Here is a 47,687-nt window from a genome sequence, read left to right on the forward strand (position 1 = left end):
CCTGCCACCAAAGCAAAGCTTTGGAAACGAGATGCTGGTGCATCTCATGGCGAGAGGCAAGTTCGGGAGCTACAGGCGCAAAAATAGACCACGCAGCTTCCAACTGCTCGACAGACACAATTTCTAAAGAAAACGGTAAAAGCCGACAGTTTACTCAGAGCTTCGACTTAAATTGGTCGCGCACAGCTTTGGTTTGCAGGGCCCAGATGGCGTAGCCACCAGCAATGAGCATGAGCGCGCTGAGTAGCCAGAACATGAGCAGTTGAGTGGTCGTGGCGCCGGAGAGCGCATCGGGCGTCTTGAGGATCATGAATATTTTGCCGGCGGTGAAGATCACGAAGACATAGGCACACGAGAGGGCGAAGGTGCGCCACATGGCCTTGCGCTTAAGGAGACCCCAGCCGACCACGAGGAAGACCATCAGGAAGTTTGGTGCCGCCAGCGGCTCGTTGACGAAGGATTCGATGGTCTGGATCAGCGCAAGCACGCCGATGAAAATGAATGCCCACGCCACATAGGTAAGGTGGTTGATGGGTTTCTTCTCGATGACAGTTTCCGTTTTCGCAGGTTTGGGTTCGTCAGCCATTGTTGCAAGCTTGTCGAAAAGAGCGATGAGGGCTAGTTCAAATTTCCCTACCGGGTTGATGTGAATTAAGAGGGCGTCTAAAAACTCAAGTGGTCTTCGCCGGAGTGCGTCTTCGAGGTCAAAATATCATTTCTTCATCTCGACGAAACTGGTTTCGCCTCGATTCAGAAGCCGAAATTTTGCCTCTCGAATACATCTCGCCGACTCGATCAGACTTTTTAGACGCCCTCTAAGAGCCATCAGTTATGCGTATTCTAATAGGTTGCGGCCTAGCAGGCGTTCTTTGGCTTCGAGGCAGAGCCCAATGAAGGTTTCCTCAAACAAAGTCAGCTCGTGCTGGCGCGCCCAGTAGAAGCGCCAGTTGCGCTTAGGCCCGCCATCAGTGATCGGGCGGAATTGCAAGCTGCCGATAGATTCATCGGCTCCGGCGACCCACTTGGGCGCAAAGGCCAAGCCCTGGCCGATCTTCACCATTTCCAAAATAGCCTCCATGCTGCCGACTTCGATCATTTCGGCGGGGCGGACGCCCTGGCTGTGGAGCTTTTCCTTGATGATGGCGTCGGCAGGATTGTTGCCACCGTAGAGGTGAAGCGTTTCGCCGCTAAGATCGTTGAGGTCGACTTTGTCTTTTTCCGTGAGTGAGTGAAAGGGAGGCATCGCCACGAGCAGTTCGTCTTGAAACCAATCCAGTGACTCCAAGTCGGATGCCTCGGAGCCAATGCCAAAGGCGAGGACTAGATCGACTTCGTTGTGGCGCAGGCGTTCGATATTGAGGGTGCTGGGCGCGGGACTGATGCTGATCGTGCAGCTGGGAAAGCTTTGCTTGAACTCACGAATGATCTCCGGCAGCACCAAGTGCGAGCAGGCAGGCGTCGCGCCGACACGCAAACGACCGCGGCCCCAGCCATCGAAGTTGCCAATGCGTTCACGCATGGATTCCAGACGGGCAAGGATTTCGGTGGCTTCGCGGATAATGTATTCGCCGGGTTCGGTGGGGCGAATGCGGCGGCCTTCACGCTCAAAGAGGCGATGGCCGACGTCGTTTTCCAGCGCCTTAACCGCGTGGCTGACCGCTGATTGCGTTAAATGGAGTGACTTCGCTGCTTCGGTAAAGCTCCGGGTTCGGGCGACCGCAACGATGGTCATCAGTTGTCTTGTGTCCAGTGGCGCAATCATGGCATGGAACTGGCTAGCAATCGCCATACCATTCATGGCGCTTACTGCAAATAATGCTAATACGATCAAAATCGGATTGGTGCGGCTACTTGACGCCGCGCCATATATTTTGGCGGGTGAGCTTGGCTACTATCAAGAGGCCGGGCTAAACGTGAAACTTACCTGGGAGCTCGGGTGGGCCACAGTTAAGCACAAAATTGCTTATGGGGAACTGGATGCTGCGCACGGCCTAGCGCCTTTGCCGATGGCGATCTCAATTGGTTACGAAGTTGCCGCTCGCCCCTGCGAGGCGCTGATGGTCACCAGCCGCTTGGGCAATGCGATTACGTTGTCGAATAATATACGTGCGCGTGGCGTGCAGACTGCCGATGATTTTCGGGCGGAAGTGCGCTCCATGCGGGGACAGCGCCTCTACAAGCTTGGTGTCGTTTCGCTGGATTCCTGTCACTACTTTCTAATGAGGCAATGGCTAACCAGCATCCGCCTCGACCCCTCGAAGGATGTTAAAATCGTGGTGATTCCACCTGGTCAGGCCGTGCGTAACCTCCGGGCAGGCACGCTGGATGGTTATTGCGTAGGCGAACCCTGGAACAGCCTGGCTGTCCGCGAGGGCTTGGGTTGGACGGTGGCAGTGAGTCATGATCTCGCGCCAAATCATCCAGAAAAAGTTCTGCTCGCTCTTACATCCAAGATTAAGGAGCGACCGAAGCAATATGAAGCCTTGGTTGGCGCTCTGCAAAAGGCCTGCGCTTATTGTGCGGACCCGGAAAACATTGTCCGGGTTTCCCGGCAAATGCGTCGAGTTCAGATTTTGGGTAGTACGGCGCAGGGGGCAGAGAAAATTTTGCGTGGAGAATATGACCGAGGTGGTGGACTAGGCTCCCTGCCAGAGCCGGTCATCGATTTTTGTGCCAATGGCCAAACGCAAATCACCGCAGCGGATGTCGCCTGGATCACGCTCAGCGCCAAGCAGGCCGAGTGGAGTGGGGTGCCCACGCACACAATTATGGATGCCGCTTCGAGCGCTTATCCATCGAATTGATCTAATTTCTGCGGAAACTTCACGCTAATTGGCGTTTGGACCCCCGCGCAGATGTGGACCCGTGGTTTGCATCAGGATTTTTACTATAGACCTGCGGTTGGCCATGCTTGGTTTCATGGCCTGCATAAAATTTAGCATAAACGTGACTCAGCTGTGCTATTTTAAACATGAGGCTTGTTCATGATTTTGCTGAAAACAGGGTCGAGGATTCCATGTCTAGGTTTTATGCGGCATTCAGGATGTATGAATCCATTTCATGTGTCACATGAGATTATTAGGCCAGCGATTCTGGGGTATAAATCGGAATTGGCATTCATGGTGCAATATATTGGCACGAACCGCAAAACACTCACTGCAATTTGTCAATAGACACCACACTTATGAAACGCACGATTATCAACACTGCCGCCATCGTTGCCCTTGGCGTCACCTCGGTTTTTGCCGACTTAGACCTCGAAAAGGATGAGCTGAAATTCGGCTTCATTAAACTCACGGACTGCGCGCCGCTCGTTATTGCGAAGGAAAAGGGTTTCTTCGAAGATGAAGGCATTCAGGCTGAAGTTATTGCGCAGCCGAACTGGAAGACGCTGCTCGACAACGTGATCAACGGCAATCTGGACGGCGCACACATGCTTTCCGGTCAGCCGATCGCGGCCACGATTGGCATCGGCACCCAAGCTGACGTTATCACCGCCTTCACGATGGACTTGAATGGCAACGGCATCACCGTTTCCAACGCCATCTGGGAAGAAATGCAATTCAACGACCCGGACCTCGACACCCCTACGCCGAAGCACCCGATTTCCGCCAAGGGCCTCAAGCCGATCGTCGATGAAAAGCTTGATGCTGGTGAAAAGCTCCAGATGGGTATGGTTTTCCCGGTTTCTACTCACAACTACGAGCTCCGTTACTGGTTGGCAGCATCGGACATCCACCCGGGCATGTATACCGAGTCTGACACTGGTGGCCGCACCGACGCTCAAGTTGAGCTTTCCGTGACGCCTCCCCCCATGATGCCGACCGTGCTTGAAGCTGGTAACATTCAAGGCTACTGCGTGGGCGAGCCGTGGAATCAGCAAGCGGTTGCCAAGGGCATCGGCGTGCCGGTGACCACCAACTACGACGTGTGGAAGAACAACCCGGAAAAGGTATTCGGTGTAACCAAGGAATGGAACGCCGCTAACCCGAACACCCACATCGCTGTGGTCAAGGCCCTGATCCGCGCTGGTAAGTGGCTCGACGAAAAGGACGCCGACGGCAACTTCGTCAACCGCGAAGAAGCAGTCCGCATTCTTTCCCAGCCGAACTACGTTGGCGCCGACTACGACGTCATCAAGAACTCCATGACCGGCACCTTCATCTTCCAAAAGAGCGACGTCCGCAAGATGCCCGAGTTCAACGTGTTCTTCGACCACTACGCGACTTACCCCTGGTATAGCGACGGTATTTGGTTCCTCACGCAAATGCGCCGCTGGGGTCAGATCACTGAGTCCAAGCCCGCCAGCTGGTATTTTGACACCGTGCAGAAGGTTTACCAACCGGACATTTACCTACAGGCCGCCACACTGCTCCTCGAAGAAGGTCTCATCGAAAACAGCGATGTGCCGTGGAACACCGATGGCTACAAGCCTGCGACCACCGAGTTCATTGATGGTGTAGAGTATGATGGCCGTGATCCAATTGGCTACATCAACAGCCACAAGATCGGCAACAAGGATGCTGAAGGTCTCGCCTCCAAGTAATCTTTTCTAACTAAAAGTATATGTCCCTGGGTCCGGCGGCTGCCTTTATGCCGCCGGGCCTTCGGAACCACTATTCAATTTCACCTGACGCTGACCGTTTCCATGAAATTTAAAATTCTCAAAGCTCTCGACGTCGCTGGCCTTCAGGTCTTCGATCCAGTCGTTCGTCTCATCTGTGGCGAAAATCCGCCGGAGCAAGTTCGCAAGATTCTGCTCTTCATTGGCGTGCCGATTGTAACGTTTATTGTCTTCCTTGGCGTATGGACCTACCTGGCGCCGCGACACACCACCAAGGCCGGCGAAGTGCCGACTCCCGGAGTGGTGAAAAGTGCTGCGGACGGCATTTGGACATTTCACGTTCGTGAAAACCAGAAAGCCACTGACTTTCTGCTGGAGGGGGATGCGCGCGAGGCTGCATTGACTGCTGTCGAAGCGCGCATCGCTGAGCTCGAGCCGCTGGCCGCCGCCGCCAAAGTGAAGCTCGATGAACTTGATGCTGCCGCCAAGGCCAAGATTGACGCCGAAGCCGCGCCCTTGCAGGAGCAATACAAGGAAATGCGCAAGACTTCACGCGATGAAAACAAGGCGACCAAGGCTGCCTTGATTGCCGAAGCCGATAAGCTTCCCGTTAATGATGCCGCAGCTCGCGATGCATTTCTGGCCAAGGTTGCTGCCTTCGACCTCAAGCAAGAAGCCGACAAGCAGGCGCAAAAAGATTTCAAGGCCAAGATCGACGCGGCCTACACGACAAAGTTCCCGGAAATGGAAGCTGTTCGTTCGGAATACAATGGCTACGAAGAAGAGCTTCAATACTTGAGCAAGCGCCTCGACTACCTGACTGGGGACAATCAGTCGCTCAAGATCGCTGGCGAATCGACAGAGCTCAACGAGCTGGAAGCAACGTTTCTCACTGCCGAAGGTGGAAAGGCTACTTTCGCCGCTGCGGAAAAAGTCCTTAAAAAGCAAGAAGCCATCACGCGTATTTCCGACAGCGAATACTCTCGCCCGTGGACCTTCCCGCGCCAGATTGCGCGTAGTGTCTGGTGTGTGTTTGTCGGCTTCTTCATTGGCACCGCCATCGCTGTGCCGCTAGGCGTCGTTTGTGGATTGAGTCGCGTCTGCATGGCCGCGTTGACTCCGCTCATCGCGCTTTTCAAACCGGTGTCGCCGATCGTCTGGCTGCCGATTGTTTTCATTATCGTTGGCGGATTCATCTCCGACCCGGAGCTCGCACCCGTTCACCCGGCATTCCTTTCCTCGGCGATCACGGTGGCGCTCTGCTCACTCTGGCCGACGCTGGTCAACACCGCGCTCGGTGTGGCTTCCGTTGAGAAAGACCACGTGAACGTGGCCCGCGTGCTGCGCCTCGGCTTCTTCAGCCGCCTCTTTAAAATCGTCCTGCCTTCCGCGCTGCCACTGATTTTCGCCGGCCTGCGCATCTCCCTCGGGGTGGGCTGGATGGTGTTGATCGCCGCCGAGCTGCTTTCCTCCAGTGAAGGCATTGGTAAGTTTGTTTGGGACATGTTCAACAACGGTTCCTCGCAGACCTTCGCCCAAATGTTCGTGGTGGTCTTCGTGGTCGGCGCAGTCGGCCTCTTGCTAGACCGCATCATGATTGTCCTCCAGCGCTCGGTTTCCTTCGATGGCGCTCCGACGGCAATCTAACTCTGCACTGCAAAGTAACTTTTAACGACAAAGTTAATATGGCTTTCCTGGAAATGGAAAATGTCAGCGTGGGCTTCGGTCCGGAAGGTTCTCGGACCGAAGTCTTGCGCGACGCATCTCTCTCCGTTGAGGAGAATGAGTTCATCGCCGTAGTCGGATTCTCCGGCAGCGGCAAGAGCACCCTGGTTTCCCTGCTCACCGGCTTGCTGCGCCCCGATAGCGGCGTGATCAAGCTGAAGGGCAAGCCGGTAACCAAGCCCGGACCGCATCTTGGCATCGTGTTTCAAAACTACTCGCTGTTGCCGTGGCTCTCGGTTTACGGCAATATCGAGCTCGCCGCCAAGCAGGTGTTCCCACACTATAGCAAGGCCCAGCGCAAGGAGCACGTGGAGCGCTACATCGAGATGGTTAGCCTCACGCCGGCCCGTAACAAAAAACCGAGCGAGCTCTCCGGCGGCATGCGCCAACGCGTTTCTCTGGCCCGCACGCTCTCGATGCAGCCCGAAGTGCTGGTCATGGACGAGCCGCTTTCTGCGCTCGATGCCTTGACCCGCGCCAACCTGCAAGACGAGCTCGTCCGCATCTGGGAAGAAGACAAGCGCACGGTGGTCATGATCACCAACGACGTTGACGAAGCTGTGCTGCTCGCCGACCGAATTGTCCCGTTGACTATGGGCCCGAGTGCTACGCTCGCCAGTGATTTCAAGGTTACGCTCGAACGTCCCCGCGACCGCACCACGTTGAACACCAACCCGGAGTTCAAGAAGCTGCGCAACGAGATTATCCACTTCATGACCGCCATGAACAAAGAGGCCAAGATGCTCCGCGTCGACAAAGGCCTGGCCATGCCGGACATTCAACCAATCGATTATTCCGCAACTAAGCGGTCCGCTTAAAACACTCAATCATCAACGCTGACATCTCATGATTGACGACAGATATGTAGAAATTTCCAACCTCGTTAAGGCCTATCCGAATCCCTTCGGTGAAGCCGTGAAGGTTGTCGACGGGTTTAACCTGACCATTAAAAAGGGCGAAGTGATCGGTGTGATCGGTCACTCTGGCTGCGGTAAGTCCACGGTGCTGACCATGGTTGCCGGGCTCAATGAGATATCGGACGGCGGCATCGTCGTGGCCGGTAAGGAAATTGACGGTCCTGGTCCCGACCGTGCGGTGGTTTTCCAGGCACCCTGTTTGCTGCCTTGGATGACGGCCTACCAAAATGTCATGATGGGCGTGAAGCAGGTTTACCCACACGCCTCGAAGCAACAGCGCCGCGTCATTGTGGAATATTCGCTGAGCGTAGTCGGTCTCGCCGACGCCATGCACAAGTATCCGCGTGAGCTCTCCGGCGGCATGCAGCAACGCGTCGGCATCGCCCGCGCCATTGCACTGAAGCCCAAGGTGCTGCTCCTCGATGAGCCCTTCGGCCGTTTGGATTCGCTAACCCGCATGGAGCTTCAGGACGTGATCCTCGGCATTCTCGACCGGGAAAAGATCACTACGATGATCATCACCCACGACCCGGACGAAGCCATTTTCATGTGCGACCGTATCTGCATGATGACGAATGGACCGCGTGCAAAGGTCGGGCAGGTGATGACCGTTGATTTCGAGCGACCACGCAGCCGCGAAGAGATCATGGAGACGGATCAATTTTACGCCTATCGCCAACGCCTGCTACAGTTCCTCGATGACTGTGAGGCCGAAAAGCATGGGGGTGGCCCAATCCGCTTTGATACGGAAGAGGCTCCGACAGAATCCGGAGTCGCACCCGCCGCTTCATAGTTAGGCAAGCTGCCCGGAACTAGTCATTTGAAACCGCTGATGAATTTCAACCATGTCTAAAAATTTCATCAGTCAGAGTGTTTCGAATGGTTGGTTTCAAGGGCCTCACTACTCGATTTTTTGCAGCTCGCTGATGTCTTTAAGTATTCATGTGGGCTTCAAGTCCTAATGAATGGGATTCATGGATTGCGTGAGTAATTCGAACACCGACACCGTGGTCGTTTGGGCCATTTGGCATATCCGCTGCATAAATACCGGCATCCAAGTTTTTCATTGATCTAGATGATTTCAAACTTCCAGTCAGCCGACACTGATGAGACTCCGATCGACCGATTGTTGCGTGAACAAGCGCAACTGCAAACTCCGGTCACGGACTTCTCACGTCGCTTTGACGAAGGCGAATTCGAAGGGCCCTTTCGCGAGCTGATCCCCTTGGAAAATCCCAAGGAAGGTGAGCAGTTTGCCTTTGAAGTGGATCTGGATCGCTGCACTGGCTGCAAGGCATGTGTCGCCGGTTGCCACAGCCTCAATGGATTGGAAGAACACGAAACCTGGCGCGATGTGGGCTTGATTCAGGGAGTCCGCGACGAGAAGGCCTACCAACAGACGATCACCACCGCTTGCCACCATTGTGTCGACCCTGGCTGTCTGAACGGATGCCCGGTCGATGCCTACGAAAAAGACCCGAAGACGGGCATTGTTCTCCACCTCGACGACCAATGCATCGGCTGCCAATACTGCGTGCTCAAGTGCCCCTACGACGTGCCGAAATACAGCAAGCGTCTGGGCATCGTTCGCAAGTGCGACATGTGCTACAACCGCCTCTCGGTGGGTGAAGCGCCTGCCTGCGTGCAGTCCTGCCCGACGGAGGCCATCCGTATCACGACCGTAAAGAAAACCGATAAAGAAGGCGCCGCTGCTATCGCCAGCGCACCGGCATTTTTGCCTGCCGCGCCACACCAGTCTTACACCAAGCCGACGACCGCCTATGTTTCCACACGCTCAGTGCCGCAAGACGCTGTCGCAGGTGACGCCACAGCGCTACGCCCGCAGCATGCGCACTGGCCTTTGGTCATTATGCTGGCCTTGACTCAAATTTCCGTCGGCCTCGCAGCCGCCGCCGCGATCTGGACCACCCGTCAGCCCGCGCTGCTCGTCGCGTCCAGTGTTTTCGCCATGATTGGCCTCGCTGCCAGCGTGCTTCACTTGGGCCAACCGCTCAAAGCCTGGCGTGCCTTCCTCGGAGTCACGCATTCCTGGCTAAGCCGTGAGATTGTTACCTTCGGTGGCTACGCGCCGTTGTTGTTCGGTCTGACCGCTGCGCAATTTATTTCACTGCCTTTTGAGATTCCGGCTTTCGCGCTTTGGGCCACAGTCGCAGTCGGCTTCGCTGGTGTCTTCACTTCGGTGATGATTTACGCCGATACCCAGCGTCCATTCTGGAAGTTCGCCTTCTCCGGTTCGCGCTTCTTTGGCACGTCGCTCATTGCGCTCGGAGCTGGTGGCTGTGTTTTCGGTTCCTGCCCGATGAGCTTCATTGCGCTGACGCTCGGCCTCGTGCTTAAGGCAATGGTCGATATCACCGGCATGATCGAACTTTGCAATCCAGAGTTTGGCCCCGGCAAGCACTCCGCGCTGATTCAGCTTGAGTGCGAGCGCGAAGTTTTCATCTCCCGCTGGTTGTTCACGCTGGTCGGTATTGCGATGCTCTGGTTTGGCGCGCAGTCGGCTTTTGCTCTTGGTGGCGCGCTGCTGATTTTAGGCGGGGAAATCACTGAACGCTACTTGTTTTTCCGTGCCGTTGCCGCCCCAAAAATGCCAGGAGGAATCGCATCATGAAGACCCGCTTTGCACCACGCCCTGAGTCCAACACCGCATTTCGCCAATGGAATGGTCCGCTGACGAAAGAGATCGTTCAGCGCCCATCCGAGTTCGGCCTTGGTCAATTGCCGCAGCGCACACAGCCCGACGCCACGACGGACAGCGTTTGTGGCTACTGCGGGACCGGCTGCTCATTGAAAGTTCACTTGAAGGACAGTGAGGCGATCAACCTTTCGGCAAATCAGTCGTATCCGGTCAACATGGGCATGGCTTGCCCGAAGGGCTGGGAAGCATTGGCGCCACTGAGCGCGCCCGACCGCGCCACGACTCCGCTGCTTCGCAACGAAGCTGGGGAGATGGAGCCGATCTCATGGGAAAAGGCGATGGAAACTCTTGTTTCCCGCTTCAAGGGCATCAAGGAACAGCATGGCGGCGAGGCGTTGTCCTGGCTCAGTACGGGGCAGATTCCCTCGGAAGAAATGGCTTTTCTCGGCTCGTTGTGCAAGTTCGGCATCGGCATGGTGCATGGCGATGGTAACACCCGTCAATGCATGGCCACCGCTGTTACGGCCTACAAGCAATCTTTCGGCTTCGACTCGCCGCCTTACACTTACCAGGATTTTGAAGAATCCGACGTGCTCGTTTTCATTGGCTCCAATGCCTGCATCGCGCACCCGATCATGTGGCAGCGCGTCATGCGCAACCGCCGCAACCCGGACATCTATGTGATCGATCCACGTCGCACGGAAACCGCGATGGCGGCCACGCATCACTTACAGCTCAAGCCCAAGGCGGACCTCACGTTGCTCTACGGATTGGCGCGTCTGTTGATCGAAAAGGACTACATCGATCACGACTATGTGGCCGCGCACACCGAAGGCTTTGAAGACTTTCGCGCGTTCCTGCTAAATGGCCCATACGGTCTCGCAGAAGTCTCGGCTGAATCCGGCATTGAGGAGAGCGCATTGATCGAGTTGGCCCAGAAGATCGGTAGTGGCAAGCGCCTGTCTTTTTGGTGGACGATGGGCGTCAACCAGAGCTACGAGGGCACCCGTGTTGCGCAGGCGATGATTAACATCTGCCTGATGACGGGTAACATCGGCAAGCCGGGCACCGGCGCAAATTCCATCACCGGCCAGTGCAACGCTATGGGCTCGCGTCTGTTCAGCAACTCCACGAATTTGCTCGGCGGCCACAAGTTTACCAGTGCTGAAGACCGCGCCAAGATTGCTGGTATTCTGAAGATCGACGAGTCCGACATCCCGCAGAAAGACTCCCTCGCTTTCGACCAAATTCTCGAAGGCGTGGAAGAGGGACGTATTAAGGGCCTGTGGATTATTGCGACGAACACTGCGCATTCCTGGATCAACCAGAACCGCTGGAACCGCCTACGTGAAAAGCTCGACTTCCTCGTGGTGCAGGACATGTATCACAACACCGTTACGGCGCAGGCCGCCGACCTCGTGCTGCCTGCCGCAGGGTGGGGCGAGAAGGAAGGCACCTTTATCAACAGCGAACGCCGTATCGGTCGTATCCGCAAAGTGCGTCGCGCGCCGGGCCAGGCCCTGGCGGATTTCCACATTTTCCAGCTCATCGCGCACTACTGGGGCTGCGGCGAAAAGTTCGCACGCTGGACTTCGCCTGAAGCCGTTTTCAAGATTTTCACGGAAGTTACCCAAGGCCAGCCCTGCGACATTTCGGGCATCAAAGACTACAAGATGCTCGAAGAAAATGGTGGCATTCAGTGGCCTTTGCCTGCTGGCACAGAGACGTTTGAAAAACAGCGTCGTCTGTTCGCCGATGGCAAATACTTCCACCCGAATGGTCGCGCGAAATTCCTCTTCGATGCTCCGCAGGCGTTGCCTGAAAGCACAGACGAGGAGTTCCCCTTTGTGCTGCTGACCGGGCGTGGTTCGTCTTCGCAATGGCACACGCAGACGCGCACCAGCAAGTCCGACGTGCTGCGCAAACTTTACCCCGCCAAGGCCTACATTGAGATGAACCCCGAGGACGCGCAGCGACTTGGCATCAAGCAGGACGACCAGGTTGTCGTGCGTTCGCGACGCGGCGCAATTACCATTGCGGCGCACTTGACGCCGATCACGCAAGTCGGCGCTATCTTTGCGCCCATGCACTACCGCGAGGTCAACCAACTGACCATGTCCTCCTTCGATCCGCATTCTCGCGAGCCTTCTTACAAGCATTGTGCGGTACAGATCAGGAAAGCCTGACACCTGACATTTTAACACGACTGACATCGACATAACCATGAACACGAACCAGGAATTCAGCCCAGTTCAGAAGCAGTATTTGCAAGGCTTCTTCACGGGCGTCTCCCAGCGAGGGTTCTTTGTTGGCCAAACGGCAAACGGGCAGTTTACGAACGACCCGGGCGCAGCCGAAGGCAGCAATCTCGCTGAAGCAACAGTCTTCGGCACACCCATAGACGAACTCTCCAAGGAAGAAAAAATCAAATATGATCAGCACGGTCTCGATATCTGGGACACGATGCTCGACAACGCTGCGAAGGATAAATTTCCCGAAGGCGGCGATGTTTTCCGCTACAAATTTCACGGCCTGTTTTATGTAACGCCAGCTCAGGATTCGCTGATGCTGCGTTGCCGCATTCCGGGCTGCGTGTTGCAAGCGCACCAGATGGTCGGCCTCGCCGAGATTGCTGAAGACTGGGGCGGCAACTACGCGCACGTGACGACGCGCGGCAATTTCCAGATCCGCGAAATCCAGGCCAAAGATAGCGTTAGCGTGATCGTGAAGATGCGCGAGCTAGGGCTCACCGCACAAGGCTCCGGCGCGGACAACGTGCGTAATATAACGGCTTCGCCGACGAGTGGTTTTGATCCGCTGGAAGTGATCGACGTGCTGCCGCTGGCCAAGGCCATGCACCACTACATCCTCAACAACCGCGACCTCTACGACCTGCCGCGCAAGTTCAACATCGCCTTCGACAATGGCGGCGCAGTCAGCGTTTGCGCGGACACGAATGATATCGCTTTCTACGCAGTGCGCGTAGGGGAGGGGCACGACATTGAGCCTAGCGTTTACTTCCGCGTGCAGCTCTGCGGCATCACCGGCCACAAGCAATTCGCGACCGACTGCGGGCTCTTGCTCAAGCCGGATGAATGCGTAACCGTCGCTGCGGCGATGCTGCGCGTCTTCCAAGAAAACGGTGATCGCACCAACCGCAAAAAGGCCCGCCTCAAGTACCTTGTGGATAAATGGGGCGTCGAAAAGTATTTGGAGGAAGTCGGCAAGAAGCTGGCCTTCGACCTACGTTACTTTGCATTGCAAAGTTGCGAGCCACGTCAACCGATCACTCGTCATGGCTACATTGGGGTTTATCCGCAAAAGCAGGCAGGCCTCAATTACGTGGGCGTCACTTGCCCGGTAGGTCACATGACTCCGGATCAGATGAAGGGCGTTGCGCGCCTGGCCAACAAATACGGTCAGGGCGAGATTCGCCTGACTGCCTGGCAGAACTTTATCATCCCCCACATTGCGACGGCTGAGCTCGACGCTTTCAAGGCGGAGCTGAAGGAGCTCGGTATGGGCTGCGAGCATGACCACATTATGAACGGCCTCGTGGCTTGCACCGGCAACGCGGGCTGCAAGTTTGCGGCCGCCGGCACTAAGGCGCATTCGCTCAAGTTGGGCGAGCACCTGAAGCAAACCGTGGAGCTCGACCAGCCGATTAATATTCACCTGACTGGTTGCCCGAACAGCTGCGCGCAGCACTACGTGGGCGACATCGGCCTGCAAGGCGTGAAGGTCAAAGTCGATGGCGAGTCCGTCGAAGGTTACCACATCGTGCTCGGCGGCGGCGTCGATGACGAGCAGGGCATCGCGGAGGAAGTTTTCCCAAGCGTGCCTTTTAATGACATCCCACCGCTCCTAGAGGGTGTCTTGAAAACTTATCTGGAAAAGCGGGAAAGCGGCGAAAGCTTTATTCAATTTACCCGCCGCCACTCAACTGAACAACTTAAAGAACTATTCTCCAGCCATGTCGTCCACTAACACCCAGGCCATCGTTCCATTCATTCCGGACAATGCACCGTTCTCTCCGGAGCAGCGCGCCTATCTCAACGGTCTGCTTGCAGGCATCTTTTCGGGGGCAACGATCTCCGGTTCCGCAGTGGCTGAGTCCACGCCGGTGCGTCCGCTGACGATCCTTTTTGGCTCGCAAACGGGCAACTCCGAAACGCTGGCCAAGCAAGTCGCCAAGAAGGCGAATGCCGGCGGCTTCAAGGCCGAGGTGTTCGACATGGAGGCCTATCCGAAGGAGCGTTTGGCCAGTGAGCAAAACCTGCTCATCATTACTTCGACTTACGGCGAAGGCGATCCGCCCGACAACGCGCAGGACCTGTTCGACTTCATTCATGCCGATGACGCGCCGAAGCTCGAAGGCGTTCGCTTTACTGTGCTGGGCTTGGGCGACTCGAACTACCCGGACTTCAATGAGTGCGCCAAGCAGTTTGATGCTCGTTTGGCAGAGCTCGGTGCCGAGCGCATGAATGACAGCGTTTACTGCGACGTGGAGTTCGACGATGACTTCGCGGCATGGCTCGACAGCTCTCTGGCAGCTGCAGGCGAGGGCGATGCAACTGCAGCAAACTCTGCAACGCAAAGCTTACCCGCGCCGGTTGATGGAAAGCCCGAAGGCTACAGCCGCAAGAATCCTTTTCCCGGTAAGTTACTGAACAACTACGTCTTGAACAAGGAAGGCTCAGGCAAAGAAATCCGCCACGTGGAAATCTGCCTTGATGGCTCTGGCCTGGAATACGAAGCGGGCGACGCGCTGGGTGTATCGCCAATTAACTGCAAGGATCTCGTGGAAGAAATTCTGGCGGCTTCTGGCTTCTCCGGCAGCGAGCCAGCGCCGAATCCTCTCGGCGGCGAAGTTACCCTGCGTGAAGCCCTGGCCGAGCTTTACGACATCACGAATTTGTCGAAGCTCTTTCTGGCGAACTTGGCGCCTTACGCGCAGAGCGAAAAGTTGAATGAGCTCCTGGCTGGTGGTAGTGGCGAAATCGACACTTACATTGCTGGCCGTCAGATCATCGATGCGTTGCTCGACTTCCCGGGTAAGTGGGACACCGCGCTCGACTTCGTGGAAATGTTCAAAAAGCAAGCCGCGCGACTTTACTCGATTTCTTCGAGCCCGAAGGCGCACCCGGGGCAGGTTCACTTAACCGTGGGTGCCGTGCGCTACGAAACGCATGGACGTAAGCGCAAGGGCGTGGCCTCGACGTTTTTGGCCGACATGGACATGGGCGGCGAAGTCCGCGTGTTTGTGCAGCCAAACAAGCACTTCAAGCCGCCGTCGAATCCGGAAACGCCGATGATCATGGTCGGGCCGGGCACCGGCATTGCGCCGTTCCGCGCGTTCCTCGAAGAGCGTATGTCCACCAAAGCACCCGGTAAAAACTGGCTGTTTTTCGGCGACCAAAAGAGCGAGTTCGATTTCATTTACGAGCCTCAGTTGAAGCTCATGCAAGCAACCAAATGCCTCACGCGGTTGGACCTAGCGTTCTCCCGCGACACCTCGGAGAAGGTCTACGTGCAGCACCGCATGCTAGAGCAGGCCGAAGAGCTCTTTACCTGGCTGGAAGAAGGCGCGCACTTCTACGTGTGCGGTGATGCTTCCCGTATGGCGAAAGATGTCGACTCCGCGCTCCATGAAGCGATCGCCAAAGCCAGCGGCAAGAGCTACGAAGAAGCCGCCGAATACGTCGACAAAATGCGCAAGGAAAAGCGCTACGTGCGCGACGTTTATTAAGTCAGCGTTGGGGTGACGTTTTGTTGATGCAGATGTATGCACGACAAAACGTCACTACTACTCAATCGAAGAAACAGAAAGCGTCCTCACCGGTGCATTCGGGCTGCTCTGGAATCTGCATGGCAAGCCAATCTATCTTTGCCCCGGCTTCATCTAGCAGGGCTCTCGAATAATCGATCAGTTCTGCAGTCATGCCTTGCAGGCATGCTACATGGAAGCGATGGGTGACGTCGGACATTCGGCCAATCGACTGAAAGCCAAGGCGCTGGTAAAAACTCATCGATGTTTCCAGCGCATTGATCATCACACCAACAGGAGCTCTTTCCAGGGGTATGAGGCCGAAGCGCGCAAAGCACATCGTGGTGCCAATGCCCTGATGTTGGAACAGCGGGTCGACGAGCCCGTAAGTCAAGCAGAGCATAGTTTCGCCAGCCCATTGTAGCGAGCAGGTGGCGACTTGCTTATCTTGTAGGCTCGCAATGAGCGTCAGCATTTGCCCATTGCGCAATGATTCCTGAAAGGTTTCGATATGGTCGGCAGGAACGCCGTGTGCCTCGTTTTTTCGGTGAAGACTTTCGCAAAACGCAAAGTCTGCTTCATTGACTGCGGGTCTGAATTCCAGCGGAAGGATGCGGGAGCGAACGTGGGAATCTTTCCAAGGATAAGGCGAGGAGAAGAAATTTCCGAAGATGCCCATGCTTCTGATCGTTTATACTAGATCCGGGGCGCTGGGGTGGCCGACTAGCCATTCCAGTGCATACAGGTAGCCGTTGAGGCCGAGGCCGGTGATGACCCCCTTGGCGAGAGGCGCGGTGTAGGAATGCTTCCGGAAATCTTCGCGGGCGTAGATGTTGGAAATGTGCACTTCGACGAAGGCAAGATTACTGCTGGCAATGGCGTCGCGGATGGCGACTGAGGTGTGGGTGAAGGCCGCGCCGTTGAGCACAAAACCGTCGAACTTCTCTTCAGTCCAGAAATGGATTTTCTCGACCATATCACCTTCGTGGTTGGTCTGGAAGCAATCGATCTCCACGCCGAGCTCTTTGGCCTTGGCTTCGACCATGTCTTCGAGGTCCGCCAGGGTTTGCGAGCCGTAGATGTTAGGTTCGCGCTTGCCAAGACGATTGAGGTTGGGGCCGTTGAGGATGCCGAATTTCATGAGACGGAGATTAAAGGAAAAAGATTAAAGGAAAAAGGATATTTATTGGGACAAGTCTGGCGCTAAAGCGGGCAGCCGGTTTCGATGAATTCCCAGTCGAGGCTGAATTTTTCGGCGACTTCTTCAGCCAAGGCGCAGACACCGAATGTTTCGGTGCGGTAGTGTCCGCCGAGGTAGATATTTACCTCTTCTTCCTGTGCTATGTTAAAGTGCTCCTGCTTGAGCTCGCCGGTGATGAAGGTATCGATGCCGCGCTCTTTCAGCTCGGGGATGGCAGAGCGCCCGCTGCCGGTGAGAATGCCTACGCGGCGGATGTTGGATGGGCCGGCTTCGATGCAATTAAGGGTGTCCGGGAAGAGCTGTTGAAGCTTGGTCTTTAGTTGGTCACGGGAGCCATGTGCGGGCGCAGTCACGGCGATATCGTGGCCTTCGTAGCGGACGAAGCCGCCATCGACTTTGAGCCCGAGCTTGCGGGCGAGGATGGCGTTGTTGCCGATTTGCGGGTGGCAATCGAGCGGCAGGTGGGAGCTATAGACCGCGATGTTGTTGGCCAGGAGCACGAGCAATTTCTTGCGGAGCTGGCCGACGAATGGCGCGGGCTTGTTCCAGAACATGCCGTGGTGCACGATGAGGAAATCGATGCCGAGGTCTGCGGCTTTTTCGAAGGGGATGAGGCCGGCGTCGACCGCGGCACCGATCTTGGTCACGTCGCCGTGGTTTTCAAATTGGAGGCCGTTTAATGAGCCGGGGAAGTCTTTGATTTCTTTGCGATGAGTGCGTTGGTCGCAGTATTCGACAATATCTTTGAGGCGTGGCATGCTGGGAGCAAATAGCCGTTAAGCAGTCGATTAAAGTCTAAAATTCAGCTCAAGCCGGAACTCAACTGTCTCATCGCCTTTGCAACGCGCGCAAATTGTCGATGCGACGGGATGCGGTAATTTCCCTTGATTCATGAATGCGGACCCCCATGCTCTCCCCATGCGCCGAGCAATTTATCCAGGCACTTTTGATCCGATGACCAATGGGCACCTTGACGTGCTCCAGCGGGCGAGACACCTCTTCGATGAGGTGGTCGTGGCCGTGGCACCGAATGATCCGAAGCACCCGATTTTTACGTTATCCGAGCGTATTGCCTTGGTGGAGAAAATCACTAAGGAAATGGACGGCGTCAGCGTGCAGCTCCTGGAAGGTCTCATTGTTGACTTTGCCCGTAAGAACCATGCGATGGCCTTGGTGCGTGGTCTGCGTGCGATTTCGGACTTCGAGTATGAGTTCCAAATGGCGCAGATGAATCGTCATTTGGCGCCCGACGTGGAAACGATATTTCTCATGCCTAATCAGGAGTATTTTTACACGAGTTCTAATATCGTGAAGGCCGTGGCAAACTTCGATGTAGACCGCATTGCGCACTTCGTTCCGCCGTTGGCTCTGGAAGCGCTGCAGGAAAAATATCAAGGGCAGAAATCTTAAAATAGGCATGCGCTACCTCGCGATTATTTGGGGACTCGGTGGAGTCTTCCTGTTCATTGGCAGCGCCGTTTACCGGCTGACTCCTAATGCGCTGGAGGCAATGCAGGGGGAACTGACCTCAATGCAGTGGGCAGTCGCGATTGTTTGGACGCTGTTCATGCTGGTGAGTGAAGGCTACCGCGGATTCCAGAAGCAATTTTCACCACGGGTGGTTGCGCGCTCGAAGTATTTATCGGCCAACCCCAAGCCGGTGCATGTGCTGTTTGCGCCGTTCTTTTGCATGGCGTTTTTTCATGCGACCAAGAAGCGCAAGATTGTTACCTGGTGCCTGACTTTGGGGATTGTTATGTTGATCGTTCTGGTGCGTCAGCTAGAGCAGCCTTGGCGCGGCATTGTGGACCTGGGCGTGGTGCTGGGCTTGGTTTACGGTTTGGTCTGGATTGCCATATTCGCCGTGCAATGCTACTCCGGCCGCAAGTTTGATGTCGATCCCGAGGTCAGTTAAACCGTAGCAAAGAATACCTCGAAGCAGAACCAGCCGATCATTGCCAAAGCAATGGCGAACTTCATGGCGAAGGAAACCAAGCCGCCAACAACGGTGCCGATGCCTGCTTTGCCGCCTTCTTTCATTGTGCGTCCAGCTGAGATCTCACCGAGAAAAGCCCCAATGATTGGGCCAAGAATCAGGCCAGCGATGGTGCCAATGCCGGGTATGAAGGAAAGGAGGAACGGCCCAATGATCGCACCGAGTAAAGCGCCCACGCCACCTCGCCAAGTTGCCCCAAACTTGCGCGCCCCATAGTAGCTAGCCACGAAGTCGAGAATTTGCGCAAGGATCACGAGCCCAGCCGTGGTCAAAATGTAAGGCAGGCCAATCCCGCCTGCTGGTTCCCAGAACCAATAAAGCAGCGCGCCCAACCAAATGACGAAGCAGCCCGGTATGACGGGCAATAGAGAGCCAACCAATCCGATAAAGAAAATTAGGAAAGTGACGCTCAGCGCCAGCCAGTTGTAGTCAATGTCCATCGGTGATATTCAACATGCTTCAGTGAAAACGCGCTGCTGCCTAGATATTGTCTATGGGGGGCGTAAATTGTTCCGAATTGGTAACGCTGAATAGCTTGCACTGGCTACTGCCCAAGGCCCATCTTTTTTTCCAGAAGTTGGCGTTCGCTTTTTTGCGGAAGCGTGCTTACGTCCGGCGCAGCTTGCTTGACGCCGCATGCCACGAGGCACAAGCGCAGGTAGGGGGGCATTTTCTCGTAGTCGGATCCCAGTTCAAAGGAGCCCAGTACTGCTTGGGCAAGACGCGGCTCATTGGACTGCTCATAACAAAAGGCCAGAATGATGTAATAGATGCTGTCCTTTGGATGCTGCATGATCAAAGATTCCGCCTCTTTGCGGCAAGTGGCAAGATCGACGCCATCAAGGGCTTTTAAATAGATGAGGAATTGTTGATAAGCAGGGTTGTTCTTGAAGGTAGTCAGCGGCATTTGACTGACGAAACTTTTCAGCTGTTGGTCAGCGCCAAACGTGTAGGTGTAAATGAGCGCGTTGAACAAAATCTCAGGCGATTCGGGGAAAAAGCGGAAAGCGGAACGCCAATATTCCATGATTTGTTCGTGGGAGCATTTATTCAGAATAATCGACTGCATTTCGTATATCGCTTCTGGGTCCCCACTGAATTGGAGGGCAAGGCGAATGTGGTTCGCATAGTCGTTAAACTGCTGATTGCTGGCGGCAATCATCGCTTGCCAGAAGTGCTCCTGGCTTTGGCTGAGCGCATTTTTATCAGGTTGATCGATCAGAGACTGGGCGGCCTCCAAATCAGGCGTGGGCCCAAACACGAGACGCTTCAGCTGGTGGTTGGCGTTCTCAATCTGTTCTGGTTCAAGGCGGTCCATTAAGTCATATAATTCAAACTGAGTCGCCACAATGAGAGCCTGTTCGCGTTGAGCGGGGTCGTTTAGATCATAAAGATCTGCTAGAGCTTCGATAGCTTCTTCCCTGGTTATTGCATGGTACAGCATGGCGTAGCCGATTGCTACCGCGATGTCATTCGGCTTCGCCTCCACTTGATCCTGGATGACTTCCAGCAAGCGCCCGTAGTCGATGCTGTCGACAACGGCCTGACTAAGACTGCCAGTTGACATCAAGATGTGCATTTGGATGGCAAAGCCGACTTCATCGTTTCGGTAGAGATGCTTTTGGAGGTATTTGATGAGCTTGGCCTGGACCTCGGCTTTCGGGGTGTTAATCCCGTTGGAAACGATGATGAGGTGCATCGTAATGCTGTCTTCACCCCTAGCCTCGGCTTGCTCTGCGAGCTGGAAAGCTTCCAGTGACATGTGCATGGACATGAGCAAGCGCAGTTGTGAATCGGTCACGCCAGGACTGTCGGGAAATTTTTGGCGCAAGAGGTAGAGATGCTTTTGCCCGATTTCGGGGAAGCCGGCTTTGCTGGCTAGCTCAATCACCTTCAGGAGCGATTCTTCCGAGTAATCTACTGCGATCGCTTTGCGCTCAGCCCACCAGACGCTTTCTGGATTCATCGTGGCTTCGCCCAGTTCGATCACCAGGTCGAGTGTTTCCGGGTTGTCGAGGTTGAGCATGGCGGCGGTGCGGCTTTTGACATAGGCTTCAACCAGGCGGTTCTCTTCCTGTAACTGCTTAGCTTCTGCGTAGACTTGCATGCTGCGATAGTCCTTAAAGCTCCTTAGCGCCCAAGGTCCCAAAATAACTGCCGAGACGCTGCCGATGAACAGCAATATTATCGAAGCGCGAATCCACCAGCGTGCGTCTAAAAATTGATACACCAATAGCAGTGCATGCTCGAACGTACGCTCGACAAACTCTCGATATCCGCCCCAAGCTTCCTTTAAGGCTGCCCGGAGTGACATGCTGCGCAGTATCTTATACAGAAATCCCAGCCAGCAAATAAACCGAATGGGCGACTTCAACACATCGATTATGAAACTATAGAATTGGTGGACACCTGCGCGCGCCCCCATGCCGAGGCGTTCAGCCGCTTCACGACGCTCCTGCTGCGCGACTTTCGCCCGCACATTGATTGTTTTCAGCCAAAGCCATAAGCTCTGAAGCGCGTGGGGGATGGCGCTAAGCGTTTGTCGTGATTGACTCTGGGCAACTTTTCTCCGGGCACCGAGGGTGCGGAACCACTGAAAGAAACTGGAGCAATTGTAGGTAATGAAATCCCAGAACCGGTACAGAAAATTCGGAGCGCTGTTACGCACCATGCCGCGACAGAAAAACCAAGCGTCTACGAACCAATTACGCAGCAGCCAAATGATGTATGTGATCTTACTTGGTTTATCGTCCATGAAAGCGGTGAATGGTGGAGAATCGTCTGGGGCTTGTCAGCCGCTAATTTTGCGCATCGGTGAAAGATTTTTGAACATCCAGCTTGTCGTGTCATTGCTGAAGATATCCCATGAAATTGCTAAAGTTGCACGAAATTGCATTTTAGCTTGATCTATGGCTGGTTATGGGCTTAATGGGAGAACATGCGCAGCAGAGAAGACGTTGGCTGTCTACTCTCGGTGCGAAACTTCCCCCTTGAATTTCAGATTGCTCGACCCCATGAGTAAGCCTAAAAGCCGAAGATCGATATACATTGTTTTAGCCGTTAGCTCTGTCTTCCATTTTGTTGGACTTAGCATACTTGGTGGCGTGATTATTTGGGAAAACGCCCAATCGCCAGCTCCGGAATTGGAGGCACCGCCGGTGGTGGAGCCGCCGACACCGCCGCAGCGTTTTGCGTTATCCCTGAACAACGAAATGGTGCGCCCGACCAAGTCTCGCATTGCCGTGCAAGATATTCGTATGACGGACTTGGATTCACTCGACCTGAGCCTGCCCCAAACCAGTAATCGTGTGGGGTTCGGTGGTTTTGGAGGCGGTGGATTGGGTATTGTTTCCGAGATGCCGAAGCTCTCGCTGGAGTCGCTTTTCGGCAACTCTCAGTCCGCTGGTGTGGATTTGGCCGGAGCGTTTTTTGACCTCAAACAAACTCCTGCGCGCCAGGCAAAAGAGGTAGACTACGCGGGCTTTGTGCGCCGCTATACTTCGGGCTCCTGGGCGATGTCGCAACTCGAACGTTTTTATCAGGCTGAGCGTAAATTATACGCAACGACCCTGCTCATCCCGCATCGAATGGCCGACCAGGCACCAGCGGCGTTTGGCGTTGCTGGTGAGGTGCAGCCCTCGCAATGGCTCGCGCATTACGAGGGGAAAATTACTCCGCCATTCAATGGTAAATTTCGTTTCTGGGGCTTTGCGGACGACGTATTGATTGTTCGCGTTAATGGCCGTGTTGTGTTGGATGGTTCCTTTCATGAAGGCGAATATACTGACTGGCGTTCACGCGAGCCTGATTTGAATCGCAAGTTCAATATCGGCAATGGGGCCTTGGCGGTGGGGGACTGGATTAACGTGCAAAAAGGCCGTGAGCTGAAGATTGAAATACTCATCGGTGAGCGCCCAGGCGGACATTTTTCCACCTATCTTTTAATCCAGGAAAAAGGTCAGGAATACCCACAAGGGCCTGATGGCCGACCCGTATTGCCGATCTTCAAGATGACGCCTCTACCTCCAGGGTTTGAACAACAGCTACTGGCGGAGATGGGCAATGAACAAGGTTTAATGAGCCTCGATGGCCCTTGCTTTGCCCGCTTTCAGTAAGCGACTAGAAGCTGTGTAATCCCTTTATTTATCTATGAGTACGCTCGATATTATCCTCTTCTTTGTGTCTGTAATTGGCGTCATTGGCTTTGGTCTTTGGAAAAGCAGTGATCGGGGCTCGAAGCCCAAAGACGCCAGTGATTATTTTCTTGCTGGTCGAGGGTTATCCTGGTGGCTCGTTGGCTTTTCACTCATCGCGGCCAACATCTCGACGGAGCAATTTGTGGGTATGTCCGGGCAGGCGGCAGACTGGCTTGGGCTAGCGATTGCGTCCTACGAATGGATGGCCGCCATAACGCTCGTGGTGATCGCATTTTTGTTTCTGCCACGTCTCTTGCGCTGTGGCATTTACACGGTTCCGGAATTTCTCGAATATCGTTATGGTGTTCTCTCGCGTATGATCATGGCCATCGCCACAATGGTTATCTTGGTCGGCGTGCCAACCGCCTCGGTGATCTATTCGGGCGCCAAGGTGATCAGCGTCTTTTTTACGGATGTTTCGCTGCTCGGGCTTGATTTAGGCAACCTCACGGTTGGCTGTTGGATCATTGCCTTCGCGGCGGCGGCCTATGTATTTATCGGTGGTTTGAAAGCCTGCGCCTGGACGGATCTCATTTGGGGCTCAGCGCTAATTTTGGGCGGAGCGATGGTGATGTACTTCGCTTTTCAAACGCTTTCTGAAATGCCGGCAGAGGAGCTGATGGCGCACAAGTCTGCAACTTCTGACGCGACGATTGCCGACCTCGAAACGGCTGGCCCAATTGCGCGACTCTTTCACCTGACCGATGGTCCTGCCGTGACTGGCGATAACGGATCAGGCGGAAAAATGCACATGATTCGGCCAGCTGACGACCCCTCGATTCCGTGGACTGCGCTTATCATCGGTTTGTGGATTCCGAACTTCTTCTACTGGGGCCTCAATCAATACATCATGCAACGCACGCTCGGTTCTCGCTCGTTGGCAGAGGGCCAGAAAGGGATCGTTTTTGCCGCTGGTCTTAAGCTGTTGATTCCCTTCATTGTGGTCATCCCCGGAATCCTCGCGTTTCATCTTTTCAACGATGATTTACGAGCGCAGGCGGACCAGAAAAACGCGCCTGTTCTTGCTGCGATTCAGGCCAAGCAAAGCGTCATTATTCCCTTTAGTGAGGAGTTTGCCCGCCTCAATCCGGAGCAGGCGCAAGCCGTGGTGGCGCACAACGCCGAGCAACTGAATCAGAACGAATTACTAGCGGATGACGTTGGTTTATTTGCGCAAAATTGCAAATTAGTATCCAGCGCCAAGCCGAATCAAATTGGCGTTAAGCTCGTGGCTTATGATTATGACTCGGCCTTTCCTACGCTTTTACGTAATTTGCTCAAGCCGGGCATCGCCTGGTTTGTGCTTGCCGCTATTTTTGGCGCTGTGGTTTCGTCGCTGGCGTCGATGCTTAATTCGGCGTCCACTATCGCTACGATGGATCTATATGCGAAGGCTCGCAAGGGGGCAGGGCAGCGTGAGCTGGTTCGCGCCGGACGGGTTTTTGTGCTAATTTTCGTGCTGATTGCCGGACTGATTGCGCCGAGTCTCGGCAGCCCGCAGTTTGGCGGAATTTACAACTTTATTCAGGAGTTTCAGGGCTTCCTAAGCCCAGGGATACTCGCTGTATTCCTCTTTGGCTTTCTCGCCAGGAAGTGCCCGCGCTACGCCGGTTGGCTCGGCATCCTGCTGAACGTCGTGCTCTACGGGACCCTCAAGCTGGTGGCGCCGGAAATCGCCTTCCTGAATCGCATGGCAATTTGTTTTGGCGTGGTGATCGCGGTCTTGCTCGCGCTGACGCTGCTCAATCCACTTAAAGAAGCCATTCAGCTCCCGCGCAATGCCGAGATCGAGCTCACCAGTTCACGTTCCGCCAAAATCTGGGGTAGCGTTGTGATCGTGGCGACTCTGGGCCTCTACATCATCTTCTGGTAGCCCAACTCCCGGTTGATATGCCGTCAATCTCCTTTGCCCGCCAATTCTCGTGAGGCAGTGTATAGGCGTTCGGCCAGGCGGATGATTTTCTTCTGGTAAACGATCATCTCGCGCCAGGTGTCAGGAATGCCGCTGATGCCATAATACGCGCCAGCGAGCTGGCCGTAAACCGCGGCCGTCGTATCGGCGTCTTCGCCGAGGTTGACCGCGGCCAGGACGCCATCGGCGTAGTTGTCGGTGCTGGCAAAAGCCCACAGTGCGGCTTCGAGGGAGGAAACCACGTCGCCGCGGCCACGGATGGCGGGCGGAGCTTTTTCCCAATACGACCCACGGGCGATTTCCTCGATTTCGCCAGTGAGCGGTTGGCAGAGCCACACGCCGCGGACGGGCGCGTAGCCGGGCTGGAGCAACGCCTCCTTTTCCACGCCGCGCACCGCGCCGACGATCAGCGCGCCGAGCAGGCGGCAGGCGTCGATGCACAAGCGGGTGGCGTGGGTGAGGCGGCTGCTTTCACCGGAAAATTCCAAGGCCTCCTTGGGCGATTCCGCATAATAAAGCGGTACGGGCGCCAGGCGCATAATTGAGCCGTTGGTCGAGCTGGTCTCGGTGGATAAGCCCGCGAATGGTGCGCCCTCGGCTTCGTAATATTCGATGGCGGCCTGGGTGGTCTGGCCAATGCCAAAGGCGGTCTCGCGGCTGCTCCAGTAGCCCGCGCGCCACCACTGGCGAAAGCGGTCCATAGCGTCAGGTGCGTTGAACCCGTTTTTGGCGACGAGGCTTTCGGCCAGGCACATGGCCAGCGAGGTGTCATCGGTCCATTCGCCGGCTTCAATCTTGTTGATGCCGCCCGCGCAAAAGGAGCTGACCTGCGGGAACATGCCCGGCGCCAAGCCCTCAACGGCAGCCCCCATAGCGTCGCCCACGGCCAAACCCAGCATGCTTCCGTAATAGCGTTCCAGCGGGTCCATCTCTCGCGACATGCCCGAAGACTAAGCTAGCACCGCGCCAATTCAAGGCTGTAAGTTGAAGAATGTAGGGGCGGCTTAGCGCAGATCCGAGGGCAGGGTGGAGGCGTTGGCCTGCAGGCGCTTTTGGTAGGCGCTGACGTCCGCCTCTGAGAACTTGGAACCGAGCGAGACCTTCGCTGCGGTGCTCGCCGAGGGCGCGATGACCGCAAACTGGCGGTTGACCATCGTGCCGATCACGTCACCGGTCTGCGAGAAAACGAGGTCGCCCGCGCGCGGGTTGAACTCGCCAAAGAGCTCGCTGAAAATCGAGGTGTCCATATCGAGATACTCGGGGTGCGCGGGGACGATTTTAAAGCCGACTTCGCCATACTTGCCCTGATTGCTGACGAGCACCGCCTGCGGGAATTTGAGGGGCTCTTTGGCCAGATTGAAGGCCTGCACGCCCCAACTGTCCGGGAAGCTCGCGGGGAGCTTGAGCGCCAGGATGCGCGGGTCAGCGGTCAGCGCGTTGAGTGTTTCAAAACGGCCGGCGCGTTGCCCGTAGCGGATGTAGCCGGTGACGGCTTGCAGCCCGCTCGTTGCAAACGGCGTCTTGTTGACGGGGATCAGCGCGTAGACGTTGCCGCTGTCGCGAATGAGGATCGTTTCGAGCTCGTATTTCTTGCTGCTGGCGCCGAAGAGGCCGGATTCCGTGGCGTCAAACTGAATGCGGATTCGGTTCTTCTGGTAGCGGTCGAAAATGGTGTTGAGCGAGAGCGGCTGCGCGCGCTTGACCTCTTCGCGGATCTGGTCGGTGGCCTCGGCCATTTGGCCAACGCCTTCAGCGAGCGTTTGCGTGGTCTCTTGCAAGTTGGCTTTTTCGATGCGGGTGATCTCGATGTCGCGCTGGGCGAGGGCGAGCTGCTCGGCCTTCGCGGTGGCCTCGGCCTTGGTGACTTCGAGCTGCGTGGCGAGGGTCTGCTTTTCCAACTCGGCGGTTTTGACTTCACTGGCCAGGCGTTCGCGTTCGGCGGCCAGCTGCTCGGCCATTGCGGCCTTTTGCTCCAGCTCACTTTGCAGAGAGCGCAGCCGCTCAGTCGAAGTGGCGGCGGTTTCTTTCACCTCGGCCAAAGTCTTGGCGAGCTCCACGCGGTCTTGCTCGGCGGCGGCGAGCTTTTCCTGAGTAAGCTTGGTTTGCTCGGCGAGTTCGGCGGTTTGGGCCTCGGCCTTGGCTTTTTCCTGAGCAATGCGCGCGCTTTCGGCCTCGGCGGCAGCCTTTTGTTTGGCGAGTTCGGTGCGTTGCTTTTCGAGGCGGGCTTTTTCCGCGGCTAGCTGTTCGGCGGTCTGCTGGGTTTCCTCGAGTTTGGCCTCGCGTTCAGCCAGGGCTTTGGCGCGGGCTTCGAGCTGCTCCTGGGTCTCGGCTAGCTCGGTGGAAAGCTCGTCGCGGTTTTCCTGTTCGGCGTCGAGGGACATCTTGAGTACGTCAATCAGGTCTTGGTTGGCGATGGCGTCTTGCTCGATCGCTTGTTCGGCCTGGGGCGCGGTCTGCTCGTCGGGGTCGTCAAACCGTGCGAGCGCCAGCAAGCTCAGCAGCAAGAAATCGCAAATGACGAGGAGGAGGGAGCGGTTCATAAACTTGTTAAAGATGTATGCGAGCCTTGTGGCAACGCAATCGCGGAATCACGAGCTGTGGGATTAAGAGAGCTTTTGGGGTATGCAAAATTCACTAATATTCAGTCGACATCAGCGAATCTGCTTTTCGTCGCGCTCAATAAGCGACATTAATGCGGATTCGCTTGAGTTGGGCTGTTGACATCTGAGAATGATATCTGTCATATTCTTCCAAAACCTCTCAACCCTATCTCGGCTATGAGTGCTTACGTTCTCTACAAAAATAACCCTTATCGCAATAAAAGCATGAGCAAGAAACCAATCCGTGTCGCAGTTACGGGCGCAGCCGGCAATATCGGCTATGCGCTGCTATTCCGCATCGCATCCGGCCAAATGTTTGGGCCGGATCAGCCTGTCGCGCTGAACCTCATTGAGATTGAACCCGGGATGAACGCCCTGCGTGGCGTCGCCATGGAACTGGATGACTGCGCCTTCCCGCTGCTCACCGAGATCGTGCAGACCTCGGATATGAACGTCGGTTTCAAGGACGTCAACTGGGCGCTGCTCGTGGGCTCGGTGCCGCGCAAGCAAGGCATGGAACGCGCTGACCTGCTCGGTATCAACGGCAAGATCTTCGTTGGCCAGGGTAAGGCCATCAACGACAATGCAGCGGACGACGTGCGCATTTTGGTGGTCGGCAACCCTTGCAACACCAACTGCCTCATCGCCCAAAAGCACGCGCCGAACATCCCGGCCGACCGCTGGTTCGCAATGACCCGCCTGGACGAAAACCGCGCCAAGACCCAGCTCGCTCAAAAGGCTGGTGTGCCGGTTAAGGACGTGACCAACCTCTGCGTTTGGGGCAACCACTCGCCGACGATGTTCCCGGACTTCTACAACGCCAAGATCGGCGGCAAGCCCGTTACCGAAGTCATCACCGACGAAGAGTGGCTCAAGAACGAGTTTGTGCCGAAGGTTGGCAAGCGTGGCGCTGAGATCATTGCTGCCCGTGGCGCCTCTTCCGCTGCTTCCGCCGCCAATGGCGTGGTCGACACCGTTGTCAGCCTGACGACTCCGACTGCTCCGGGCTCCTACACCAGCGTGTGCGTGCTCTCCAATGGCGAATACGGCGTGCCGGAAGGCATCATCACTTCGCTGCCGATCAAGACCGACGGCAAGAAGTGGGAAGTGGTCAAGGGCATCGAGCTCTGCGAATACGCCAAGGAGCAGATTGCCAAGTCCAACCAGGAGCTCCTCGACGAACGCGAAATGGCGCTCGCCGGCCTCCAGGGCTAAGCAGTTTCACAGCTTTTCCGACAAAGCCCGGCCTGTATGGCCGGGCTTTTTGCGTTTGCCTGCCGAAGTGTTGGGGACTTTTTTAAGGTGCTTCGATTCCGGTCGGTGTCGCTTGTGTCGCTGGATGCCTCCGTCAATTAAAACGATCCGCTGACTGATAAATCCGGTTCGACGAGTGCGCTTTTGCTTTGAGTGACTACGAGTGAATATTAGCCAATGGCTTTCACTAATAGTGAGTGGCTTTCAGTGGCGCCGGAAATTCGACATAATGCAAAAAAAGTGGCCCACTGAGCCAACTGAACCCACTGAGCCTGTGTAGCCAGCTGAGCCATTGTCAGGGCCGGGGAGTTTTGATAAAATGTTGGGCATGAACCCTTCATTACACCCTCTGCGAGAAAGCAGACGCCCGCCGTAGGGCGCTGCTATCTCTAGTCCAGCCAATGCCGCCAGGAACGCATTCGTTCGCGTGCGGGGAGTTGGAATCGTTTATCGGGCCCATTCGTTGGCCGGGCAGTGTGCGCAGCAGCCTTGCTTTACACACTGCCCTAGTCAGCCTAGCGAACTGACGCGCCAGCGACGCCCGTAGATTATAAGTCGGCTCAGGCCGCCCAACTCTCCGCCCGATTATGCCAGCTTGCGCTCCGGGTATTGGCGTTGAAGCGCGCGACATCACGGCGCGTTCGCCCCACCTGCGCCCGATCCCGGCGAACGGGCGGGTAGGGCAGTGTTCTTTGATATCGAATAAAGCAGGTTTTACCCCCCCCCGGCCCCAGTCGGGAAGGAAAAAGTTCATGATGTGGTGGGCTTGTATATGAGCCCTCCTGACAACGCTTTGGAGTTTTGCGTGGATGAAAAGAGCCAGATTCAGGCGCTCGAACGCAGCCAGCCGATTCTGCGCTGAGGCTTGGAGCTCCAGAACGCCAAACTCAGGATTATTATCGTCAGGGCACGACGTCATTGTTTGCGGCTCTTGATGTGGCCACAGGCCGGGGCAGTAGCAGCCTCAAGGAGCGCCACCGAAGCCGTGAGTTCCTCGCTTTCCTGTGCCAGATCGAACGCGAGGTTCCCGAGGGATTCGATATCCATATCATCCTGGACAACTAGCCACGCACAGAACCGCCGAGGTCAACCAGTGGCTAAAAAAGCGACCACATTGGCATCTGCATTTTACCCCAACGCACTCCAGTTGGCTCAACCAAGTTGAACGATTCTTCGTACTAATCACCAACCAGCGCATCCAAAGAGGTTCATTCAAAGCAGTCAAAGAACTCAAAGCAGCCATAGAGCAATACATCGAGCATCTATTCGCTTACGAAGGCCGAAGGTTCCCGTGGCGGACGCCTCTACTAGCACCTGCGTATCAATGGAAAATGCCGTAATCGCCACAAGAACAAAGCCAGTCACAGCAAGCTGCCAAACCATGTGGGCATTGAAAGTGCGTCCGCCCATCGTGGAGCGACGCAAGGTAATGGTCACTGGGAGTGTGACCTTATCGCGGATTGTCGCCCTGCAAGGCTATCACGTGAAGACCATCAGCTTCCAGCCAAAGAGCGGGATTGCCTCGGGGCGGGTGGTCTCGGGAATGCCGTTTTCGACCAACTGCGCGAGCCACGGGCGCAACTCTTCGGCGCGTTCGTGCTTATTGACGAGGCTCCCGATCTGCTTGCGGCGCTGGGTAAAGATTGAGCGGATGACTTCGCGCTGCGCGGCGTTGAAAAAGAACGCGTCGGGCAGGCGCTCCAGGTGGAGCAAAGTCGAGTCGACATCGGGCGCCGGGTAAAAGCATTGGCGCGACACGCGGTGCCCCGGGCGGCGCTGGTAGGCTGCCTCGATGAAGATGGATATCGCGCCGTAATTCTTCTGGCCAGGCGCGGCGGTAAAGCGGTCGGCGGCTTCCTTTTGCAGCATCAGCACGAGGCGCTCGGGGAGGGGGCCGGCGAGGATTTTTTCCATCCACGGGGTGGAGATCGCGTAAGGCAAATTTGCCACGATCTTAAACTTACTTTGCAATGCAAAGCTTGCGCGCGGGTGGTCCACTGCATCGCCGTGGAGCAGGTGGAATTTCTCGGGATTCTCAACCGCGAGCGTGGCAGCGAGGTTGGCGTGCAGCTCGGGGTCGAGCTCTACGGCCCAGACTTCGGCGCCGGCTTCGAGCAGAGCGGAGGATAGCGTGCCCAGACCCGGGCCGACCTCCACAATGCAGTCGCCCGGTTGGACATCGGCCAGCTCCAGGGATTTGCGCACGATGTTGCCATCGACCAGGAAGTTCTGGCCGAGTCGCTTGTTGGGGCGGCGGCCAAGGCGCTCCAGCACCGCACGCGTCTCACTCGGGGACAATGGCATGTGGGCATTCAGGCGGCCCAAGCGCAGGCAGGCGAGTCTTTTTCGCGCGGGTGCTTTACCCAATCAACGTGCCTTCAACGAAGTCTGCCGTGACGCGCTCCAGGCGGACGCGGGCCAATTCGTTGCGGAGCTCCAGTGCAGTTTTGCCGCGGAGACCGTCGCCGCTCAGGACGACGCGCACGTAATTATCCGTGAGGCCGCTGGCGGTGTTATCGCGTGGGTCTTCGAAGAGGACGTCGGTTTCGCGGCCGAGGTTAGCCTCATAAAATGCGTAGCGGCGCTCGGTGGAAAGGCGGCGCAGGCGGGCGCTGCGGCGGTGACGCTCCTCGACGGGGATGTGGTCGTCGCGGCGGGCGGCGGGGGTGTTGCCGCGCTCGGAGTAGGTGAACACGTGGCCGTAGGCGAGGGGATTTTCGGTGAGCACCCGGCAGCTCTCGGCGAAGTCCTGCTCGGTCTCACCCGGGAAGCCGACCATGATATCCGTCCCGATGCAAATACCGGGCACGCGCGCGGCGGCGTCGTTTACAAAGGCTTCCCACTCGGCAATGTTGTAGCGGCGGCGCATCTCCTGCAGGACTTTGTCCGAGCCGCTTTGCAGCGGGATGTGCAGGTAGGGCATCAGCGCGTGGTCGGCGGCGTTCATGCGGTCAAAGAGCTCCACGGGAATCGTGGTCGGCTCGATGCTGCTGATGCGCACGCGGTCGAGGCCGGGCAGGGCGCTGAGCGCGTCGACGACCTCCAACACGCTGCGGCTGGTGTGGTCGTAGGTGCCGATGTTGACGCCCGTCAGCACCAGCTCTTTCACGCCACGGCCGACCTGATGCCGGGCCTCGGCCATGAGGTCGTCAAACTCCCGGCTGCGCGCGCGACCGCGGGCAAACGGGATGATGCAAAAGCTGCACATGAAGTCGCAGCCGTCTTGAATCTTTAAATTCGCGCGCCACTCGAAGGGCGTCTCGCCGGCAAAGTGCATCGTGAAGTCGTCGCGGTCGATGCGCTCGCGGACGATGACCGGCGCCGGGTTTTTCTCCGCCGCTCCGATGTAGTCGAGCACGTTCATTTTATCGTGATTGCCGAGGATGAGGTCCACGCCCTCGATGCCAGAGATTTCCTTGGCGCCCATCTGCGAATAGCAGCCGACGACGGCGGTGTAGGCCTCGGGGTTGCGGCGGACGAAGCCGCGGATCGCCTGCCGGCACTTGGCGTCGGCCAGCCGTGTGACGGTGCAGGTATTGATGATCGCGAGGTCGGCCTCGTCTGCGAAGTCCACGATGTCATAGCCCTGCGCAATGAGCTTTTCGCGCAGGATCATCGTCTCGCTTTGGTTGAGCCGGCAGCCGAGCGTGTGCAGCGCCGCGCGCCGCCGCGTGGGGGCGGAGGTTGCGTTGGCTGGCTGACTGGCGAGGGCTTGGCTCATGCGAATCGGGTAACCAAAAACGTTCACGCTGACTTTTCAAGGCAGAAGGGCCGAGAATGGCCGTTGCGAGGGCGGCTATTTACGGCAGGGAAATTGTCCACCAATTATTTTTTCTCAGTTTCTTAAAATAATTCCTAAGAAAACCTGGGCTGGCGCGTATCCCTGTTAAATCGGCTTCACCCTGGCCGCCTGAACGACACACTTCAACACCGATGGGAGATGACTCATTATCCGCCGCCTCACGCCCGCAACTCTCGCGGGCCATCCAAGTCTATTCCAAGCCTCTGTCCCGCTACGCGTATTCGCTCTGTGGCTGCGTCCACCGCTCGCAGGACGCCGTGCAAGACACCTTTCTTCGGCTCGCCGAGCGCGATGAGCCGATTAAACCCGAAGAACGCCTCGGCCCCTGGCTGTTTAAAGTCTGCCGGTCGCGCGTCATTGACCAGTTTCGGAAGGAGGGCCGCATGACGCCGGGCGCCGAACTCCCCGAAACGAACCCCCAGCTGCCGCCCGTCGACACGCCCCGGGAATCCGCCGAACGCGGCGACAGCGCGGCGGCCGTCTGGGAACAGATGGGCAACCTGTCGCCCAATCAACGCGAAGTGCTGCGCCTGAAATTCCAGGCCCAGCTCAGCTACCGCGAAATCGCCGACGTGCTGGACTTGTCTGTGTCCAACGTCGGCTACCTGGTCCACACCGCGATGGCGAGTCTGCGCCAGCGGCTCCGCACCGAATCCGACCTGCTCGGCTAATCCCACCAACTTCAACTTTTTGATCACCGTGAATTTCGACCCAAATGATCCCCGCATCACCGCTCACGCGCTCGGCGAACCGCTGGACGCCGAGGCGGAAGCCTTCATCCGCGAACACGAGGCCGATCCTGCATTTCAGGAAGCCGTTGAGGAAATTCAGCAAACCGCAGCTCTCTTAGCAACCGCCTTCGCCGCCGAACCCGAAACAGTGGAAACGGTCGACGAAGAGTCGGTCCTGGCGAACGTTTCTCAGCCAGCCAAGCCGCCGAGCCGCTTTAAGCTCTTTGTGTTTTCGTCACCACGCATTGCAGCGTCGTTGGTCCTGTTTTTGGGTCTGGCGGGTGCGCTGGGCTGGTGGTTGGTGCAGCCGGAGAAATTTACCGCGACGGCCACGGTGCAGGTGCTTCGCCCCGAATTTGAAGGAGAAAATGTTCTGGTTTGTGGAAATGATTTCCAAGTGAAAGTTGGCATCGCCGAAAGCAATGCATTGGCGCAAGCCGCTGCGGAACGGCTCTCGACTGCTGACCGTGATCTATTGCTGAAGGGACATCCGCAAATGGACTCGTGGGTTGAGTCCGCGACGGCGGAAATCATGCGCATCACGACGGTTGAGCCTGATCGCAAAGCCTATCAGTTCGATATCAACGTCCAGCATCCCGATGAGCAACTTGCCGCGAAAGTCGCGAACTACCTCGCCGATGAATACATCAACTACAACGTCAAGCGGAACATCGAAATCAGCATGCGGACCGTCGAACTCCTGCGCACTAGCACCGAGCAACAGCGACAGAAAGTTGAAGAGATTCGCGAAGAGATTAATGAGTATCGGAAGTCATTTAAGCGCTTGGGGTTTGCTCCGGACGGCTATGACGCCAAGAAAGCACAGCTAGCGCAAGCAGAGGCGACCTATGCGGAGTTGAAGAGAAAATCTCAAACTGAAATGGCGCAGGTAGCGTTGGTCAGTGCGGATGCCCGCATCGTCTCGAAAGCGACTGCGGGAGAAGAGACCATTATGGTGGCTGAATACGCAGCGCCGCCGCCAGCGCCCGAGTCCGTTGGAGCTAAAGACCGAGATGCGCTCATACAGGAAAGCTTAAAGCCAGCAAATCGGCCGAAAGCAAGGATCGCGGTGACAAACGTTAGCCAAATTAATCTGTCTGATCAGGATGTGAATATGCCGGTGGTCGATTCGAGAGTGAGTGGGTATGCTGGAGTAGCAGCTGTTAGCAATGAAAAGCAACGTGTCGCCATTAATGGTCTAAATTCCATTGCTGTAGATCGTTATTGGTCTGATAGCCCAGACTCCAGCGTCGATTTCAGTAATTCCTCTGTCGATTTCTTTGGGGTTAAGCGAGAATCGCAGCGACTCCCTCAAGAGCCATTCAATCGCGAAGGCTATGATCTGATCAAGGACAACGAGTTCGTCACGCCGCAGGTGGAGCCGTTGTCGACCTTTTCTATCGATGTCGATACCGCCAGCTACGCGAATGTGCGCCGCATGTTGCGGGGTGGGCAATTGCCGCCGCTGGACGTCGTGCGCATCGAGGAGCTGATCAATTACTTCGACTACGACTACTCGGTTCCCGAAACCGGCGAGCATCCGTTCTCGGTTAATACCGAGGTCGCGCCGGTGCCGTGGGCCCAGGAACATTACCTGGTGCGCATTGGGCTGAAGGGCTACGAAGTGCCGTGGAACGAACGCCCCGCCAGCAACCTGGTTTTCCTGGTCGATGTGTCGGGCTCGATGAGCAGCGCCAACAAGCTGGGCCTCGTCAAGCAGGCGCTGACCGAGCTGAGCCTCCGCCTGGATCGCCGTGACCGCGTGGCCATCGTGGTCTATGCCGGGAGCAGTGGCCTCGCACTGCCGTCCACCACTGCCGACAATCAGGAGACGATTCAGCACGCGCTGGAGCAGTTGAAATCCGGCGGATCGACCAATGGCGGGCAGGGCATTGAGCTGGCTTACCAAGTCGCGCAAAAGCACTTTACCGAAGGCGGCAACAACCGCGTGATCCTCTGCACGGACGGCGATTTCAACGTTGGCGTGAGTGACCGCGGGCAGCTGACGCGGCTCATCGAAGACAAGGCCAAGAGCGGCGTCTACCTCTCGGTTTGCGGCTTTGGCATGGGCAACCTGAAGGACGACATGATGGAGTCTCTGTCCAACTCGGGCAACGGCAACTACGCCTACATCGACAACATGCGCGAAGCGCGTAAAGTGTTTGGCCAAGACCTCTCGGGAACGATGCTGACCATTGCCAAGGACGTGAAAATCCAGGTCGAGTTCAACCCGGCCAACGTCGCGGCCTACCGTCTGATCGGCTACGAAAACCGCATGCTCGCTGCCAAGGATTTCAACGACGACCAGAAGGACGCGGGCGAGATCGGCGCCGGGCACACCGTCACCGCGCTTTATGAAATCGTCCCCGTGGGCGCGGACAGCGCCGCCTTGCCTCAGGATTCCGTGGACCCGCTGAAGTATCAGCAAACGGAAGGAAACTCTGCAACGCAAAGCAACTCTGCATCGAAAAGTGAGTTCTCCGATGAATGGGTCACGGTGAAGCTGCGCTACAAGCAGCCGGACGGCGATACATCCACGCTGATGTCCACCGTGGTCAATGGCCCCTCCGAGGACACGGCGCCGAGCGCGGACTTCCAGTTCGCCACGGCGGTGGCGGAGTTTGGTCTGCTGCTACGTAAGTCGGAATACGCTGGCGAGGCCAGCTGGCCCGCAGTCATCGAACGCGCCCGCGACGCCCTTGGCGCGAATCAGGGTGGGCATCGGTCGGAGTTTGTCGAGCTCGCCCGCAAGGCGCAGGCATTATCAAGTCCTTTGCCGGAAAGTGACTAGCGATAGCGTTTCTTGAGTTCGCGTAGGCCTTGCGCGGTGTGCTTGTCTAGTTGTTCGGCAAAAGTCTGATAGCGGCTAAATTTCTCGGTGCGCAGCTCAAGCTCGGCTTGGCCGGCGTAAGCAGAGGCGCGGGCAAGGCCGAGGTTTCCCAAGCTGCCCTTGACGTAGTGGACGAGCGGAATCAGCTGAGTCCTTGCTTGGGAGGTGCAGCAAAGACGGATTTCAATCAGCTTGTCTGCATAGGTTCGATGAAATTCTGCGATCAAGTCCTCGATAAAAACAGGCATGGCTTCTTCACCTAGCGAGAATTCCCAGTGTTGGAGAAAAACTGAGTCGAGCACAGCTACGCTGGCTGGATCTACGGTTTCTTCAAAATCAGGCATGCTGGTCGAGGAGTTCCTGGACGGCTGATTGCAGTAGGCTGGGGGCAAAAGGCTTGGTAAATACTCGGTTTGCGCCTGCCGCAAGCAGCTCTTCGTGGACTTGGGTCTCGCCGTGTCCGGTTACGACGATGAGTGGCATTGAGGCAAGTTTGGGCTCTGAGCGCACAAACTGAATGAGCTCCAGGCCGGACTTACCAGGGAGCATGACATCGATGATTGCCATGTCTGGGCGCTCCGTTTTCAAGAGCTGCTCAGCGCCGAGGCCTTCTCGGCAGACAATGAGTTTGCATTTGATGCGCTTGAGGTTGAATTCCAGCAAGCGGATCATTAGGGGGTCGTCGTCAGCAATTAGAATAGTGCTCATAGCTTTTGCCAGCAGAGGAAGGTTTGGTCGTCATTGGCGGGTTCGTGTGCGTGGTCGATTTCGGCTCGCAGATCCTTCCAGATGCTTTCGGGGGGGTGGTTTTTGCGTTGCATAAGGAAGTTGACGAAATTCTCCCAGCCCCAGATGTCGCCGTCGCGCGACCATTCAAAGAGGCCATCGGTGACGATGAACACACGCGCTGAGGCGTCTAGGGAGAAACGCTCGGTGACATATTCGGCATCGGTATAGAGCCCCAAAGGCGGTCCTGATGGTTCGACGCTAAACGCTTCGGAACCTTCGATGCAGCCGATGACCGGGCAATGGCCGGCATTGACAATTTCTATCTTGCGCAGGTTTTTGGGAATGCGGGCAATCGCGCAAGTTGCAAACATCGTCATGTCTTCCAGCTCGCGGCAGAGCGTGCGGTTGAGCGCCATCATCAGGCCGACCAGCGAATACTGGAAAGTAATACTGATGTGCAAGGCTGTGCGGAACATGGCGGCGAGAAATGCTGCCGGGACCCCTTTGCCCATGACGTCGATCATGCACAGAATTATATCTCCGCCGCGCGTCTCGCAGATTTCCACGTGGTCGCCCGATACTTCACGCGCGGTGCGTCGGCGCACAAATGCACTCCAGCCTTCGCCTTGGGTCAGTTGGGGGAGAGGCAACAGGCAGTCCTGCATTTCTGAGGCAATTTCCAACTCTCGCAGTGCTTGGTTTTCGCGATCGCGGACTTGGGCGTTGCTGGCGTTCATCACCGCAATGCCGATTAAGTCGGCAAAGGTGCGCACGGTGTTGCGGATTTGGGCGTATAGCTCCATTTCTACCAAATGATTGGCCAGCAGCAGGGCACCGCATACGTTGCCGCCAGCAATGATTGGGCAGATGATGCCGCTGTGCGTTTCCGCGAGCTGCGGGTCGCTTTCGATGATGCTCTGCTCGGCCCAACTGAACTCCTGTCCATCTTCGAGAACAGATAAAATATGTGGTGAGTCGAGGGGCGGGCTGGCGGCAACTCCGCTCAGAGCTAGCTCGGCCATCAACGTGGATTCGATCACGTCGCTCAAATAAATTGCCACCTCGTCATGCGGGGCCACGCCCTGTAGGTCGACCAGCGCTTGCTCCAGGAAGTCGACCACGGTTTCACTCTGCACGAGAGCTTCGCCCAACCGGTAAAAGGCCGCCAGGGATTCGAAGCAGGTCGAGAGCTCCATCATGGCTTTTTCCACGAGGGTCTCCGGCGCGTGCGCTTGGTTGAGCCCGGGGTGTTGTCTAGTGACACGGCACAGGTAGCTGTCCTTGTTGCGCCAGTGCATGGTTTGGTCTACCAGATTGGCGACGAGAAACAGGCCGCGCCCATGAGTGGAGGCCTCACTGGGCAGGCTGGGGTTTTGGATTATTTCTTCGGGCGGGCCGTTGCCTGGGTCTATTACTACGAGGCTAATTTCTTCCTGCCAGATATCCCACTGGACCGTTATGATTTCATTAGGATCGCTCTTGCAGCCGTGGATCACGGCATTGGCAAAAATTTCGGTTAGCACCAAGGCCCAATCAGTGATGGCTTCTGGCGGGAGCGCCATGTCCGCGAGGAACAGGGTAAACTGTTCCCGCAGCGTATTAATTTCACTTAATCGCGCGGGTGCCAAGTACCTATGTCCAGACAGTGGGCCGTTCATCAAGTTAAGATAAATTAAAATAGCGTTCAGTTTAAAGCGTATTTTTCTTTATGAGATGGCGGCGATGGTTAAGGTCAATTCATTCGCCATGAAACTGTTCGACCATCTCATTGAAGAAAAGGCGCAACTGGAGGTTAAGGTACTCGCCAGCCGATTTGACGCGAGTGTGTGCGATGATTTTCGTGATTACATGGATGGGCTTTGGAGTCCGGGACTTGAGAAAATTACTTTGGATCTTTCAACGGTGCAGTTCATCGACAGCAGTGGGGTGGGGGCCTTGATTGGTGTGCAAAAGCGCCTGGGCCGTGGCTCCGTCAGCCTGCGTGGCGTCACTGGTCATGTGGCTAACGTCATCAAGCTTCTGCGCCTTCAGCGCGAATTTGCCCTCATCGACTAACTTGGCAACAACCGAGTAGGCTTTACTATTTTGGCTCAGTTGGCTCGGGGTCTAGGGAAGAGAGTCCCTAGATGGTTGTTCCTACGCTAGTCGCAGCTGTGGTGCAGCCCGACTTGCGCATGACGCCGATATTTTTGATGAGCGCAAGGACTTCAAAGTGGATTTTGTCGCGAATCAAGCGGGCCCCTTTTTTGCGTAGCTCGGGGGTGCCCTCAAGAGATTGGAAGTCGGAGATGGACCAAGGGATGACTTGGGCGGCCTTGGCGTATAGCACGTCGACATTGGTCATAAAGATAGGGCATTGCTCGGTGGTAGCTTGGTTGCAGAGTGTGACCACATAGTCGAATGGCGCACCGCTTTTGTAGAGGTCGAAGACAGATGCGGGTCCTTCGGCGGGGAGCTCGATGCCGACTTCCGCCATAATGCCGCGTGGCAGCTCGCCCAGAGTTCCCGGGTCAAAGCACGCGCTTTGCGCTTCGACTTGATCCGAGGCATGGTGGTGGGCGAATAGCTCGGCGATTTTGCTTCGTCCGCCATGGTAGGTGCAGACAAACAGAATGCGTATCTTTTTCATCGGGGTATTTGCTGACGTCAGGTTATAGGGTATTCCTTGTAGTTCGGTAAATTTATAAACGTCCGTTTCTGCCTAAATTTTAGACAAAAAAACTGCCCATCACCACGAGGCAATGGGCAGTCGCGAAAAGGTGACGCGCTTGGCTTAGTGATGGTGACCGTGCTCGGGGTAGTAGGCGCGGAGGGCGAGGATTGCTTTATTCAAGGCTTCGGCGCTGGCGGCGTCGGAGTTTTGCTTGGCCTTCATTGCGGCGACCATCACGGCGTGGTGCTTGGCGAGGCGCTCCTTGTAGTCGTCTTGCGAGGACTTCACGCGCTGGGTGAGGAAGTAGTTGCTGATGATTTCAATGACGTTGTCAGCGTGGTCTTCCTTGTTGTTGACCCAGCGGACAAACTGGTTGCCGGACTGCGGATCGGTCTTGCCAGCGAGGGCGTCGATCTCGGTCATGCATTTCTTGATGGTGGTCGCGTCGAGGAGCATCTGCTTGACCATCAGGTCGTCGTCGTAAATGCCACAGGGAATCTGGCAGTGCGCTGAAGCGGTGTTGGCCGAGAACAAGAGCGCGGCCAACATCGTGAGTAAATAGGCGAGGGGATTAGCCGTGGTGTTTGAATTCATAAGGCGACTGTCTGCCAAAGCTGAGGCATTGTCAAAAGCGGAAGGTGAATTTCCGGCAAAGGGCAGCGGCGTATTGTTTAGTCGCGGATGAACGCGGATGCTTTGGTAAGCGTATGAGAGTGCGCAGAATTAATCGAGCTGAACGTCGATAAGCAGGAACTTCGGTTGGTCGCCCAGGTCGACAGATGCTGTGCTGTAGCCATCCGAGTTCGGAGGTGAAATCGTTACGCCGTCCGTGCTCCAGGAGCTTAGATTCTCACTGGCAAGCACCGTGTAGGTGACCCCTTCACGGTTGGCGAAGTAGGTGAGCTCGAGCTTGTTGCCATCGGCAGGAACCGGCTCGGGCTGCGCGCTTTCTGTGGGGCTGTAGTCCAGCGCATATGGGATAATCAGTGGCTCGCCTTGGGCGGAGGTTGCCGTGGCGATATCGGTATCGTAGCTGAGCTCTTGTTCAACCAGCCACATCTTGCCTGTGGTTTTTGGGCCCATGTCGATTGATGGGCAACGGAACCAGGTTGGTGTGGTGAAGCCAGCTTGATCGGAGAAAAAGTAAACGGTGGGTTCCGGGTAACCGAGAGAGTCTGAGTAAGTAAAAAAGTAAAAATCTGCCGGCGTTGTGGGCGCTGCTCCGAGAAAGTAAATCTCCAGATCTTCCATGCCGGCAGTGAATGAGAATATTTGCGATTCCAGCTCTTCAAGGCTGCTAGGCAGGATGAGTTGTTGGATGCCTGTGCAACCACTGAAAGCGCTCGATTCGATGATTCTCAGCGATTCGGCTAATTCAATGGAGGTCAGGTTACTCGCTCCGGACATTGCACTGTCTAGGATCACCTCGACGGTGTCGGGCAGCGCGAACGTTGTCGCGGTCGATGCGCTTGGGTATGCGATGAGCTCGGTCATGCTCTTGTTGTAGAGCACAAAATCTTGGCTGGCATAGGTGGCGTTGCTCGGGCTGACGGTGTAGGATATGTTACCAAAGGAATTGCGGTAAAGCTCCGTGACCGAACTGGGAATGTAGACGGAGGTAATCAGGGTGCCGTTGAAGGCATACTCGCCGATGGTTAGCAAGGTTGATGGGAGTGTGATGCTGCTGATCCCTGCATTACTCATGGCAAAGGCATCATGCTCGATGTCGAGCAGACCTTCAGGCAGGTTGATTGTTTGGAGCTGCGAGCAATCGACAAACGACCATGAGGCTATGGTGGTCACGGTGGGCGGAACGTCGAAACTGGTGGCGGGATCGGCGATCGGGTAATTGATGAGCCGGGTGACTTGCTTGTCGTATAGCACGTTGTCGATTGCCGTGAAATAGGTGCTCTCTTCCGCAACGGTAATGCTCGTTAGTGAATGGCAGTTGGAAAAAACGCCGCCCGCTAGTTGGTTGACTGAGGCGGGGATGTGGATGGACGTTAAGCCACTGAAAATGAAGGCTCCGTATTCAATCTGAAGCGTGGCATCGGGTAGAGCGAGGCTGGTCAAGCTGCTGCATGAATGGAAGGCATATTCATCAATCAGCGTTAGCGATGCTGGCAGATTGATCGAGTCGAGTTGGCTACAGTTTGCAAATGCCCATTCGCCGATTTCCTCTAAACCCTCGGACAGGGTTACGGTCTCAAGTAGTGCACAGTTGTTGAATGCAACTAGCCCAATGTGCGTAACGCTCGATGGGATGGTGACGCTCGTGATGTTCTGATCTGCAAATGAAGCAATATCTAGTCGCGTGACCGTTTTGCCGTCGAGGGTGTCGGGGATGACCAAGTCGCCTTCGAGGACGCCATCCACATCGTAGATGGCAGCGGTATCTCCGTAATCAAAATAGAGGAAGGAGCCGGATTGAGCGGCAGACGCCCACACCACACTGAGTATGTATAGACTGACTAAGAAAATGATGCGGTGAATTAGAAGCACTATCTGATCTTGTGATTGCTTTAACGTTTATCGATTACAGCCTGCTGGGTCGCGGGAGAGTCGCAACAAAAAAACCGGCGCCCAATTGGACGCCGGTTTGAAAACTTGTTTGAACTCGCTTGGTTGGAAACGCGGCGTAGCCGTATCTCCGATCCAACCGGAGGTTAGCTGCCTTAGAGCTTGCCGCCGTAGATGGCCAGGTCGCCGAGCTCTTCTTCGATGCGGAGGAGCTGGTTGTACTTGGCAATACGGTCGGAGCGGCTGAGGGAGCCAGTCTTGATCTGACCGCAGTTGGTGGCAACGGCGATGTCAGCGATCGTGCAGTCTTCGGTTTCACCGGAGCGGTGAGAGAGGACGCTGGTGTAGCTGGCTTCCTTGGCCATTTCGACGGCGTCGAGGGTCTCGGTAAGCGAACCGATTTGGTTAACCTTAACGAGGATCGAGTTGGCGACGCCGAGGTCGATGCCCTTCTTGAGGAACTTGGTGTTGGTGACGAAAAGGTCGTCGCCGACGAGCTGAGTGGTGTCGCCGATTGCGTCGGTGAGCTTCTTCCAGGTATCCCAGTCGTTTTCGTCGCAGCCGTCTTCGATGGAGCGGATCGGGTACTTCTTGCAGAGGTCCTGGTAGAAGGCGACCATGTCATCACCGGAGAGGATGTCGCCGGAAGACTTCTTGAAGACATACTTCTTCTTCTTCTTGTCGTAGAATTCGGAGGAAGCGACGTCGAGGGCGAAGACGATGTCCTTGCCGAGCTTGTAACCGGCCTTTTCGATGGCGGTTGCAATGGCGTCCATGGCGGCCTCGGTGGACTCGATGTTTGGAGCAAAGCCACCTTCGTCACCGACGGCGGTGTTCATGCCCATGCTCTTGAGCACCTTCTTGAGGCTGTGGAATGTTTCAGCGCCGTAGCGGAGAGCTTCGCGGAAAGTCGGAGCGCCGATTGGCATGATCATGAATTCCTGGAAGTCGATCGGAGCATCGGAGTGAGCGCCGCCGTTCATGATGTTCATCATGGGAACGGGGAGAACCTTCGCATTCGGGCCGCCGATGTACTTATAGAGCGGCAGGCCGAGGGCTTCAGCAGCAGCCTTGGCGGTCGCGAGGGAAACACCGAGCACAGCGTTGGCGCCGAGCTTCTTCTTGTTAGCGGTGCCGTCGAGCTTGAGCATGGCGCTGTCGATGCCGACCTGGTCGCAGGCGTCCATACCAATCAGCGTTTCAGCGATGTCGGTGTTGACGTTGCTAACGGCCTTCAGAACGCCCTTGCCGAGGTAACGACCCTTGCGGTCGAAGCCCTTGGGGAAGTCCTTCGCGGGGAGGCTGCCGTCGCGCATTTCAAGCGCTTCGTGCTCACCGGTGGAGGCACCGCTGGGAACGGCAGCACGACCGATAACGCCGCTGTCGAGCTCGACATCGACTTCAACAGTCGGGTTGCCGCGCGAGTCAATAATTTCACGTGCGTGGATATCTACGATGGTAGTCATGGTAAGCATTGCTGATAGGGCGCCTGCACACAGAGTCAATGGCATTTCCCAATGAAACGATAAACGTTGCCGATTCGCTTAGGCCGCATAAGCCTGGCTAATTGAAAACCGGCTGGAACCCCTGATTTTATCAGCAAAAGTTTCCTGGAGCAAATTTGGGCATTTTCCCTGTATTTGGAGAATTAATTCGCCGAAAAGCGTGTTCGCCCAGGCAAACCAAGGGCGCGAAAACTGCGCCGGGGTCGTTGCGGTGGAAGGATTCGTGCATGAAACTGATACCCGCGTGCGTGTTCGTGAGCGTTCGCAGGCAGGCGCGGATCTCGGTCTCGTGGCGGAGGTGTCATCCGTTATAATGAGCGTGTCGGGACGGCCGTCGATTTCCTGGAAGTCGACGACAGACTCGTTGGAAGTATAGACCTGCACGGCCTCACTCTGCTGCTTGCTGACATGGCGAAGAAAACGCTCACGCGAATAGAACCGCTGCGAAGTCTGCGGCGTGCTGCCATCAACTTGATGAACCACTACGTAGCTGTCAGAGTGAACATCGATGCCGAGATTGACGTGAGTTACTGCTTTTGATCTATCAATGCTTGCCGACTTGAGCAAGTACCAGACCCCGCAACTTCATGTTTTCGCTAGTGCGAACCTCGCCGAGCTTCTTTGCCCCTGTCACAGCAGCTACTGCGGCGGCGGGGGCAATCATCCAATCGGCTGACCTCTATGCTGTCGGCTCTACGCCATCTACAGTGCAACTTTCCGTATAGCTGTGTACCTTATCTGAAACACTCTAATCAACACACAGACAACATAAACTTTTTCAGGAAGGATTAAGTGCCTAGTCGCTCGGGTCGGGGTCGCCGTTCCAGACGGGTGGATAGTCGTCGCGGTAGAGGGGCCAGAGCGCTTTGCTCAGGTCGGTGGGTTGATTGGCAGATGTGCCGCCTCCGTTGGTCCAGATCCAGTAGCGGTCCGCGTAGTCGAAGAACACATCGTTGTTCCAGATGTTTTTCGCGCCCATGATCTGCATGGAGAGCGCGGTGCCGACATTGACCGAGCCGTTGATCGCGCGGTAGTAGATTGGCAAGTCGGCATTGTCACGGGTGGGCCAGTAGCTGTGGCGGATGCCCCACTCGGGCGTACCAAGATAGTTACTGTCGTAGGGGATAATGTCTCCTTCGGCGATGTCGCGACTGTCGGGGTCCCATTGGCCGCCTTCTGATTTCAGGCCGCTCTGGGTGATATCGATCTCGGCCTGCGACACGTAGAAGTGCGTCTGGTATTCCTGGAACTGGACACCCGTGCTGCCGGAGTTGCCATCGTGCTTGCCCCAATTGCCGACGTCGAGCATGTGCGCGTCGTTGAGGAGGAGGCCGGCGTAGATGATCGGCATCTTGCGGCCGAGCATGTGGCCACCGTCGGCTTGCCAGCCTGGGCCATTGTCGGCAACGCCGGTGCAGTCGATGCCGTATTGGACGAGGTTGATGATCAGCTTGTCCTTGCTCGGGCTACCAGTCAGCTGCGTAAAATCGAGGTTGGTCATCAGGGCGGTGTTGTTGACGACGTGCGCCATGTCGCGGCCGTAGTCCGGCATGTTGAGTGATGGGTGGTAATAGCGGCCGTAGTAGCTGCTGCGGTGGTCGATCCACGGGCGGGACATCGCGGCCTCCAGGCTGGGGATGGATGGCAGACCGGTGCTCGGCGGTGTGAGGTTGGAGAGCTTTGTCAGGTCGAGATCGCCAAATTGGTAGTCGAGGCTTTTGTCCGAGCCGGCGTAGGGCGGGCGGAAGCTGTAGTCCGTCGGCGCGGCGTCGACCACGGTCAAGATCGCGGCGGAGCGGAGCATTGGGCGAGGGCCGCTGTCTTGATAAGTCGGGCAGCCGGGCTCGCGGTCGGAGGCGGAATTGTAGAGCCAGCTGACCGCCGACACGAGCGAGCTGTCCACCGGCACGGTCAAGGTGTTGCTCGGGGAGACGGGGCTGCCGTTGGGCAGCGCGACGTTGAGTGACTGGTCGTAGCCCTTGCCGTCGTCGTAGCCCTGAACGCTTGAGCTGTGACTGGCGAGCGGGTTGATCATCGAGCCGTTTTGGTTGAGCCGCGGCGTGTAGCTGGGATCGTTCAGATGGTTGTCGATGCCGATGATGGTGACCGGTCCCTTGACCCAGAAATCGCCGGTTACATAGGTGCCGTATTCATACTCCTGATCGAAGGTCCAGGTGACGCCGTATTGCTGAATGCGATCGGTCGTGCCCCAAGGCTTGCCAATCTCATTTGCCCCGGTGATTTCGAGATCGAGCACTGGTTTGATGCTCCCGTTGGCGGATTCGACGTTAATGTATTTAAAGTCGCTGCCGGGGACTTTATCGAGCGTGAGGATCAGGTAGGCGTAGCTACCGGCGGGCGTGTTATTGTCGTAGAAATCCTGCACCCAGCTGCTGATGTCCACACTGGTGCGGACGCCCCAGCCGTTGGCGGTCAGGTCGGCCTCACTGGCGAAGTCAGCTTGCAGAAGCGTGGCGTCGGGGTTGGTCGGATTTTCGCCGTCGACGTAAAACTTCGGGTCGCCGACCGTGCCAAAGGTGTCGGTGTCCGCATGGCCGTAGAGGTCGATGTTGCCCAGGCCGCTGGGGGCTCCGTAAGAACCGCCGGTGACGTTAACCGACAGCGTCGCGCCGGTCACTTCGCCGCCCATCAAATCGGGGAGCTTCACGGGGAGCACCATGCAGTAGCTCGTGCCGTTGCTATTGCCGCGGCCGAGACGTTCCGGGTTTTGGCCCGTGTAGCCGTGCCCACCGAGCTCATTGATCACGGTGTCGCTGCTGCTAGCCGTAATGGCCATGTTGGTGATCGTGGGGGGAGGCGGCGTGGCTGGACCGGTGACAAGGTTGAGCTCAGGCTTCACGCTGCTGTTGGCGCTGTTGACCTTCAGGTATTTGTAGTCTCCGCTGGGGATCGAATCCATCGTAACCATCAGGAAGCAGTATTCGCCCGGCTGTGCGCCGGCGTTATACAGGTCTTGCAAATGGCTGCCAATATCGGCGCTGGTCACGACGCCGAAGCCTCCGTTGACGAGGATATCGGTGTCGACGAACTGGTCTTGCAGCAGCAACGCGTAAGGGTTGGTTGGGTTACTGCCATCGACGTAGAAATCGGCGTTGGAGACTGTGGCGCTACTCGATAACAGCGTACTGCCATAAAGGTCAAGATCGGGCAGGGTGGAGGGGTTCCACGAGCCGCCGGTGAAGTTCAGGTTGAGCGTAGCGCTGTTGACGACGTCACCTTGCAGGTCTGGCAGGGCAAAGGGCATCACGAAGGCGTAGTTGTAGCCGTCGTTTTTGCGTTTGCCGATACGGACTTCTTGGTCGCCCACCCATTGGCTGGAGCCATTGACGTTGACGTTGTTGTCCTGATCATGACTGATTACGGTCAGGTTGGCAGCAGAGAGACAGCTGGCAACGGCCAGCGAGGAGATAATCATCCGTGAGGGGTGCAGCAGCTCACAGCCACGCAATCCCTGGGGGAGGGGGAGTGTATTCAACATAATGGGGGAATCTTTACGGTTCTAACGGGATAGGTGCCGATTAAAGGATTGTTCTGTGGCGCGTCAACTGGAAAAAGGCTTTTAAAGTGGTGGGTGGGTGCAGTGATTAGAGCACATTTCATCTAAGTTGGCCGATCAGGCCGCAGTGATTTTTTGTGTTCAGCAAGGCGGCTTGAGCGCGGCAGGCTTCCAGCCCGCTCAATCAATGCCGCCTTGCCCTGCTTCCAATCTCATCCCCACCAAAATCAGCCGTCATTTTCAGGCCTTTTGCCCTTGAGAAAACTAGCTCGGCTTGATTACATTCTGTCGTCGTCGGTTGAGTTCATTTTTTCACACAAATAGCTGTAAACAAGCTACTTGAACCTGCCGACGACTTTTTTATGCAATTTGCGGGCTAGTGTGGTGTCAGCGAAGTTTATCTCAAAATAATCTGTACTTTTTGCGGAGAGCCCATTCATGCTCTTTTGGATGGAAACACGTGGACGTAATGTAGCAAAGATTGAGCTAAACACCGATGAGCTTGGGTATCTTCAAACCCTTCTTCGTCTCCTAATCTACCTCAGGGCGAATCGCGTCGTGCTCGTGCACTGATGCGGATGCATGAGGGGCTTAACAACAAGACCATCG

38 protein-coding genes and 1 pseudogene are annotated in these 47,687 nt (G+C 56.3%); 18 read left to right on the forward strand and 21 right to left on the reverse strand.

Annotated features, from left to right (window positions below):
• Positions 1 to 154: 154 nt before the first annotated feature.
• Both RBB62_RS12380 and RBB62_RS12385 read right to left on the reverse strand, forming a co-directional pair.
• Positions 155 to 586, reverse strand: a complete 432-nt coding sequence (locus RBB62_RS12380) for a hypothetical protein (RefSeq protein WP_309399200.1) — start codon at positions 584 to 586, stop codon at positions 155 to 157.
• Between the two features lie 243 nt (positions 587 to 829).
• On the reverse strand, positions 830 to 1,789 hold the full coding sequence (locus RBB62_RS12385) for a LysR family transcriptional regulator (protein WP_309399201.1): 960 nt from the start codon (positions 1,787 to 1,789) through the stop codon (positions 830 to 832).
• Between the two features lie 7 nt (positions 1,790 to 1,796).
• Between RBB62_RS12385 and RBB62_RS12390 the strand changes: the two genes are divergently transcribed.
• The 9 genes from RBB62_RS12390 (at position 1,797) to RBB62_RS12430 (ending at position 15,614) form a co-directional block, all read left to right on the forward strand.
• The gene (locus RBB62_RS12390) at positions 1,797 to 2,804 is read left to right on the forward strand and encodes a CmpA/NrtA family ABC transporter substrate-binding protein (protein ID WP_309399203.1); all 1,008 of its coding nucleotides are present in this window, start codon (positions 1,797 to 1,799) and stop codon (positions 2,802 to 2,804) included.
• A gap of 380 nt (positions 2,805 to 3,184) precedes the next feature.
• Positions 3,185 to 4,546 carry a CmpA/NrtA family ABC transporter substrate-binding protein gene (locus RBB62_RS12395; RefSeq protein WP_309399204.1) on the forward strand — a complete coding sequence of 454 codons (1,362 nt, stop codon included), beginning with the start codon at positions 3,185 to 3,187 and terminating at the stop codon, positions 4,544 to 4,546.
• Between the two features lie 102 nt (positions 4,547 to 4,648).
• Entirely contained in the window at positions 4,649 to 6,211 is a 1,563-nt protein-coding gene (locus RBB62_RS12400) for an ABC transporter permease (protein ID WP_309399205.1), read from the forward strand.
• Between the two features lie 38 nt (positions 6,212 to 6,249).
• On the forward strand, positions 6,250 to 7,107 hold the full coding sequence (locus tag RBB62_RS12405) for an ABC transporter ATP-binding protein (protein WP_309399207.1): 858 nt from the start codon (positions 6,250 to 6,252) through the stop codon (positions 7,105 to 7,107).
• A 28-nt stretch (positions 7,108 to 7,135) separates the two neighbouring features.
• Positions 7,136 to 7,999: an ABC transporter ATP-binding protein gene (locus RBB62_RS12410; RefSeq protein ID WP_309399208.1), complete on the forward strand. Its 864-nt coding sequence runs from the start codon at positions 7,136 to 7,138 to the stop codon at positions 7,997 to 7,999.
• A gap of 282 nt (positions 8,000 to 8,281) precedes the next feature.
• A complete protein-coding gene (locus tag RBB62_RS12415; RefSeq protein WP_309399209.1) occupies positions 8,282 to 9,838 on the forward strand; it encodes a DmsC/YnfH family molybdoenzyme membrane anchor subunit in 1,557 nt (518 codons plus the stop codon).
• Positions 9,835 to 12,051, forward strand: a complete 2,217-nt coding sequence (locus RBB62_RS12420; protein WP_309399211.1) for a molybdopterin oxidoreductase family protein — start codon at positions 9,835 to 9,837, stop codon at positions 12,049 to 12,051. The genes RBB62_RS12415 and RBB62_RS12420 overlap by 4 nt, the downstream gene beginning before the upstream one ends.
• Before the next feature lie 37 nt (positions 12,052 to 12,088).
• Positions 12,089 to 13,852: a NirA family protein gene (locus tag RBB62_RS12425; RefSeq protein WP_309399212.1), complete on the forward strand. Its 1,764-nt coding sequence runs from the start codon at positions 12,089 to 12,091 to the stop codon at positions 13,850 to 13,852.
• On the forward strand, positions 13,839 to 15,614 hold the full coding sequence (locus RBB62_RS12430) for a sulfite reductase subunit alpha (protein WP_309399213.1): 1,776 nt from the start codon (positions 13,839 to 13,841) through the stop codon (positions 15,612 to 15,614). The genes RBB62_RS12425 and RBB62_RS12430 overlap by 14 nt, the downstream gene beginning before the upstream one ends.
• A 61-nt stretch (positions 15,615 to 15,675) precedes the next feature.
• Here the strand turns inward: RBB62_RS12430 and RBB62_RS12435 are convergent, their stop codons facing one another.
• From RBB62_RS12435 to RBB62_RS12445, 3 genes are all read right to left on the reverse strand, one after another.
• Positions 15,676 to 16,311: a GNAT family N-acetyltransferase gene (locus tag RBB62_RS12435; protein ID WP_309399214.1), complete on the reverse strand. Its 636-nt coding sequence runs from the start codon at positions 16,309 to 16,311 to the stop codon at positions 15,676 to 15,678.
• 12 nt (positions 16,312 to 16,323) lie between these two features.
• Positions 16,324 to 16,773 (reverse strand): type II 3-dehydroquinate dehydratase, encoded by a 450-nt coding sequence (gene aroQ / locus RBB62_RS12440; RefSeq protein ID WP_309399215.1) that lies wholly within the window; start codon positions 16,771 to 16,773, stop codon positions 16,324 to 16,326.
• A gap of 62 nt (positions 16,774 to 16,835) precedes the next feature.
• Entirely contained in the window at positions 16,836 to 17,591 is a 756-nt protein-coding gene (locus RBB62_RS12445; protein WP_309399217.1) for a Nif3-like dinuclear metal center hexameric protein, read from the reverse strand.
• Between the two features lie 133 nt (positions 17,592 to 17,724).
• Here RBB62_RS12445 and coaD point away from each other — a divergent pair, with 133 nt between their 5' ends.
• The gene (gene coaD, locus RBB62_RS12450) at positions 17,725 to 18,243 is read left to right on the forward strand and encodes a pantetheine-phosphate adenylyltransferase (RefSeq protein ID WP_309399218.1); all 519 of its coding nucleotides are present in this window, start codon (positions 17,725 to 17,727) and stop codon (positions 18,241 to 18,243) included.
• A 7-nt stretch (positions 18,244 to 18,250) separates the two neighbouring features.
• On the forward strand, positions 18,251 to 18,748 hold the full coding sequence (locus RBB62_RS12455) for a hypothetical protein (RefSeq protein ID WP_309399219.1): 498 nt from the start codon (positions 18,251 to 18,253) through the stop codon (positions 18,746 to 18,748).
• Here the strand turns inward: RBB62_RS12455 and RBB62_RS12460 are convergent.
• Both RBB62_RS12460 and RBB62_RS12465 read right to left on the reverse strand, forming a co-directional pair.
• Positions 18,745 to 19,269 carry a DUF456 domain-containing protein gene (locus tag RBB62_RS12460; protein WP_309399220.1) on the reverse strand — a complete coding sequence of 175 codons (525 nt, stop codon included), beginning with the start codon at positions 19,267 to 19,269 and terminating at the stop codon, positions 18,745 to 18,747. The two genes, RBB62_RS12455 and RBB62_RS12460, sit on opposite strands and share 4 nt — an antisense overlap.
• A 104-nt stretch (positions 19,270 to 19,373) precedes the next feature.
• Positions 19,374 to 21,584, reverse strand: coding sequence for a hypothetical protein (locus RBB62_RS12465; RefSeq protein ID WP_309399221.1), 2,211 nt, complete (start codon positions 21,582 to 21,584; stop codon positions 19,374 to 19,376).
• A 154-nt stretch (positions 21,585 to 21,738) separates the two neighbouring features.
• Between RBB62_RS12465 and RBB62_RS12470 the strand changes: the two genes are divergently transcribed.
• Both RBB62_RS12470 and RBB62_RS12475 read left to right on the forward strand, forming a co-directional pair.
• Positions 21,739 to 22,944, forward strand: a complete 1,206-nt coding sequence (locus tag RBB62_RS12470) for a hypothetical protein (protein ID WP_309399222.1) — start codon at positions 21,739 to 21,741, stop codon at positions 22,942 to 22,944.
• A 34-nt stretch (positions 22,945 to 22,978) separates the two neighbouring features.
• Entirely contained in the window at positions 22,979 to 24,898 is a 1,920-nt protein-coding gene (locus RBB62_RS12475; RefSeq protein ID WP_309399223.1) for a sodium:solute symporter family transporter, read from the forward strand.
• A gap of 23 nt (positions 24,899 to 24,921) precedes the next feature.
• Here RBB62_RS12475 and RBB62_RS12480 read toward each other — a convergent pair whose 3' ends face one another.
• Positions 24,922 to 25,878 (reverse strand): ADP-ribosylglycohydrolase family protein, encoded by a 957-nt coding sequence (locus RBB62_RS12480; RefSeq protein WP_309399224.1) that lies wholly within the window; start codon positions 25,876 to 25,878, stop codon positions 24,922 to 24,924.
• A 63-nt stretch (positions 25,879 to 25,941) separates the two neighbouring features.
• On the reverse strand, positions 25,942 to 27,477 hold the full coding sequence (locus RBB62_RS12485; RefSeq protein WP_309399226.1) for a coiled-coil domain-containing protein: 1,536 nt from the start codon (positions 27,475 to 27,477) through the stop codon (positions 25,942 to 25,944).
• Between the two features lie 285 nt (positions 27,478 to 27,762).
• Here RBB62_RS12485 and RBB62_RS12490 point away from each other — a divergent pair, with 285 nt between their 5' ends.
• Positions 27,763 to 28,752, forward strand: coding sequence for a malate dehydrogenase (locus RBB62_RS12490; protein WP_309399227.1), 990 nt, complete (start codon positions 27,763 to 27,765; stop codon positions 28,750 to 28,752).
• Between the two features lie 954 nt (positions 28,753 to 29,706).
• On the opposite strand, the gene RBB62_RS12495 is transcribed toward RBB62_RS12490, so the two are convergent.
• Entirely contained in the window at positions 29,707 to 29,838 is a 132-nt protein-coding gene (locus tag RBB62_RS12495) for a hypothetical protein (protein WP_309399228.1), read from the reverse strand.
• Here RBB62_RS12495 and RBB62_RS20215 point away from each other — a divergent pair.
• Positions 29,796 to 30,131 carry a transposase gene (locus RBB62_RS20215; RefSeq protein ID WP_343219090.1) on the forward strand — a complete coding sequence of 112 codons (336 nt, stop codon included), beginning with the start codon at positions 29,796 to 29,798 and terminating at the stop codon, positions 30,129 to 30,131. The two genes, RBB62_RS12495 and RBB62_RS20215, sit on opposite strands and share 43 nt — an antisense overlap.
• Before the next feature lie 139 nt (positions 30,132 to 30,270).
• Here RBB62_RS20215 and rsmA read toward each other — a convergent pair whose 3' ends face one another.
• Both rsmA and mtaB read right to left on the reverse strand, forming a co-directional pair.
• A complete protein-coding gene (rsmA, locus tag RBB62_RS12500; RefSeq protein WP_309399229.1) occupies positions 30,271 to 31,095 on the reverse strand; it encodes a 16S rRNA (adenine(1518)-N(6)/adenine(1519)-N(6))-dimethyltransferase RsmA in 825 nt (274 codons plus the stop codon).
• 55 nt (positions 31,096 to 31,150) lie between these two features.
• Positions 31,151 to 32,512, reverse strand: a complete 1,362-nt coding sequence (gene mtaB, locus RBB62_RS12505) for a tRNA (N(6)-L-threonylcarbamoyladenosine(37)-C(2))-methylthiotransferase MtaB (RefSeq protein WP_309399230.1) — start codon at positions 32,510 to 32,512, stop codon at positions 31,151 to 31,153.
• Positions 32,513 to 32,724: 212 nt separating this feature from the next.
• Here mtaB and RBB62_RS12510 point away from each other — a divergent pair, with 212 nt between their 5' ends.
• Together RBB62_RS12510 and RBB62_RS12515 are read left to right on the forward strand one after the other, a co-directional pair.
• Positions 32,725 to 33,264 (forward strand): RNA polymerase sigma factor, encoded by a 540-nt coding sequence (locus RBB62_RS12510; RefSeq protein ID WP_309399231.1) that lies wholly within the window; start codon positions 32,725 to 32,727, stop codon positions 33,262 to 33,264.
• Positions 33,265 to 33,292: 28 nt separating this feature from the next.
• Entirely contained in the window at positions 33,293 to 36,115 is a 2,823-nt protein-coding gene (locus tag RBB62_RS12515; protein WP_309399232.1) for a YfbK domain-containing protein, read from the forward strand.
• Here RBB62_RS12515 and RBB62_RS12520 read toward each other — a convergent pair.
• The 3 genes from RBB62_RS12520 to RBB62_RS12530 are packed head-to-tail and all read right to left on the reverse strand — an operon-like array spanning position 36,112 to position 38,541.
• Positions 36,112 to 36,498 (reverse strand): hypothetical protein, encoded by a 387-nt coding sequence (locus RBB62_RS12520; protein WP_309399233.1) that lies wholly within the window; start codon positions 36,496 to 36,498, stop codon positions 36,112 to 36,114. The genes RBB62_RS12515 and RBB62_RS12520 overlap by 4 nt on opposite strands.
• A complete protein-coding gene (locus RBB62_RS12525) occupies positions 36,491 to 36,862 on the reverse strand; it encodes a response regulator (RefSeq protein ID WP_309399234.1) in 372 nt (123 codons plus the stop codon). The genes RBB62_RS12520 and RBB62_RS12525 overlap by 8 nt, the downstream gene beginning before the upstream one ends.
• Positions 36,859 to 38,541, reverse strand: coding sequence for a SpoIIE family protein phosphatase (locus RBB62_RS12530; RefSeq protein ID WP_309399235.1), 1,683 nt, complete (start codon positions 38,539 to 38,541; stop codon positions 36,859 to 36,861). The genes RBB62_RS12525 and RBB62_RS12530 overlap by 4 nt, the downstream gene beginning before the upstream one ends.
• 88 nt (positions 38,542 to 38,629) lie before the next feature.
• Here RBB62_RS12530 and RBB62_RS12535 point away from each other — a divergent pair, with 88 nt between their 5' ends.
• Positions 38,630 to 38,938, forward strand: coding sequence for an STAS domain-containing protein (locus tag RBB62_RS12535; protein WP_309399236.1), 309 nt, complete (start codon positions 38,630 to 38,632; stop codon positions 38,936 to 38,938).
• Between the two features lie 67 nt (positions 38,939 to 39,005).
• On the opposite strand, the gene RBB62_RS12540 is transcribed toward RBB62_RS12535, so the two are convergent.
• The 6 genes and pseudogenes from RBB62_RS12540 to RBB62_RS12565 all read right to left on the reverse strand — a co-directional run bounded on the left by RBB62_RS12540 (position 39,006) and on the right by RBB62_RS12565 (position 47,060).
• Positions 39,006 to 39,512 (reverse strand): arsenate reductase/protein-tyrosine-phosphatase family protein, encoded by a 507-nt coding sequence (locus tag RBB62_RS12540; RefSeq protein WP_309399237.1) that lies wholly within the window; start codon positions 39,510 to 39,512, stop codon positions 39,006 to 39,008.
• A 144-nt stretch (positions 39,513 to 39,656) separates the two neighbouring features.
• The gene (locus RBB62_RS12545; protein ID WP_309399238.1) at positions 39,657 to 40,130 is read right to left on the reverse strand and encodes a superoxide dismutase [Ni]; all 474 of its coding nucleotides are present in this window, start codon (positions 40,128 to 40,130) and stop codon (positions 39,657 to 39,659) included.
• A 129-nt stretch (positions 40,131 to 40,259) separates the two neighbouring features.
• A complete protein-coding gene (locus RBB62_RS12550) occupies positions 40,260 to 42,038 on the reverse strand; it encodes a leucine-rich repeat domain-containing protein (RefSeq protein WP_309399239.1) in 1,779 nt (592 codons plus the stop codon).
• A gap of 173 nt (positions 42,039 to 42,211) precedes the next feature.
• Complete coding sequence (gene eno, locus RBB62_RS12555) at positions 42,212 to 43,522, reverse strand: phosphopyruvate hydratase (protein ID WP_309399240.1); 1,311 nt, start codon at positions 43,520 to 43,522, stop codon at positions 42,212 to 42,214.
• Between the two features lie 78 nt (positions 43,523 to 43,600).
• Positions 43,601 to 43,850 (reverse strand): annotated as a pseudogene (locus RBB62_RS20220) (glycoside hydrolase family 125 protein); the annotation flags it as partial.
• A gap of 507 nt (positions 43,851 to 44,357) precedes the next feature.
• Complete coding sequence (locus RBB62_RS12565) at positions 44,358 to 47,060, reverse strand: hypothetical protein (protein WP_309399242.1); 2,703 nt, start codon at positions 47,058 to 47,060, stop codon at positions 44,358 to 44,360.
• Positions 47,061 to 47,687 lie beyond the last annotated feature (627 nt).

This window comes from Cerasicoccus maritimus (assembly GCA_031296935.1).
In the GTDB taxonomy this organism is placed as follows: Bacteria; Verrucomicrobiota; Verrucomicrobiia; order Opitutales; family Cerasicoccaceae; genus Cerasicoccus; species Cerasicoccus maritimus.

Excerpts from the sequence above, each read along its gene's own strand:
- RBB62_RS12480 (WP_309399224.1), bottom strand. The coding sequence starts at position 25,878 with ATGTCGCGAGAGATGGACCCGCTGGAACGCTATTACGGAAGCATGCTG.
- RBB62_RS12510 (WP_309399231.1), top strand. The coding sequence starts at position 32,725 with ATGGGAGATGACTCATTATCCGCCGCCTCACGCCCGCAACTCTCGCGG.
- RBB62_RS12415 (WP_309399209.1), top strand. The coding sequence starts at position 8,282 with ATGATTTCAAACTTCCAGTCAGCCGACACTGATGAGACTCCGATCGAC.
- eno (WP_309399240.1), bottom strand. The coding sequence starts at position 43,522 with ATGACTACCATCGTAGATATCCACGCACGTGAAATTATTGACTCGCGC.
- RBB62_RS12535 (WP_309399236.1), top strand. The coding sequence starts at position 38,630 with ATGAAACTGTTCGACCATCTCATTGAAGAAAAGGCGCAACTGGAGGTT.
- RBB62_RS12420 (WP_309399211.1), top strand. The coding sequence starts at position 9,835 with ATGAAGACCCGCTTTGCACCACGCCCTGAGTCCAACACCGCATTTCGC.
- RBB62_RS12400 (WP_309399205.1), top strand. The coding sequence starts at position 4,649 with ATGAAATTTAAAATTCTCAAAGCTCTCGACGTCGCTGGCCTTCAGGTC.
- RBB62_RS12565 (WP_309399242.1), bottom strand. The coding sequence starts at position 47,060 with ATGTTGAATACACTCCCCCTCCCCCAGGGATTGCGTGGCTGTGAGCTG.
- mtaB (WP_309399230.1), bottom strand. The coding sequence starts at position 32,512 with ATGAGCCAAGCCCTCGCCAGTCAGCCAGCCAACGCAACCTCCGCCCCC.
- RBB62_RS12445 (WP_309399217.1), bottom strand. The coding sequence starts at position 17,591 with ATGCCACGCCTCAAAGATATTGTCGAATACTGCGACCAACGCACTCAT.
- RBB62_RS12395 (WP_309399204.1), top strand. The coding sequence starts at position 3,185 with ATGAAACGCACGATTATCAACACTGCCGCCATCGTTGCCCTTGGCGTC.
- RBB62_RS12425 (WP_309399212.1), top strand. The coding sequence starts at position 12,089 with ATGAACACGAACCAGGAATTCAGCCCAGTTCAGAAGCAGTATTTGCAA.
- RBB62_RS12495 (WP_309399228.1), bottom strand. The coding sequence starts at position 29,838 with ATGGATATCGAATCCCTCGGGAACCTCGCGTTCGATCTGGCACAGGAA.
- RBB62_RS12530 (WP_309399235.1), bottom strand. The coding sequence starts at position 38,541 with ATGAACGGCCCACTGTCTGGACATAGGTACTTGGCACCCGCGCGATTA.
- RBB62_RS12490 (WP_309399227.1), top strand. The coding sequence starts at position 27,763 with ATGAGCAAGAAACCAATCCGTGTCGCAGTTACGGGCGCAGCCGGCAAT.
- RBB62_RS12540 (WP_309399237.1), bottom strand. The coding sequence starts at position 39,512 with ATGAAAAAGATACGCATTCTGTTTGTCTGCACCTACCATGGCGGACGA.
- coaD (WP_309399218.1), top strand. The coding sequence starts at position 17,725 with ATGAATGCGGACCCCCATGCTCTCCCCATGCGCCGAGCAATTTATCCA.
- RBB62_RS12390 (WP_309399203.1), top strand. The coding sequence starts at position 1,797 with ATGGCGCTTACTGCAAATAATGCTAATACGATCAAAATCGGATTGGTG.
- RBB62_RS12520 (WP_309399233.1), bottom strand. The coding sequence starts at position 36,498 with ATGCCTGATTTTGAAGAAACCGTAGATCCAGCCAGCGTAGCTGTGCTC.
- RBB62_RS12405 (WP_309399207.1), top strand. The coding sequence starts at position 6,250 with ATGGCTTTCCTGGAAATGGAAAATGTCAGCGTGGGCTTCGGTCCGGAA.
- RBB62_RS12435 (WP_309399214.1), bottom strand. The coding sequence starts at position 16,311 with ATGGGCATCTTCGGAAATTTCTTCTCCTCGCCTTATCCTTGGAAAGAT.
- RBB62_RS12475 (WP_309399223.1), top strand. The coding sequence starts at position 22,979 with ATGAGTACGCTCGATATTATCCTCTTCTTTGTGTCTGTAATTGGCGTC.
- RBB62_RS12385 (WP_309399201.1), bottom strand. The coding sequence starts at position 1,789 with ATGGCGATTGCTAGCCAGTTCCATGCCATGATTGCGCCACTGGACACA.
- RBB62_RS12455 (WP_309399219.1), top strand. The coding sequence starts at position 18,251 with ATGCGCTACCTCGCGATTATTTGGGGACTCGGTGGAGTCTTCCTGTTC.
- RBB62_RS12465 (WP_309399221.1), bottom strand. The coding sequence starts at position 21,584 with ATGGACGATAAACCAAGTAAGATCACATACATCATTTGGCTGCTGCGT.
- RBB62_RS12380 (WP_309399200.1), bottom strand. The coding sequence starts at position 586 with ATGGCTGACGAACCCAAACCTGCGAAAACGGAAACTGTCATCGAGAAG.
- RBB62_RS12485 (WP_309399226.1), bottom strand. The coding sequence starts at position 27,477 with ATGAACCGCTCCCTCCTCCTCGTCATTTGCGATTTCTTGCTGCTGAGC.
- RBB62_RS12525 (WP_309399234.1), bottom strand. The coding sequence starts at position 36,862 with ATGAGCACTATTCTAATTGCTGACGACGACCCCCTAATGATCCGCTTG.
- RBB62_RS12430 (WP_309399213.1), top strand. The coding sequence starts at position 13,839 with ATGTCGTCCACTAACACCCAGGCCATCGTTCCATTCATTCCGGACAAT.
- RBB62_RS12470 (WP_309399222.1), top strand. The coding sequence starts at position 21,739 with ATGGCTGGTTATGGGCTTAATGGGAGAACATGCGCAGCAGAGAAGACG.
- rsmA (WP_309399229.1), bottom strand. The coding sequence starts at position 31,095 with ATGCCATTGTCCCCGAGTGAGACGCGTGCGGTGCTGGAGCGCCTTGGC.
- RBB62_RS12545 (WP_309399238.1), bottom strand. The coding sequence starts at position 40,130 with ATGAATTCAAACACCACGGCTAATCCCCTCGCCTATTTACTCACGATG.
- aroQ (WP_309399215.1), bottom strand. The coding sequence starts at position 16,773 with ATGAAATTCGGCATCCTCAACGGCCCCAACCTCAATCGTCTTGGCAAG.
- RBB62_RS12410 (WP_309399208.1), top strand. The coding sequence starts at position 7,136 with ATGATTGACGACAGATATGTAGAAATTTCCAACCTCGTTAAGGCCTAT.
- RBB62_RS12460 (WP_309399220.1), bottom strand. The coding sequence starts at position 19,269 with ATGGACATTGACTACAACTGGCTGGCGCTGAGCGTCACTTTCCTAATT.